The sequence below is a fragment of the Methylophilus methylotrophus DSM 46235 = ATCC 53528 genome (assembly GCF_000378225.1).
Classification (GTDB): domain Bacteria; phylum Pseudomonadota; class Gammaproteobacteria; order Burkholderiales; family Methylophilaceae; genus Methylophilus; species Methylophilus methylotrophus.
On sequence record NZ_KB905142.1, the window covers coordinates 171,078 to 228,748 of the forward strand.

Below are 57,671 nucleotides of genomic sequence, written 5' to 3' on the forward strand. Positions count from 1 at the left end.
GAGCCCGCAGTTCCTGTACATCCTGGTGGCGATGAGCCTGTTTGCCAATTACAAAGGGCAGACCAGACTGGACCTGATCAAGCGCTTCTACGATGCGGTGTCCACCTTCAAGATCTCGTTGCCTACGCCTATTATGTCCGGTGTGCGTACGCCCACACGCCAGTTCAGCTCCTGCGTGCTGATTGAGTGTGACGACAGCCTGGACAGCATCAACGCCACTTCCAGTGCTATTGTGAAATATGTGTCACAACGCGCCGGTATCGGCGTCAATGCAGGCCGCATCCGCGCACTGGGCAGTGAAATCCGGGGTGGCGAAGCGCAGCATACTGGCTGCCTGCCGTTCTACAAACTGTTCCAGTCTGCCGTGAAATCCTGCTCACAGGGTGGCGTGCGTGGCGGGGCGGCGACCTTGTTCTACCCATTGTGGCACCTGGAAGTCGAGTCATTACTGGTCCTGAAAAACAACCGCGGCGTGGAAGAAAACCGCGTGCGTCATTTAGACTACGGCGTGCAGATCAACCGCCTGATGTACCAGCGCCTGATCAAGGGCCAGAACATTACCTTGTTCTCACCACATGATGTACCTGGCATGTACGACGCTTTTTTTGCCGACCAGGACGAGTTCGAGCGCCTGTATACGCAATATGAAGCCGATGACAGCATCCGCAAGCGCACCATGCCAGCGGTAGACCTGTTCTCGCTGATGATGCAGGAGCGCGCCGGTACAGGCCGTATCTATATCCAGAACGTGGACCACTGCAATACGCATAGCCCGTTTGATCCCTCCGTGGCACCGGTGCGCCAGTCCAACCTGTGCATGGAAATCGCGCTGCCGACACATCCCTTAAACGACATCAATGATGAAGAAGGCGAAATCGCGCTGTGTACCTTGTCAGCGTTTAACCTGGGTGCGCTGGAGTCACTCGACGAGCTGGAAGGCCTGGCCGACCTGGTAGTACGCGCGTTGGATGCCTTGCTCGAATACCAGGATTACCCAGTCAAGGCGGCGTTAAACGCCACTAACAAGCGCCGTTCACTGGGCGTGGGCGTGATCAACTACGCCTACTACCTGGCGAAAAACGGCACCAGCTATACTGATGATGCCGCGCTGGGCCTGACCCACCGCACGTTTGAGGCGATTCAGTACTATCTGCTCAAAGCGTCCGTACAACTTGCACGTGAGTTTGGCCCTTGCGGTGCGTTTAACGAAACCACCTATGCCAAAGGCATTTTGCCGATTGATACCTACAAAAAAGATCTCGACGCCGTGTGCAGCGAGCCGTTGTTACTCGACTGGGAGAGCCTGCGTAAAGAAATACAGAAAGACGGCTTGCGCAACTCAACACTGACCGCGCTCATGCCATCCGAGACCTCCAGCCAGATCGCCAACGCCACCAATGGCATTGAGCCACCGCGTGGCCTGGTGTCGGTCAAGCAGTCCAAAGACGGTATCTTGCGTCAGGTGGTGCCAGAGATTGAGCGCTTGCGTGACCAATACCAGTTGCTGTGGAAAATCCCAAGCAATGACGGTTACCTCAAGCTGGTAGGTATTATGCAGAAGTTTGTGGATCAATCCATTTCTGCCAACACCAACTACGACCCGACCCGTTTTGAAGGTGGCCGTGTGCCGATGAAGCAGTTGCTCAAAGACTTGCTGCAAGTGTACAAGCTTGGCATTAAAACGCTGTACTACCACAATACCAGAGACGGTGCGACTGAAGGTGGCACCGAAGCAGAGGATGATGGGTGTGCGAGCGGTGCCTGCAAGATTTAAATAAGCACTGACTCAGTGGCTGCGCGGGTAAATTGCTGCGTTGTGCGGTGCGCGAAATCCTCATGTACTCTCGTGTACATTGCGGTTTCTGTGCTCCGTACGCCTTGCACTTTATCCCGCTCGCTCACTGATTCAACGCTTATTGCAGCGGGATAATGAATACATTTAAAAAAACAGTTTGAGCGTTAACACTTAAACATTAGGAATATGGCCATGGCCTACAGCATTTTCACGAAAACAGATAATGATCAGTTAAAAGAACCGATGTTCTTCGGCCAGCCCGTCAATGTGGCACGGTATGACCAGCAGAAATACCCAGTCTTCGAAAAGCTGATCGAGAAGCAGCTTTCTTTCTTCTGGCGTCCGGAAGAAGTGGATGTATCGCAAGACCGTGCGGATTACCAGGGCCTGCCCGAGCATGAAAAGCATATTTTCATCAGCAACTTAAAATATCAGACCTTGCTCGACTCTATCCAGGGCCGCAGTCCTAACGTGGCCTTGCTGCCACTGGTGTCGCTGCCCGAGCTGGAAACCTGGATTGAGACCTGGGCGTTTTCCGAGACCATACACTCGCGTTCATACACCCACATCATCCGCAACATCATCAATGACCCATCGGTTATTTTTGATGACATCGTGCGTAACGAAAACATCACTGCACGTGCCTCAGATATCGCCCATTATTACGATGAGCTGATCCAGCAGACCATGCTGTATTCGCAATTGGGTGAGGGCAACCATGTGATTAATGGCGAGACCAAAGTGGTTAACCGCCGCGAGCTCAAAAAGCTGCTCTACCGTTGCCTGATGAACGTGAACATCCTCGAAGCCATCCGCTTCTATGTCAGCTTTGCCTGCTCGTTCGCCTTTGCCGAGCGCAAGGTGATGGAAGGCAACGCCAAAATCATCCGCCTGATTGCGCGTGACGAAGCCTTGCACCTCACCGGCACCCAGCACATCCTCAACATCATGCGCTCCGGCCAGGATGACCCGGAATACGCCGAGATTGCTGCCGAGTTGCACAACGAGTGCTTCGAGATGTTTAAAACCGCTGCCGAGCAAGAAAAACAATGGGCAGAATACCTGTTTAAAGATGGCTCCATGATTGGGTTGAACAAAGATATCCTGTGCCAGTATGTCGAGTACATCACCAACAGCCGCATGGCCTCAGTCGGTTTGCCGCCTGCGTTCCCCAACGCCAAAAATAACCCGATTCCATGGATCAACACCTGGCTGGCGTCAGACACTGTGCAGGTTGCACCGCAAGAAGTAGAATTAAGTTCATACTTGATTGGTCAGATTGATTCGGAGGTTTCAGCCGATGACCTGAATGATTTTGAACTCTAATCAAGTAGCCGCGCGGGCAAATGGCCTTTATCCCGCACAGTCACTTATTGTTTCGCTATTAAGCTTGAAAAGACTTTTTTACAGTGATCAGTATCCGCAGTCAGCACAGCCGCTTTAGCCTGCTCCCGCAAGAAACCCTGCTCGAAGGCCTGGAACGTACCGGGCACGAGGTAGAGTACCAATGCCGGAGCGGTTATTGTGGTGCCTGCCGCGTACGCATGCTCGATGGCGAAGTCGATTACCTTGAACTGCCACTCGCCTTTATCGCCGCCGATGAAATTTTGCCATGTTGCTGCGTGCCCAAGTCAGATCTCTGGCTAGACTGTGAACTCCGTTTTGAGCTGCAAACCTCACAACTGCAAGACGATATGTTCCCGGCGCAGCAATCCCTGTTTGATGAAGACCTGCCGTTTGCCGATGCACCTGTGAAAAAACTCCTGCGTAGAAGAGTGGTTAAAAACAACGTGCAGGCTAGCAACCTGTCATTGTTCTAAAAGCCTGTTTATTGCCTTTTGTCTAGTTGTTTTGCGCAAGTAATTCCCTCACGGCGTTTCGCCAGTCCGCGCACAGGTAAGGTTAAGTCAATGCGATTATTCTCGGCTAACAGCAAAGCCTTGAGTGAGGGGCGAGCGGACTGGTTCAGACGCTTCCATTCTGCTATGGGTACCAACACTGCTGTTTCTACCTCGTGTCGGCTGATCACCTGTGGCCCTTCGTTGAGACAAGTGTCTAATAGCTGGCTAAATCGCGATTTTGCATCTTGTACTGACCAACTATTCATCAAGCACCTCCTGAAAAATTAAATGACGAGCTATTTGATTAGTTTGAAGTGATTTCGTTTGCCAGACAAGTCATTCCTTGCAGCATCTACTTGAGCTTCCAATTAAAGACTTTGAAAGATGTAGCAGTGTAAAAATATCCTACTTTTGTAAAACAATGAGTTATACTTCAGTAGGATATTCACTGAATTGGAGGATATGATGTTTCAAACATTACGAAAAGCGGGCGGCTCACTGGTAATGACCGTCCCCAAAGCGTTTATTGATCAGAATGGGCTGGGTGAAGGTTCGCAAGTGGAGCTTCATTTGCTTGGTACCAAAATGACCGTAGAGGCTCCCTCTAGACCACGCTACAACCTGGCCGAACTGATGGCAGAAATGCCTCAAGGGTTGCCACGTGTTGAGGGTTGGGATGAAATGCCTAGCGTTGGCCTGGAAAATCCATAATGGCCTACGTTCCAAACCGTGGTGATATCGTACATCTAGAATTTGACCCGGCATCAGGGCGAGAAATGAAAGGCCCGCACTTTGGTCTTGTCCTGAGTGGAAAGGTCTTCAACCAACAAGGCCTGGCAATGATTTGCCCAATCTCTCAGGGTGCAGCGGCAGCTTCTCGCACCTACGGCACAGTGGTGACCCTGATGGGATCTGGCACTGACACCCAAGGTGCCGTGCATTGTCATCAGTTGAAGTCATTAGATTGGCGTGCGCGAAATGTACGCCTCAAAGAAACCGTACCGCAGGTCATCATGGATGAAGTCTTGGCAAGAGTTGAGGCCATTTTATTTGAATAGCAACCCGCCATTGTTTTCAGCAATAAAAAAGGCGCATTAAGCGCCTTTTGAGTTCGCAATTACGGGCCGGTTCTTAGCGCCAGCCTATCCTCCCCATGTTAGGGGCGTACCCACTGCATTTTTATATGTGGTGTACGTGCTTTCGAGTCTTTAGAAACCATATTGCAGCTGATAATCTCGCAACGCCAATACATCTGGCGGATTTTTTCATCGGCCTCACTGCGTGACTTACCGTATATCTGCAAGTTCTCAACCAGCACACCATTCGCACTGCGAATCGTGTACAAAAACTTTCCTGATGCATTCATCATTCAATGTCACCCCTACTGTTTTCTGGTGTTCAACACCATATTTATAGTGATATATCGTTACCATAACAAAGAATTTTAGGGTTGTATACATTGTAAAGATGGTTTTTTTATCGTTAATTCAATAATTTAAAGGGTTTTTTGCATAAAACGCATCTGATTTCACTGCTAAATTGAATTTTTTTGCTGTAGTTAATGGATACTTTATCCATGTATTCTAGTAACTTGCATTTAGTTAATGCTATCTGATTAACTTTGCTAAAGCACCTTGTTATCGTGAAAGCTTAGATAAAGAACTAAGTTTTAAATCAGGCTTGGCATTCAGAAGGTGACAGTTAGGTGGCTGCCGTTAAATGATCATGAGAAGTTTCATGGAATTCTCTGACCTTACCTTATGGCTCTCTTGAGCAATAAAATGACTGATTAATCTGTGAGAGAAAAATTAGATGTGTTTTCTTGAAAAGAGGCAATATGGCAAAAAATGATGTTGTACTTTTGGACTCTATTCTCAAGCAAAAGTCTGTTGAACAGCATGTCGATATTGGGGAAATATTCGAAAAATTTGTATTAGAGCAAATACTCAAAAACTATGATTTGTCAAATGAGGAAATAGCTTTTGGCTGGACAGATGGATCATTAGACGGTGGTATTGATGGATTCTATGTATTAGTGAACGGACTCTTGGTAACCGATGCTAGTGACTTTTCTTGGCCGCGCACAGGCGCCGAGATAGAAGTTTATTTAATTACCTGCAAGCATCGGGATACATTTCAACAAACCTCTCTTGATGCCATGCTTGCATCATTGCAAGAGATTTTTGATTTAACTCGTAACACCCAAGAGTTATTAGGAAGTTACTCTAGTGACATAAGAAAATGCCGTGAAATTTTCATTGCCACCTACCATAACCTATCATTACACAGACCCGTTTTAAAATTTAAAATAATTTATGCTTCACGAGGTGATACTGAATTACTGGGTAAAAGTATTGCAGCACGGGCAGATCAAATTATCGAATTACTTAGTAAATATTTTAGTGCGTGCTCAGCAAGCTTCCAAGCTTTGGGTGCGTCTGAGCTAGTGGGACTTTATCGAGAAATAAAAAGTTTTTCTTTAGACTTGCCCGTGCAAGAGTGTTTAACAGCAAGTCAGGAAGGATACGTCGTACTCGCTCATCTTAGGGATTACAAAGAATTTGTTAGTGATGAAAAAGGACAATTGCGAAGGTACCTCTTTGATTCTAACGTGAGGGCTTATCTAGGTGCAAATTTAGTTAATGTGGATATTGCGGAAACGCTATCCAATTTAGGCTCACCTAATTTTTGGTGGTTAAATAATGGCGTCACAATACTTGCTACAAGCGCATCTATAGTTGGCAAATGTCTTAAGTTAAAGGATATTCAAATTGTAAACGGTCTACAAACTACTGAGTCCATTTATAGACATTATTCCCTCAATGAACCCAATCCAAATGATAAGCGTTCACTCTTAATAAAGGTTATCGTTACACAAGAAGAAGATATTCGAGATCAAGTAATTCGAGCTACAAACAACCAGAGCCTCGTAGAGCCAGCAGCACTACATGCAACTGACCATATACAGCGAGATATAGAGGACATATTGCTTCGACATGATTGGTACTACGAGCGAAGAACCAATTTTTATAAAAACGAAGGTAGGCCAGATGCCAGAATATTGTCTCCCTTAATCCTTGCAACGGGTTCGGTAGCGCTTTTACTCAAAAACCCTGTGCAGTCCTCACGACTAAAACAAAAACATTTACGTACTGACGAGGCATACCAATCGGTTTATTCCACACAATTTCCTTTGGATGCATGGCCAAAAGTAGCAGAGCTTATGCGAATTTCAGAAAATGGCTTGATACGACATTTTAGTAGACAAAAAGGTGGTAAAGCTCAGTATCTATCTGCATTGAGAGGGCCTCTTGCATATGTCATTACTGTGAGATTAATAGGGTCGTTTTCATACTCCCATCGGCAGCTCGCAACAATTAACACTTCAATAGTAACGGATGAATTCATTAATGATTGCTTAAGTGCAATGGCTAGTTTTGGAGGAAGTCTTACAAGACATACCATTAATTCGGGCAGATTTTCACAAACATTGCTTAGAATGAAAGAGTTATGGTCGATTGAGGGTGATGTTTTTGAGGGACGAAGACAGTTATCCTCAAGAAGATTTAATGGTAGAGAGGGTGAGCGGTTTGTACTAACGGAAGAGTTTTTGGAGGCTGTAAATAAAGCCTTACCTCCTCAACCTTGGAAGAAAGGTACAGCCCACCAAATTGCCAAGAACTTAGGAGTTGAGCGTCATCGCGTTTCTCATGCCATTACCACTTTAGTGAAGCGGGGAGTGTGGTTGAAGCAAAGAAATGGAATAGTCTATGATAAAGCGGGTAATGAAATTATGAGGGACCCAACAAGAGTGTACACATTTCCATTAATTGAGCCTTCATAATTATTGTGAACAAAAGGGAGTTTTATTCGATTAATTGCTAACAAACGAAGACATTTGGAACCAGATTAAAAGTGAACACTCCCCGCACATAACCATAAAGAAAACATATAAAAATATCAGAGAGGTTGCAACGATGAAACTCATCAGGTTGGTAGCTATTGGTGTCTTGTTAATATTGGTTTCTGGCTGTGCAACGAATGCGATGACAGGCAGAAAGCAACTCGCGTTAGTTTCTGAAAAAACAGTGATAGAAAAAAGTGACAGTATGTATATGTCACTTGTGGATAGTTATGACAAAAAGGGAAAAATATCAAAAGACCCTGAAGTAAATGAGCGGATTAGAACAATCACAAATAGGCTGGTTCATCGTGCTATTGAATACAGGCCTGAGACAGTCGCCTGGAGCTGGCAGGTTAATGTGATTGAAGATCAGACCCCCAATGCTTTTTGCATGCCAGGAGGCAAGATGGGGGTGAATACCGGATTACTTGAAAAAATTCAACCTACTGATGATGAGTTGGCTCAAGTAATGGGGCATGAGATTTCGCATGCACTAGCCAATCATGGCGCCGAAAAAATGTCTAATCAAATGCTTGGGCAGATTATTGTCGGCACTCTTGCTGTGGCTGCGGCGGCATCTGAATCTAACAACGGTAGATACAACCAAAATACACAAAGAGCCGTTCAGGATATGGCCGTGATTGGGACGGCTGCATTTATCACTCTGCCTAATAGCAGAACTGCCGAAACTGAAGCCGACAAAATGGGTGTGGAAATCGCGGCACAGGCGGGTTATGACCCCGCTGCAGCTATCAGCATTTGGGAAAAAATGATGGCTGCCACAAATCAGGAGTCCCGAGGTGATTTTTGGAGCACACACCCATCACCACCCAACCGCATTGATGCCTTTAAAGCCTTGCAAGAGCCTATGCAGCAAATCTATGCCCAGAGTAAATTAACTTACACGGCGGATTACAAACCAACCTATAACTTTGTGAAAATGGGCACTGATCCACTAGCCGATTCGAGTAATGTTCGGGTAGTTAATGCGGATGGGACAAGTAGTAGCTTTGCAATGCCGACAATTGATTCAAAACCACGTGTGTTTTATTCGTCTGAGTTTGCGCTTTTCAAAGAAGGTAAGTTGGAGCTTACCTGCATTAATTGTGGGCTTACTAATTTCATGAATAATTCAACGATCAATGAATATATTCAAAAAGAAGATTGGCGAAGGTTGATGCAAACGCTCATCAAGGTAAATCACAAATCAGATTTGTCTTATTACCACCTAGGGTTAGCAGCTGAAGGAATGGGCCACAAAGAAGCCGCAAGAGTTTACTTTGAGAAGGCGAGAGAGTTGTTTCATGGTCAGGAGTTTAGTTGTGCGACTGCCAAAATGAATAAATGCAAAGATATGAATATTGCTGAGTTGGTTGAAAATAAACTGAACAATAGTGATTATGCTTTGAGCGAAAAGTAGTATTGTTCCAGACTAAACTTATTTCTTTATCATGATCGGCATTGGCGCTTAAAGCCAATGCCGATTGGTTTTCATGAAACCCGAATCTTCAAGCCTTCACTCACGCAACCATCATCGCAACGGTTATGACTTTGCTGTACTGGTGGAAACGCATCCTTCACTCTCTCAATATGTCCGCCCAAATGCTTACGGTGATGCCTCGATAGACTTTGCTAACCCGCAAGCAGTAAAAGCCTTAAACCAAGCTTTGCTCAAGCATTATTACGGCGTGGCGGTGTGGGATATTCCAAAGAATTACTTATGTCCGCCTATCCCCGGGCGGGCAGATTATGTGCATTACTTGGCGGATTTACTGGCTGAGAGCTGTATTACTGAACACGTGCGTTTGCTGGATATTGGTACGGGTGCGAATCTGGTTTATCCGCTGATTGCTGCGCATGCTTATGGCTGGCAATGTGTGGGCGTGGATATTGATGCCAAAGCCTTGCGCAATGCGCAGCAGATTATTGAGGCGAATGGTTTGCAGCAGCAGATTAGCGTGCGTCAGCAGCCTAACCCGAGCTCGATTTTTAAAGGCGTGATGTTGCCGGGCGAGCAATTCACCATCACCTTATGTAACCCACCTTTTCATGCTTCAGCCGAAGAAGCGTTGGCGGGTACGCAGCGTAAATGGCGCGGTTTGGGTAAAAAGCCACCACAGGCATTGAATTTTGGCGGGCAGTCTAATGAATTATTCTGTGAGGGCGGTGAGGCGGCGTTTTTAACCACCATGATTCGTGAGAGTAAGTTGTTTGCCAAACAGTGTGGGTGGTTTACCACGCTGGTTTCCAAAGCGACTAATTTGCCGTTGGTCTACCGTGAACTGAAAAAGGTGCAGGCGGTGACGGTAAAAACCATTGAGATGGCGCAAGGCCAAAAGCAAAGCCGGTTTGTGGCTTGGAGTTTTCAACCTGCCGTTGCCAAAAAGCGCATTTAATCAGCAGTTTAAATTCAATAGGCGCAATCAAGCCTATTCTTCACCAATCACATCGCCTTTCATTGGTGCTTGCCCACCTGATCTATTCATGATGGCATCAAACTTTTCATAGTCTGCCTGTTGTTGCCGCTCACTAAAAAACTCGGCGGGTGTAATTGCATCTTTGTTGGGCTTTTACAATGGATGCTGGATTAAGCCCTCATGCCTACCTGAGAGAGTATCTCTGGAATCTGTGCCGCAGCGACTGGGCGGCTAAACAGGTATCCCTGTATCTGGTCACATTGGCAGTGGGTGAGAAAAGCCAGTTGCTCCTGGGTCTCTACCCCTTCGGCCACTACAGTGAGTTGCAGGATGTGTCCAAGCTGAATGATCGCCCGCACAATTTCTGCACTATCCTTGTCTTGATGAAGATCGCGGATGAAGGATTTATCAATTTTGAGTTTGTCGACTGAGAGTTGCTTGAGGTACGAGAGGCTGGAGTAGCCAGTGCCAAAGTCGTCAATGGCAAGTTTCACACCAATCTGTTTCAGTGTGTGCAGCGTGCTGATCACTGACTCTGTGTCCTGGATCAGGATAGATTCTGTCAGCTCTAGCTCCAGGCATTGCGGCGGCAGACCAAAATCATGCAGGGCTGCACTAATGGTTTCTACGATGTTGCCATGCCGGAACTGGTGAGAAGACAAGTTCACTGCGACTACCAGATGAGTTTGCCCTTGCTGGTGCCATGCAGCCAGTTGCCGACACGCTTCGCGCAGCACCCATTGTCCCATCTGGATAATCAGCCCGCTTTGCTCTGCGATGGGAATAAACTCGCACGGGGGGAGCATTTGACCATCGGCACTTTGCCAGCGGATTAAGGCTTCTATACCGCTGATGCGGCCATCAAAAAGGCGTATTTGTGGTTGGTAATGCAGTAAAAACTCATCGTTTTTAAGCGCAGCGTGCAGGTCTGTTTGAATGCGCATGCGCTTTTGGGCGTCGGCATTCATCTGCGCAACAAAAAAGCGGTAGGTGTTGCGGCCGCAATCTTTGGCCAGGTACAAAGCGGCATCTGCGTTTTTGCGCAGGGTTTCAAAGTCTTTGCCATCGTTTGGATAGAGGCTGATGCCGATGCTGAAAGATGCATGCAATGTGTTACCGCTGACTGCAAACGGCTCTTGCATGGCATTTAGAATCTGTTGTGCGGTCTGGGTGGGGATATCCGAATCTTGTGTGTTGTGAATGAGCAACATAAATTCGTCACCGCCTTCGCGGCTGAGGATGCAAGCTTCTGACAGTATATTCTCCAGGCGCCTGACGACGGCTACCAGTAGCGCATCGCCGGTGGCATGACCATAGCTGTCGTTGATCTCCTTGAAGTTGTCCATATCCAGGAACAGCATAGCGAGGCCGTATTTGCGCTTATTCGCATGGTGTATGAATTGCTCAAAACGCTTGCGCAGTAGCAGGCGGTTAGGCAGACCGGTCAGCGGGTCATGGTGCGCAAGATATTCCAGTTTTGTTTCTGCCTCCCGATGTTCGGCCCTGATACGCAGCGACTGAATACCAAATGCCAAGTCATTGGCGAGTTCATCGAGCAGGGTGACTTCTTCATCAGAAAATGCATGGGTCCGGGAGGCATAAATCGTGATGACGCCTATGGTCTGTTTTGCCACGTTGAGTGGCAAGGCGATGCAGGAAAGCAGGCCTTCCTGGTTGGCTATTTCGCCCAGGCAGCTCAAGCGGGCTGCACCGGGGTAGTCCTGAATAATCTCCACACGACCATTTTGAAAGGCTTTCACGGCCAGGCTGATTTCCGGCGTTTGCTGCTCAAGCGCCATCGTCTTCGTTTGGCTTCCGCCAGCCATAGCGGCAATCCGTAAGGGTTGGTAGCTTCCATGGTCGGGGTAACCCACCCAAGCCAGCTGATAGCCACCGGACTCGATGACCAATTGGCAAATGTCATTGAGGAGTTGTTGTTCATTGTCAGCATGAATGAGTGTCTGGTTACAGTTGCTTAGCAAACGCAGTGAACGATTAAGCCTGAGCAACGCTTTTTCGGAATGCTTTTGCTGGGTGATATCACGCAAAATGCAAAGCACGCCAGAGACCTCGCCGATGGCATCTTTTTCCCGGACAAGACGAAGTTCTATGATGCGATCATCTGGCGATTGACTCTCTAGTGTACAAGGTGCTTCCTGTTGTAATGTCTGCAATATGGCATGGTGAATTTTTTCGCGTTCTGTGGCAGTTGCAATCTGCTCACATTCAAGCAGGGTCTTGCCCAGCAGCATGGATTCCTCTATGCCAAATAACGCTGTGAAGGAGGGACTGACGTAGCTGTACCTGGCCTGCTGGTCAAAGCGGACAATGTGGTCGGGATGGTTTTCAATCAGCGCGCGTAAACGTTTTTCACTTAATTTAAGTGCGGTGATGTCATGCGCAATCGCCAGGACGCCCACCACTTTTCCATCATTATCCAGCTCAGGGACAGCACGAATTCTGAGGACCTTGGTGTGGACATTCGGGCCATCAGGCAACCGGTCTAGAAAAAAATCAAACTCAATATCCACCCCGGTTTCTATCACGCTACGGATTTTTTCCTGATAGTGTTGTAAGGCCACTGAGGACGGCCTGAGCGAGCTGGGTGTTTTGCCTTGCAGGTCTTGAGTAGGTTCACCAATCAGTTTGATTGCTGCTGGATTGAGATAGGTGCGCTTGCAGTCCTTATCATAATGGATGACAGGCTCATGCAGATAATCAGTCAGCGTGATGAATTTTCTGTCATCAGCAGCCATGGTGGTAACCCCGAAGAATATCGTTTTATTCGTTAAAGAATATCACACAAGCTTTATTGTGCTCACTTGATTTTTAGCGGCTGTTGTTGCCGATCAATTTCACGAATCTGGCCTGGAAATCTCATGATGATTCACTCGCTTCCTTTATCGTGCGGTCCCAACTTCTAGCGAGTTAAGAAATTAAAGTGTGCTCTATTAGGTGGCCTGGGTATTGTGGGCGATAATGGCGGTCTTTGTGTTAAACGTCATTTCTGGAATTTTCTCTCATGGAAATCAAGGTCAATTTTCTCGATAAGCTACGCCTGGAAGCCAAGTTTGATGACTTCACGGTGATTGCCGACCAGCCTATCCGCTATAAAGGCGATGGCTCGGCGCCGGGTCCGTTTGATTACTTTCTGGCATCATCGGCCTTGTGTGCGGCTTATTTTGTGAAGTTGTACTGTAATACGCGTGGAATTCCGACTGAGAATATCCGCTTGTCGCATAACAATATTGTCGATCCGGAAAACCGCTACAAGCAGATTTTCAAGATACAGATTGAGTTGCCTGCCGATATTTCTGAAAAAGACCGCACAGGTATTTTGCGGTCGATTGACCGTTGCACGGTAAAAAAAGTGGTGCAGGAAGGGCCGGACTTTATCATTGAAGAAGTGGCTAACCTGGATGCAGACGCGCAGGCCTTGCTGACTGTAGATACTTCGGCTGACTCACAAACGTATATCACCGGTAAAGACTTACCTTTAGAGCAGACCATTGCCAATATGACCAGCGTGCTGGCCGGACTGGGTATCAAGATTGAGATCGCTTCGTGGCGCAATATTGTGCCTAACGTGTGGTCACTGCATATCCGCGATGCGCATTCGCCGATGTGCTTCACCAACGGCAAAGGATCAACCAAGGAAAGCGCGCTGGCATCTGCGCTGGGCGAATATATCGAGCGGCTGAGTAACAACCATTTTTATGCCGGCTCGTACTGGGGTGAAGAGATCGCCAATGCGCCATTTGTGCATTACCCGAATGAGCGCTGGTTCAAGCCTGGCCGCAAGGATGCGTTGCCGAAAGAGATTCTTGATGAATATACGCTGGAAATTTATAACCCGGATGGCGAGTTGCGCGGTTCACATCTGATAGACACTAACTCTGGCAATGTGGAACGCGGGATTTGTTCGCTGCCATTTGTGCGGCAGTCGGATGGCGAAACGGTCTACTTCCCGACCAATTTGGTGGAAAACCTGTTTGTCAGCAATGGCATGAGTGCGGGCAATACGCTGGTGGAAGCGCAGGTGCAATGCTTGTCAGAAATTTTTGAGCGTGCAGTGAAACGCGAAATCATTGAAGGCGAAATCGCCTTGCCGGATGTGCCGCAGGACGTGCTGGCAAAATACCCTGGCGTGGTGGCGGGCATTAAAGGGCTGGAAGAGCAGGGTTTTCCTGTGCTGGTGAAAGATGCTTCGCTGGGCGGGCAATACCCTGTCATGTGCGTGACCTTGATGAACCCGCGCACCGGCGGTGTGTTCGCCTCGTTTGGCGCACACCCGACCATGGAAGTCGCGCTGGAACGCAGCCTGACCGAATTGCTGCAAGGCCGCAGCTTTGAAGGCCTCAATGATTTGCCCCAACCGACCTTTGCCAGCGAAGCTGTGACTGAGCCGAATAATTTTGTTGAACATTTTATTGATTCCAGCGGCATTGTGTCGTGGCGCTTTTTCAGCGCGAAGTCGGATTACGAGTTTGTGGAATGGGATTTTTCCGGTGAGGGCGAGGATTCAAATGCTCAGGAAGCCGCGACCATGTTTGGCATGCTGGCCGACATGGGCAAAGAGGCATATGTGGCCGTGTATGACCAGCTAGGCGCGACTGCCTGCCGCATCCTGGTGCCAGGGTATTCTGAAGTTTATCCGGTCGAAGATCTGGTATGGGATAACACCAATAAAGCATTATTGTTCCGCGAAGATATCCTCAACTTGCACACTTTAGACGATGACAGCCTGGAAGCCTTGCTGGAGCGTTTAGAGAATAATGAGCTGGATGATTACGGCGATATTGCCACCTTGATTGGCATTGAGTTTGATGAGAATACCGACTGGGGCCAGCTCACGGTGATGGAATTAAAACTACTGATTCATCTCGCCTTGCAGCAGTTTGAAGAAGCGCATGACCTGGTAGGAGCGTTTTTGCAATATAACGATAACTCGCTGGAACGTGGCCTGTTTTACCAGGCGTTGAATGTGGTGCTGGAAGTAGAGCTGGATGACGAGTTGCACATGGCGGATTACGAAGCCAACTTCCGCAAGATGTTTGGCGATGCGCGCATGAATGCTGCATTAGGCTCAGTGGATGGCAGCGTGCGCTTCTATGGTTTGACGCCCACCAGCATGAAACTGGAAGGGTTGGACAGGCATCACCGCTTGATAGATAGCTACAGGAAGCTGCATGCGGCGCGGGCCAAGGGGGTTGCAAAATAAGCGACTTAGTCCAGTCGCCTAGGCTGAATCAACCAAAGCCACAGTGTATACGCACTGTGGCTTTTATGTTTGGTACAGCCGATTTTCCTGGATGTATTGCCAGACCGCTGGCGGGATTTGGTCGCGCACGGCATTGTCAGCCTGACAAAGTTGCTCACGGGTGCGGGTGGAGGAAATATCTGGCGGTGCCTCGGTTAAAAAGCTGATTAGCCCATTTGCTTGCGCAGCAAATGCTTGTGGGGCCGTGGCGATATCTACCAGTTTACCTTTGTGCTCTGGAGGCAAGGTTAAGGATTGTTCTTTATCGGCCCGGTGTACCACCAGCAGGTGGCAGTAGTCCAGCAGCTCCAGCCAGCGGTGCCAGGTTGGCAACTTCTGGTAACTGTCCTGGCCCATCATCAGACATAAAGCCTGGTCAGGAAAACGGGTACGCAATAGGTGTAAGGTTTCTATGGTATACGAAGGGCCCTGGCGGTCCAGCTCGCAGGTATCCAGCACAAATTTTGGCTGGCTTTGTATTGCCAGCTTGACCATGGCTGTGCGGTGTTGCGCAGTGACGGCAGGCGTTTCTTTATGTGGTGGCACGGCGGCTGGAATCACACGGATTTGCGTGCAATGCAGGGTGTCTAGCACGGTTTGAGCCAGCACCAAATGCCCGTTGTGGATGGGGTTGAATGTCCCGCCAAAAATCCCTATGAGTTCCATCTTAATGATTCTTTCGGCGCATCGCAGTAATCATCAAATTGCATCAATTGTGCGTAAGCACTAGGCGCACGGAGCGCAGAAGCCGGACAACTAACACAGTGTTGCGGTGTAGGCTAACTCGCGTAGCGATGTTAAGCACAGCGGCCGTAACCAATGTACATGGTAGTACATGAGGATTTCGAGCACCGCGCAACAACGTGATGTGCCCAATTCATGCAATTTATGCTCGAACGTGGCCGTCACCTAGAACGACATATTTCAGTGACGTCAGCCCTTCCAGGCCAACAGGACCGCGTGCATGCAGTTTGTCGGTAGAAATACCGATTTCTGCACCAAAGCCGTATTCAAAGCCGTCGGCAAAGCGCGTGGAGGCGTTGACCATGACGCTGCTGGAATCCACTTCGCGCAGGAACTGGCGTGCCTTGGTATAGTTTTCGGTGACGATGGCTTCGGTGTGCTGGCTGGAGTATTTGTTGATGTGCTCAATCGCTTCATCCACGCCACTCACTACCTTGCACGAGATAATTGAATCAAGGTATTCGGTGTAATAGTCTTCCTCGGTCGCCGCTTTGGCTTGTGGCACGATGGCGCGGGTTTCATCACAGCCGCGGATTTCCACGCCTTTGCTCAGCAGCATCTCTGCCAGTTTAGGCAGGGCGGTTTTGGCAATGCTGCGGGCCACCAGCAGTGATTCTGCAGTGTTGCAGGTGCCCAGGCGCTGGGTTTTGGCATTCTCAAGAATGCGCACGGCTTTTTCCAGGTCTGCTTCGTCATCGACATACACATGGCAGTTGCCGTCCAGGTGCTTGATGACTGGAATACGGGCGTCGTTGCTAATGCGCTCGATCAGGCCTTTGCCACCGCGTGGCACGATCACATCCACATATTGTTTCATGGTGATGATTTCACCCACGGCGGCGCGGTCTGTGGTTTCTACCACGAGCACGGCGGCTTGTGGCAAGCCCGCCTGTTGCAGGCCCTGGTGCACGAGTTTGGCCAGCGCCTGGTTGCAGTGGATGGCTTCGGAGCCGCCACGCAAAATACAGGCGTTGCCGGATTTAATGCACAGGCCGGCGGCATCTACTGTCACGTTAGGACGGGCTTCGTAAATAATGCCGATCACGCCCAGTGGCACGCGCATCTGGCCGATCTGGATACCGGAAGGGCGGTATTTGAAATTGCCCATTTCGCCGATGGGGTCTGGCAGACTGGCGATTTGCTCCAGGCCTTCTGCCATGGTGGCGACAGATTTTTCGCTCAAGGCCAGGCGGTCGAGCATGGCAGACTCCATACCGTTGGCTTTGGCGGCGTTCATGTCTTGCTGGTTGGCCGCGAGCAGCGCTTTTTCGTGCTGGCGGATCAGGGCGGCAATATTGCGCAAGGCCTGGTTCTTGGTGTTGGTGTCGGCTTTTGCCATCAAACGGGAAGCGGCACGCGCCTGCTCACCCAGTTGTTTCATGTAGTGTTGAATGTCCATAACCATTATTCTATATTAAAACCTTAACGAGACCTTGCTGCCGCTGCCCTGGCAGATTTATTGGCTGCCATGCGCGCAATGCCGCTGCAAAGGCGGGAGAGCTCAAGCCAGGGGTCACCATCCCCTACGCCTTTTGCCATGCGGTCTATGTCTGACAATTTTTGCAAAGCAGCTTCGATATGTTTTTGCGGTAAAAATTCCAATGCGCGTTTCACCAGTATCTGGCGATCCCCAAATAACCGGGCCTGGCTCATGGCAGTTTGTGCGGCCTGGCCGTTTTGCATGGCGAGGCGTACCTGCAAGAGCGGGCGGAATAACCAGACCAGCGGATTCATGACGGCGACGGCGGTTTCACCTTCTTCACGCAGGCCTTCAATAATGCGCATGACGCGGCTCTGGTCGCCTTGCAGCATGGCTTCTCCCAGCTGCGAGACATCAAAGCGTGCCACATTGAGTACGCATAGCCTGATGGCGTCTTCGGACAAGGGGCCAGGCGGGTAGAGCAGGCCCAGCTTCTGGATTTCCTGGTGTGCGGCGAGCAAATTGCCTTCTACCTGTTCGGCAATAAAACGGCGTGAGGCTTCATCGGCCGTTTGTTGCTGCATGGCCAGGCGTTGCGCAATCCACTCCGGTAATTGCGCCAGTGGCACCTGGTTAAGCACCAGTAACACGCCATGCTGTGACAGCGCTTCATACCAGGCGCTGCTGGTCATGTCGCGGTCTGGCGCGGGCAGGGTGATGATAATGGTGGTATCGGCTGCGGGTTGCTCGGCTAGTTGCTGCAGGGCCTTAGCGCCTTCTACGCCGGGTTTGCCGGTGGGGATGTTGATTTCGAGGATACGTTGCTCGGCAAACAGCGAAAAGCTTTGCAGGAACTGGCTGACTTGTCGCCAATTAAAGTAGCGTTCTACCGTAAAGCTGGCGCGTTCCTGAGCGCCATGCTGGCGCGCCGCGGCGCGGATCTGGTCTAGGGCTTCGGTGATGGAGAGCGGCTCGTCACCCGCCAGCACAAACAAGTGTTGTCTCGGCGGCAGGTGTTGAGCCAGTTGCGCTACCTGGATGCGCATGTTTATTGTGGCGCTTTTTTCAGCGCAGACAGGCGACGCAGAATGCCATTGAGGACATCGGTTTGCATGCTGTCGGTCAGCAGCTTTTGTTCGGCTTGTTTAGCCAGCAAGTTGGCGTCGTTATAGGTATAGTCACGACGGCCTTCCATAATCAGTGGTAAGGTCCACACGGCTTCTTCAGTCATTTTGGTACGGTATTGCACGCGATAGTACAGTTCGTATTCCCGCACCACACCGGTACCGCTCAGAGACAGGATGCGCTGTTCGTTTTCTTCCTTAAGGAGGTCCAGTTGCAGTTCAGCATCTTGAGGATCGGCAACCACTTTGACGCCTTGCTCGGTCAGTGCAGTTTGGAGTGCCTTGTTGATCTGCGTTGTGCCTTTAATATGAATGGTTTTAAACGCAATCGGCGAAGGTTGGCGTAAATGGAAACCGCAAGCAGTAAGCATGACTGACAATGCCAGCATGCTCAACCAGACAGTCAGACTCTTATGCTTGAGTGTTAGCAGCAACGTTCGCTCCTTAGGTTAAGCCACCACAATATTAATCAGCTTGTTAGGCACCACAATGATTTTTTTCACACTGCCTTCATTGAGGAATTTCTGTACAAAGTCCTGGTTGACGGCGGTGGCTTCAATCTGTTCCTTGGCCATGCTCTTGGGAATGCTGATGCTGCCACGCAGTTTGCCGTTGACCTGCACCACGTATTCGACCTCATCTTGTACCAGTGCGGAGTTGGCAGGCTCTGGCCATTTGGCAGTCAGGATATCGGCACCCAATTTGAGACTTTGCCACATGACTTGCGTGATATGGGGCGCGATAGGTGACAGCACGCGTAGCAGGATGCTGTAACCTTCAAAGGCGACGGCTTGCCAGTCTTTTTCAGCTTCTTTCTGCACTTTTTCCAGCGTGTTGAGTATTTTCATACAGGCGGATGCGACCGTATTGAATTGCAGTTTTGCCAGGTCAACATTGGCTTGTTTGAGCACGCTGTGGATTTCACGCCTGTGATTGGCGAGTTCGCCAGTCAGCTTGGTTGGCAGGTCGGCTGGTTGGATGTCTGCCAAGGCGTAGCCAAAATTCCATACACGTTTCAGGAAGCGGTGTGAACCTTCCACGCCACTGTCTGACCATTCCAGGGTTTGCTCTGGCGGCGCAGCAAACATCATGAAGAAGCGCGCAGTATCTGCACCATATTGTTCGATCAGGGATTGCGGGTCTACGCCGTTACGCTTGGACTTGGACATGGTGCCTATGCCCTGGTAATCAATGGCTGAGCCATCGGCTACCAGCTTGGCACCCGTGATTTTGCCGTTTTCGTCTTGTACCAGTTGCACTTCTTCTGGGGCAAAGTATTCAATGCCGCCTTTGGCGGTACGGCGCGAGAAAATATGGTTGAGCACCATGCCTTGCGTCAGCAGGTTGGCAAACGGCTCGTCGTAATTGACCAGGCCAAGATCGCGCATGACCTTGCTCCAGAAGCGGGAGTAGAGCAGATGCAAAATGGCGTGTTCAATACCGCCAATATACTGGTCTACCGGCATCCAGTGGTTGGTTTGTGCATCGACCATGGCAGTGTCGCTAAAGCCTGAGGCATAACGTGCGTAGTACCAGCTGGAATCCACAAAGGTATCCATGGTATCGGTTTCGCGTTTGGCTGGTTGGCCGCATTTTGGGCAAGTGCAATTCAAAAAGTCTTCGCGCTTGTTGAGCGGGTTACCTGAGCCATCCGGCACACAGTCTTCCGGCAGTTTGACCGGTAACTGGTCGTCTGGCACGGGAACGTCACCACAGCTGTCACAGTGGATGATAGGGATAGGGCAGCCCCAGTAACGCTGACGGGAGACCCCCCAGTCGCGCAGACGCCAGTTGGTCTGCTTACCGCCCAGATTTTTCTCGGCCAGGTCAGCAGCCACGGCATCCACGGCTTCAGTGTAGCCCATGTCATTGTATTTGCCTGAGTGTATGCACACGCCTTTGGTTTTGTCGCCGTACCACTCTTGCCAGCTAGCGAGGTCAAACTCCTGGCCGACCACGCTAATCACTTGTTTGATCGGCAAGTTGTATTTCTTGGCAAAGCCAAAGTCACGCTCATCGTGTGCAGGCACGGCCATCACGGCACCTTCACCGTAAGTCATCAGCACATAGTTGCCCACCCAGACAGGCACCTGCTCACCTGTGATCGGATGCGTAACGGTCAGGCCAGTGTCCATGCCTTCTTTTTCCATGGTCGCCATGTCGGCTTCCATCACTGAGCCTTGTTTGCATTTTTCGATAAACGCTTGCAGCGCCGGGTTGTTTTGCGCCGCATGCGTGGCGAGTGGATGTTCTGCTGCCACAGCACAGAAAGTGACGCCCATGATGGTGTCGGCACGTGTGGTGAATACCCACAGTTTGCCGCCATCAATTAACTGGTTGTCACTGTTTTTGATATCGTGCGTAAAGGCAAAGCGCACACCAACGCTCTTGCCTATCCAGTTGGCCTGCATGGTTTTCACACGCTCTGGCCAACCTGGCAGTTTGTCGAGGTCATCCAGCAGTTGCTGGGCGTAGCCGGTGATGTTGAGATAGTAGCCGGGGATTTCACGTTTCTCGACCACGGCGCCCGTACGCCAGCCACGGCCATCAATCACCTGTTCGTTGGCGAGTACGGTCTGGTCAACCGGATCCCAGTTCACCACCTGGGTTTTTTTATAGGCAATGCCTTTTTCCAGCATGCGTAAAAACAGCCACTGGTTCCATTTGTAATAATCAGGCTGGCAGGTAGCCAGTTCACGGCTCCAGTCGATGGCAAACCCCAGCGATTTGAGCTGCTTGCGCATATAGGCAATATTGTCATATGTCCATTGCGCGGGCGGCACGCTGTTCTGGATAGCCGCATTTTCAGCAGGCAGGCCAAACGCATCCCAGCCCATGGGCTGCAATACATTAAAGCCTTTCATGTGGTGGTAGCGGCTTAACACGTCACCAATGGTGTAGTTGCGTACATGCCCCATATGCAGTTTTCCACTAGGGTAGGGGAACATGGACAGGCAATAGTATTTGGGTTTGTTGCTATCAGTCTTGGCCTGAAAGCTGAGATTGGACTCCCAATGTTGTTGTGCCTGTTGTTCGACTTCTTTGAATGGATACTGCTGTTGCATGTGCTTGGCTTGAACGTAACTAAATAGAAGTGTTGATTATACCCGAGAACGCATGGGCATGTTTTGAGTTAACCGCCACTCGGGGAAGGATTCACAAGATTGGTGGTTGATATGCTGCAATCGGCATAAATGTGGTTGATATCAACCCGCCATCAGCTAGCCTTTAGAACTGATTAATATATCAATAAATATAATTTGTTTTAATTAAAACAGTAAGATAAATATTGCTGCGATAGCTTTGGCACCAATGTTGCTGGTGATTGTTTTTGATAACAACAAGGACAGAAGAGGGTGTACGCATGAAAAAACAAAGCATATTGATGGCAACCGTATTGGCGTTTAATCCAGCCATGGAAGTGTTTGCCGAGGAAAAAGAGCGGCAGGATGCCACGCTTGATGTACCACCAGTGGTGGTAAAAGGCATTTTGCCAGATAGGTTAGAATCGGTGCCAGGTTCATACTATCTCGTTGATGAAAAAGTGTTAGAGGAACGTCGCCCGTTTTCTGTACAGGAAGCATTAAACAATGTCCCTGGTGTGAACGTAGTGGGGGAAAATACATTTGGGCTGGGTGTGAATATTGGTATTCGCGGCCTGAACCCAAGACGGACTGCCCGTACGTTGTTGATGGAAGATGGTATGCCTTTGTTTTTGGCACCCTATGGCGACCCTGCCGCGCATTACACCACACCACTTGAGCGTGTGCAGCGTATTGAGGTTGTTAAAGGATCTGGCCAGATTTTATACGGCCCGCAAACGGTAGGCGGTATGATCAATTTTGTGACGCGGCCAGTACCAACGGATGGTCAAGTACATGGCAATGTTCAAGCGACACTTGGTAATAATGACTTTACCAGTCTCTATGGCACGATTGGCGCTGGTGACGAGCGCGGTGGCCTGATGATTGATGCCTTGCATAAAAAAGGCGATGGTATTCGTGACAATCACGACTTTGAGATTCAGGAATACACCGCCAAGGGACAATTAAACCTCTCAGACAGGCATACGTTGATTGCCAAGGCTAGTTATTTCCGCGAGGATTCGCATGTCTCAGAAACTGGTTTGGGCCTAGTGGAATACAACGAGGACAAGTATCAGGCGCCTACTGGCAATAATGATGTGTTTGAGCATGAGCGCACTACTTTTCAATTGCAGCATCTGTTTCAGGTCAATGACCAAGTCAAGCTCAGTACACAAGCTTATTATGCAAAATCCGAGCGGGCATCCTTCCGCCAGATCAATGATCCGGGTGGTTTAGGTGGCCGCTCGGTGATGGACAGGTGTACAGGCCTGGGTGTGGCAACCGAGGCAAATGCTGAATTGTGTGGAGGCCGCTGGCGTCCTCGAGAATTTGAATACTGGGGCATAGAACCGCGCCTGGATGTGCAACATAGCTTGTTCGGTGTTGAAAGCAATGCCGTGATTGGTTTTCGTTATCATCGTGAGGATATCAAGCGTAACCAGTTTCGCGGTGCTGACCCCCGCATCCAGAATCAAGGATATGCAGAATCTTTTGGTGATCATCGCGAACAAATTCACAGCAATGTGGAAGCCAAGTCTTACTACGCACAAAACACGTTCTATATAGGGGATTGGACATTCACTCCTGGTTTACGTATTGAAGATTTGCGTATCAGAACCGATATCCTGCGTGCTGAAGGTGCTGTGCAGAATAATCCGGAGTCAAAAGATACCAATCATCAAAGTAAGGTGTTGCCAGGATTGGGGATTACCTGGAACGGTGTTGAAAAAACTACGCTGTTTGCTGGTGTGCACAAGGGATTTGCTCCACCACGTCCGGACCGTGATATTTTCGCTCCCGGTGGTGCCAACACAGCCACTGTAGTGAATACCAAACCTGAAGAAAGTACTAATTGGGAACTGGGAATGCGTTCGAATTACATCAAAGGAGTCTCCTTTGAGACCACATTGTTTCATACCGTATTTGACGATATTGTGGTGGCAGGTCCAACTTCCGGTTCGTTTATCAATGGCGGCAGGTCACAACAAAGTGGAGTAGAGGTGGGTGGCCGTATCAATTTAGGGCACATATACGATACAGTGCATAATTTCTACGTAGCAGGTTCTTATACCAATTTGTTCACTGCCAAGTTCAGGAAAACCAATGCAGCGGCGGATGTATTCAATGGTGACCGATTGCCTTATGCCCCCAAGCATCTGGCATCTCTCAGTTTTGGTTATGAACATCCGGTTGGATTTGATGCTCGCATAGGTATTGATTATGTGAGTGAGCAGCAAGAAGATTTGTCCTATCGCGAAGGCCGTTCGGAAGAAGACATATTGTCTGGACGCACTGGACGTATTCCTGCTTACACTTTGCTCAATGCGACTATGAATTACAGGCCTGTGGGTAGTCACCTGTCCTATTTCCTGAGTGCCTATAATCTGGCCGATAAGGAATACCTAGCCAGCCGTGTGGATGGCATGGTGGCAGGCCGCCAGCGTCAAGTATTTGGCGGCATACGGTACGACTTCTAGTACCGTTATCCCCGCGAATAAAAAAGCCCGCAATTGCGGGCTTTTTGTTTAATGCGATACGCGCTGTTACTTCAACGCCGCAAAAATTTCTTCTTTAATCGTATTCAGTTCGCCCAGGCCATTGACCTTGACATATTGCGGCGCACCGCTGACGCCTGACTTGGCCCAGTCTGAGTAGTAACCAATCAATTGCTCTGTCTGGTCGTGGTAAACCTGCAAACGTTTCAACACGACTTCTTCCTTATCATCGTCGCGTTGTACCAGGTCTTCACCGGTCACGTCGTCTTTACCTTCCACTTTAGGAGGATTGAATTTGACGTGGTAAGTGCGGCCTGAAGCCGGGTGACTGCGGCGGCCGCTCATGCGCTCAACGATGGCAGCATCCGGGACGTCGATTTCCACCACATAATCAATGGCGACACCAGCATTTTTCATGGCTTCTGCTTGCGGAATGGTACGTGGAAAGCCGTCAAACAGAAAACCATTGGCGCAGTCTGCATCCTTGATGCGCTCTTTCACCAGGCCGATAATGACTTCATCGGGCACCAGGCCGCCGGCATCCATAAATTTTTTGGCTTCCAGACCTAATTGGGTGCCTGCCTTGACTGCTGCGCGCAACATATCACCAGTGGAAATTTGCGGAATATTAAATTTTTCTTTGATAAAGGTGGCTTGTGTGCCTTTACCGGCACCGGGGGCGCCCAGCAGAATCAAACGCATAACATGCTCCAAAAATGGGTGTTGAATAGAAAAATAGGATTATATCAGGCTAAGCTTTAAATCAGGTAAAGCAGGCTTGCGAGGATTAGGCGTTTTCTGTCAGGTAGTTGCTGATGGCGACAAATTGAGCTACGCCAAGATTCTCGGCGCGTAACTGTGACTCTATATTCAAGGCGGCAAAGCCAGCGTCATCAAGCAGCCCTTTTAGCGTATTGCGCAAGGTTTTACGCCGTTGGCCAAATGCAGCCGTGACTACTTTGGCAAACAGGGCTTCATCTTTGGCCGGGTAGGGCAACTTGGCATAAGGCACGCAGCGTACAAAGGCTGACTCGACCTTGGGCGCCGGATCAAAGGCTTCGGGAGGTACGGTGACCAGATACTCCATTTGCAGGTGGTATTGCAGCATGACGGACAAACGCCCATATTCCGGGCTCGACGGTTCTGCCACCATGCGCTCCACCACTTCTTTTTGCAGCATAAAGTGCATGTCTATGATCTGCGCCGTGTTTTCCAGCAGTTTGAACAGGATGGGACTGGAAATGTTATAAGGTAAATTGCCAACGACGCGTATGCGATCCCCAAGGGTAGCGAAGTCAAACTTCAATACATCCGAATTGTGAATGGTGATTTTCTTGGGCGGGTAAAATCCTTGCATCCACTGGATAATGTCACGGTCAATTTCAACCACATGCAGATGATCCAGATGTTTAATCAAGGGCTGAGTCATCGCACCGAGGCCAGGCCCAATTTCCACCATCACGTCATCTGCTTGCGGGTGGATGGCATTAATCAGGCTTTGGATAATACCCTGGTCAATGAGGAAGTTCTGACCAAACTTTTTCTTGGCGATATGTTTCATGAATTCTTTGGATGGCGTGACTCTGACAAATCGATGGCAAGCTGGATGGCGCTGAGCATGCTGCCAATGTCAGCTTTGCCGCTACCGGCAATATCCAGGGCGGTGCCGTGATCGACGGATGTACGGATAATCGGTAGTCCTAGCGTGACATTGACGCCTTCGCCAAAGCTGGCATGTTTGAGGACGCTCAAGCCCTGGTCATGGTACATGGCCAGGAAGGCATCGGCTTGCGCCAGGTTCTTTTGCGAAAACATAGTGTCTGCAGGCAGGGCACCGATCAGTTGCATCCCTTCTGCACGCAGCTGGTCTAGCACCGGGTTAATCGTTTCAATTTCTTCTATGCCCAGATAGCCATTTTCCCCGGCATGCGGGTTGAGTCCTGCTACATAGATACGTGGTTGGGTGATACCGAATTTGTGCACCAGGTCGTGATGCAGGATACGTATGGTGGTGGTGAGTGCACTGGCGGTAATGGCCTGACTGACCTGTGTCAGTGGCAAATGCGTGGTTGCGAGCGCCACCCGCATACCTCCGCCAACCAGCATCATTACCACTTGTTCGGTATGGGTTTTTTCTGCCAGATATTCTGTGTGGCCAGTAAATGCGATCCCGGCATCGTTAATAATGCCTTTATGCACGGGGGCCGTGACCATGGCATCAAACTCGCCAGCCTGGCAGCCTGATAACGCGCGATCCAGCATGTTTAATACGGCAATACTGTTATTTTGATTGAGCGCACCTGCGACCACGGGGAGGGCTGTGGCCACTGGTAGCACTGTTAAATTACCGTCACCGGCATGCGGTATGAGGTTTTCTGAGTAAGGCGTTATTTTTACAGGTAAGCCCAACTGCGAAGCCCGGGCCTGCAAAGCTTGTGGATCTGCCAGGACCACCAGGGCCGCAGGCATGGCCGTGTGGGCGAGTTTAACGCAAATATCCAAGCCAACACCGGCGGGTTCGCCAGCAGTAATCGCAATGCGCGGTAAGTGGTTCATGCGTTAGAATTTGTCTTCTAACCGCAGCTCGACAAAGGCTTTGTCACGCAGTTCATGTATCCACTCGTTATAGGCTTCTTCAGCCTTGCGCGCACGGATTTCCTGGCGAGCCTTCAGGCGCTTGGACTCTTTGGACATGTCCTGTTTGCGGCGCTCCAGTACCTGGATCACATGCCAGCCGAATTGACTGCGGATAGGTGCGCTGACTTCATTAACAGCTAACTCAGCCATGGTTTTCTCGAATACAGGAACCGTGTCACCTGGGCTGATCCAGCCTAAATCGCCGCCATTAGAGGCGCTGCCGTCATCAGAATATTGGCGTGCCATATCCTGGAACGGTGTGCCGTGGTCTATACGCTCCTTGATGCCTTCAATTTTCTGCTTGGCCTCTTTGTCGGACAGCACTTCATTTGGCTTGAGCAGGATATGACGTACATGGGTTTGCTCGACAATCAGGGTGCTGGTGCCGGCGCGTCTCTCATTCAGTTTGAGGATATGCACCCCATTACCGCTACGGAACGGGCGTGAGACGCCACCGACTTGCAGCGTTTTGATCAGCTCAAGAAATTCTGGAGGCATTTGCTGGCCGCTACGCCAGCCCAGTGCGCCGCCATCCAGTGCATTGGGCGCATCTGAAAAGTTGGCAGATGCTTTTTCAAAACTCATGCCTTCAGACAAAGCCTTAATCACCTGTTCAGTGCGTGTCCTGGCTTTCTGGATATCCTCAGGAGAGCTGTCTTCAGGCAAGCGGATCAATATTTGCGAGATATTGAACTCATCCAGGTCGCCTTCTTTTTCTTGGGTGCTCAGGTAGTTGTCAATTTCGGCCTCAGAAATATTGACCTTGTTGTCCACGTCGCGCTCCCGCAGGCGTGCCAGGATAATATCATTGCGGATATCTTCACGGAATTTGTAAAACTTCATGCCATCCTCTTCCAGCGCTTTTTTAAAGGCTGGCATGGTCATATTGTTTTGTTCGGCAATCCGTTCTATGGTTTTGTCCAGTTGTGCGTCATCTACCTTGATACCTGTTTGTGCTGCCAGTTGCAGCTGCAGGCTATCCACAATCAGGCGCTCCAGAATCTGCTTCTGCAAGATATCGTCCGGTGGTACCTCCACGCCTTTCTTGATCATTTGTGCTTTTACCGATTCCATACGGCCCAGCAGTTCCCTTTCCGTAATGACGGATTGGTCAACGACCGCAATAATACGGTCCATCTTCTCAATAGGCGCTTTCTCTGCGGCCAATAACACGGTAGATGTTGCACTCAACGCAAACACAATGGTCGATAGCAGGAGGGTAAATAATCTTTTCATCATTGCGAGTTCTGGTCTCTGTAAATTGATGGTAAGTCATAAGTGCGCATATAACTTGGGATATTGCGCTTGATGACATTGAGGGGGTTGGCACCAATAGAAGTTAAACCGCCCAGTTCGAGTTGGAAGAACATGGCGGTGTTGGCATTCGCAGTGGCTGTCTGAACACGTTGCATGACAGCGCGGGCCTGCCAGCAACCAGCATCATATTCAAGACCACCCAGGAACTGGACGGCATTGGAATCTCGGATCGAGTAGTTCAGGCGGCCAATACCATACCATCCTGATCCTAACGGCCATTGGGCTGAAGTATCTAGCTGTTCAAGCGTATTTGCGGTGTAGCGATAGCCAAAAGTAAATGATTTGCCAGGCTCCGGGTTATAACGTAACAGAAAGTTATTACGTTCTGTATTGCTGCGTTCGGGGTCATACTGCCAAAATGTATCCAAATTGAGGCGACTGGATAAGCGAGCAGTAAATCCTGCAAGCAGATCAGAAGATTTTCGGGTGTTCACTGATGCATTCGGCAGAGTCACTCTCTGATCTTCAAAGTAAAAGCGCTGACCAATGGTTGCGGCTAAACGCTCAATCCCGGTTTCACTATCAATCAGACGACTGGTCAGCGCCATTGTCATCTGATTGGCATTGTTGATACGGTCATCGCCACTGAACTGGTTTTCATAGAAAATCGAGTTTTGGTTCAGCGTATTGAGTGAAGTATCAAAAATAGGGATTCTGCTTTGATCTTTGTATGGAATATACACGTAATAAGCCCTTGGCTCCATGGTCAGCGTATAGTTTTTATCAAGCAGATTGGCGTCTCGGTCAAAGTAAATACCTGAGTCGACACTCACGATAGGAAGTGTGCGGTTTATCTGATTGAATTCCTGGGAGTATCCCAGAGGGATATTATTGTTCAGACTGTATTGAGTACTCTGCACGCCAACTTTAGGTGTGACATATCCATATGAATTCTTCATCGGATAAGAGACTGAAGGATACACACTCAGGCGACTCCCCCCAGCAGCATTTAACATTTCGTCCATAGGCTGAAAGTTGACATATTGCGCGCCAGTCTGGGTTTTAAATCCTTTCCACTCATCGTTATATGTCAATGTCAGTTGAGGAAGTCTTTGATAAACAAAGGAAATATTGTCCAGGTTTTGATAACGTTGTATCGTACCGTTGAAAGTAAGATGCTCGCTGTTGTAGTTTGCAAACACACTTTGCGGCAAATTAACACGAGAAGTGACCTGAATTCGTGTTGCCATTTCAGAGAAGTAGGTGTCATCAGACACTTTTTCAAGATTGTAGCCGCCCGACCAATGCTCACTGAAGCGTTGCAGATGCGACAGTTTTGCGTAAAAGCGGGTTTGGCCCGTCATGTCATCTTTATCCAGATACTCGAAATTATTAATACCGGAATAGTTTTCATCCAGATAACGGAACTCGCCTTGCAATTGCAAGCCGCGCTTACTCAAGAAGCGAGTCGCGACTGTGGCGTCCATATCCGGGCGGATATTAATATAGTAAGGCGTCAGCAGTTCAAAACCACTTCTGGAAGTTGATCCCCACAATGGCGCCAGAAAACCGCTTTTCCGCTGGTTGTTATACGAGAAACTCATCCAGGGTGTGTACAAAATGGGGACACCTTTGAACTCCACATAGGCATTGGTAGCTTCCCCGGTACGCGTGTAGTCATTGAGTTCGAGATTGTTGGTCTTGATGTACCAGTCGTCCACATCGGCAGCGCAGGAGGTATAGCTGGCTTTTTTCAGCCGTTTGACGTTCTGCCCTTCAAACAGTACTTGTTTGGCTGTCGCGCGGATGTTGTCAAAGGCACTCGTTTTCTGCTGAGCGCTGTAAGACTGATTATCTTCCAGATATCGTTTGGGGTCGCTGATCAGGATGGCGTCATCATTCAATAGTGCGCTGCTATCCTGGTTGCTGGGCGGTGGCGGACTGCTTTTGAATTCAATCGAAACATCGCGCATTTCACCTATGCTTTCACTCATGCGCATACGCAACAAGGGACCGGTGATTTTGGTTTCCCCGGCGGTGATCGTGGCGTTGCCATCTACCTGTAGCTCATCGTTTTGCATGTCATAACGGATTTCATCCCCAGTGACTTGCTGACCGTCTTTACGAATGACCGCGTTACCGACGGCGCGCATTTGCCTGTCCATGCGCAATTGCAAACTGTCACCCTCAATTTCAATGGCACCAGGCAAGGTGGCATTTTCAGCGACCATGATGGGCGCTTGGCCAGCTTCATCATCCGCACGTGCCGAGCCTGACGAAAGCGTACTGATTGCGATCAGCGCAAAAATCAGACGGATGCCACGTTCCTGAGAGATAGATGAGTAAGCTTGCAAATTATTCAAAGAGTGATCGTTTCGGTCAGGCCTGCTCATCGCAGAGTGTTATGTGCACGCATGTCGGGCCGTGCGGCCGGATGCCCCATTCAATTGCGCTATATTATTCATTAAAACGCTTAAAAAGTCATTTTTCACTTAAAATAACAGCCGCATTTTAACAGCATTGCCCGAGAGCACGGGCTGATTCATCATTTGGGAACGTTTGTGGATAGAACACAGCAACTTCAACAATGGCTGGCACAGGTCGTGGACCAGCCCTTTACACTGACTACTGCTTCGGCAGATGCCAGTTTCAGGCGTTATTTTCGCGTGCATTTGCCCACCGGAACCCTGATTGCCATGGATGCGCCACCACCCCAGGAGGACTGTAGACCTTTTGTGCGCGTGGCTGAACAATTGCTTGCTGCTGGTCTCAATGTACCGAAGATTGTGGCGCAAGATATGACGCAAGGTTTCTTGTTACTGAGTGATCTGGGTAACGATACTTATTTGTCACAATTGAAGCGAGAGAATGCCAAGGCCTTGTATGGCGATGCTTGCCAGGCACTGATCAAGATGCAACTGGCCACGCAGCCAAATGCATTGCCTCCTTACGATAGTGCGTTACTAATGCGTGAGCTGCAGTTATTCCCTGAGTGGTATATAGCAAAACATTTGGGTAAAACGTTAACGGTTGAGCAACAGGCGGTGATGGATAAAACGTTTGCCTTGCTGATAGATAATATCTTGCATCAACCGCAAGTCACTGTGCACCGCGATTATCACTCGCGCAACCTCATGGTCACGTCGGAAAACAACCCCGGCATCCTGGATTTCCAAGATGCCGTGATTGGTGCGATCACCTATGACCTGGTGTCCTTATTTAAGGATGCCTATATCCGTTGGGATGAAGAAGACTTGATGGACTGGGTGGTGCGTTACTGGCAATCAGCAAAAAAAGCCGGTTTGCCTGTGAATGAAGATTTTGGTGAATTTTATAAAGACTTTGAGTGGATGGGCGTACAGCGGCACATCAAAGTGCTGGGTATTTTTGCCCGTTTATATCATCGTGATGGCAAGGATGGCTACCTGAAGGATATGCCACTCGTCATGCAGTATTTGCAGGCAGCGTGTGAGCGCTATGTAGAGTTGCGACCATTCCTTAAATTGCTGCTAACGCTGGAAAACGGAGCGTAAGTCGTGCGCGCAATGATTCTGGCGGCAGGACGAGGCGAGCGCATGCGGCCGTTGACCGACCATACGCCAAAACCTTTATTGCAGGTGGGTGGTAAACCTCTGATCGTCTGGCATATTGAGCGCCTGGCGCGCGCCGGATTCACCGAGCTGGTGATTAATCATGCGCATTTAGGGCAGCAGATTGAAACTGCTCTGGGTCACGGTGAACAGGGGGGAATACATATCCGCTACAGTGCCGAACAAGTCGCGCTGGAAACCGCGGGTGGTATCGCAAACGCCTTGCCATTGCTAGGTGACCAGCCTTTTGTGGTCGTGAACGGTGATGTATTTACCGATATTGATTACGCCAGCCTGGCGCTGCCGGCCGGCAAATTAGCGCATCTGGTCATGGTGGATAACCCACCGCAGCATGCCGCTGGGGATTTCGGCCTGAAAGATGGCCTGGTGTTCGAGTCGGCTGACGATCGACTGACCTTTTCAGGTGTGGGCGTTTACCATCCGTCGCTGTTTGAGTCTGTGGAACGCGGCCAGGCAGCCAAACTGGCACCATTATTAAAAGCAGCCATGCAACAACAACGGGTGACTGGACAACATCACCATGGTTTGTGGCATGATATCGGCACGCCAGAACGTTTGGAACAACTGGATGATTGGCTCAATAACAATCAGGGGGAATAATGAAGCCACCTTATGAACACCACACCGATAAAATAGCGCACCAGGCGTTGATGTGGATAGAACGATTAGGGCTGGGCCTGGTGACCATTGCCACTTTCTTCTCACTGGCACATGAGCTGGCGCGTATGTGGCATGCTGGCATGGTCGGGCTGGGCGATCTGTTGCAGCTGTTTTTGTATCTGGAAGTTTTTTCCATGATCAACAGCTACTTTGGCACCGGTAAATTGCCCATGCGCTACCCGATTTATATCGCGATGGTGGCGCTGGCGCGTTACTTATTGCTGGACATGAAAGAAATGACCGAAACTCATATGCTGGCGGTATCTGCGGCCATCCTCATATTGGCAATTTCGGTATTGGTCATGCGTTTTGGTCATTCACAGTATCCCTATGAGGATATTCCCGAGCAGAAACGCGATTTGCTATAGGAACTTTTGCGCTATGGCTAAGAATGGCGCAGGTCAGGTCAGGCGGTCGCAAAGTCCTGCGTGAGCAAGGTCACTTTGTTGCGCCCATGCGCTTTTGATGTGTAAAGTGCCTGGTCCGCCCTTGCGATAAAACTGTGACTGGTCTCACCAGGCTGGTAAGTGGTCACTCCAAGAGAAATAGTGATGTTTGAGATCAAACGTTGCGTCACACTATTCTTTATACTGATTGCAGCGACCTGGCGTCGGATATTTTCGGCAATCTCTTTAGCTGCTTCGATTGTCGTATGAGGTAACAATAACACGAACTCTTCACCGCCATAGCGGGCTGCAGTATTAAAATCTCCACTTATCTTTTTAAGCACATTTGCTACTGCCTGTATGACTTTATCGCCGAATAAATGCCCGTAGCTGTCATTCACTTTTTTAAAAAAGTCGATGTCTGCTATGACGAGACAAACATCCTCTTGTGGCTGGTTCTCCAGGCATTCTTTAAGCGTGACATCAAAGCCTTTACGGTTCATCAGACCGGTCAGTCCATCTGAAATGGCTTCCTGTTTTGCCTTGATAATTTCATGTTTTAACTCGTCAATCTCATGCAAGCTCGACTCCAGCTTCTGTTGCAACTGATGCATTGAACTTTGCATATGGACAGTTTCTGAAACAAGGGATCCCAGTTGCGCTCCCAGTCTTGCATCCAGTTGCTGAATCTCCTCGGACCAGGCGTTTAAGGCTTTGCTGAACTGGGTACTGTCCTGTCCCGCTTTTGCGGTTGAGGTGCTAATATCTGTCACAACCTGATTGAAGCGTTCTACCAGTACTTTAGCGCTATCGGGGTCGATACTTGCGATATGCTTGTTAAACACATCAGTCGTGCTTTTCTCGTTGAGTTTCTTTTCCTTCTCGATGAGCGTATTCACTTCTTCAATCAGTCGCTGATGCTCACCGGACGAGTACTCATACCAGACAGCATAACTGACTGGATGAAAGGCGGCATCTTGCATCGACATGTGATGAATGGCTTGTCTGAGATATTCTGCACTTTTTTCTTTACTGATTTCGTATTGCATAATAGTCTTCCGCTATATTAATTCAGTTCAAGGTAGCTTGTTTCACTAGGCGTATTCTTGCTTACCTGTCAGCTTTAACGGCCAATGAAGTATTTTTTTTAGGGCAAATGGTAAAAATAGTTATCGCGGTAATATAGTTCCAGCGCTGGATTAACGGATTTGCCTGCCAACTCAATGCAAAAAAACGATTTGATACAACTGGTCACCACAGCGATGCCTTATGGCAAATACAAGGGAAAACTGATTGCAGACCTCCCAGGCCATTATCTTCACTGGTTCGCCCGTGAAGGGTTCCCGCCAGGAGAGTTGGGTCGGTTGTTGTATTTGATGTCCGAAATTGACCATAACGGTTTGTCGTCACTGTTAACCCCCTTGCGCACCGAGGCCGGCAAGCCGCATGATTAATCGTTGCTGGAGGATATTTCTATGTTTTCTGGCAATCTCCTCTGTGGGGGCAGAGGAGGTCTGGCAATCTTCCGCTTATCTGCAGCAGGCATTCTTCGAAGTGGCGTTACACAACGAGTACACTGATCTTGAGCAGCCGGTACGTAAATGGCAGCAACCCATCAGAGTCTGGTTAGAACATCATGCAGACCAGGCCCAGGCTGAGCAGCACGCCCTGCTGACAAAGTATCATATGCAGCATTTGTCCAGAATCACGGGCCACCCGATTGTTTTTGTCACTTCCCGCCAGCAGGCCAATTTTGTTGTAGTGTTCTCCCATTTACAGCTTTGGCGAAATGACATCGCTTTGGTCAGCGGCAATTTATTCATCAAGCCACCTGCTGACGCCGCCTGTGTGTTTGGCTTGGATCTTGATGACAAAAAAGCGATTAAAAAAGCCTGGGTTGTGATCCCTGTTGATCTGGCGCAAGAGCATCGCCAACTCCTGTCTTGCATTGTGGAGGAAACCACGCAGGCCATGGGTTTGCCAAACGACTCAGAAAAAGTCTTCCCCTCCATTTTTAATGACAAAACGCCAGAGTCATTGCTGACTGGCCTGGATGCATTGCTGCTGAAAATGCTTTATGCGCCAGCTGTCAAGCCGGGCATGCGTGCTCACCAGGTACGGCCCGTGCTCGATAAGCTGCTCAAACAGTGGCAAAATGATGGCACTATCCAGGATGCCGAGAGGAATGTCAGGCAGTCAGAGTTATATGAAATGATGGGGTTCTGACCGGCGTTGCAGGGTGGAACCATTCCAGCAATTGCACACCAAATACGCTACAATGCCCAACCGCTTTACCAGATTGATTGCCAAGGATTTGCTTTGAGTACCTCCATGCAAGAATTTTCACGTCGCCGCCAGCATCTGATGGACAGCATGCAGGCCGGGATTGCCGTGATTCCTACTGCGCCAGAAGTGACGCGTAACCGCGACAGTCATTATCCCTACCGTTTTGACAGCTACTTTTACTACCTGACTGGGTTTAAAGAGCCGGAAGCCGTGCTGGTTCTGATTGCAGGTGCGCAACCAAGAAGTATTCTGTTTTGCCGCGACAAAGACATCGAAAGTGAAATCTGGGATGGTTTTCGTTATGGTCCAGAGGCGGCAAAAAAAGAATTTGGTTTTGATGAAGCTTTTTCCATCACGCAACTGGATGAAGAGTTGCCCAAGTTGATGGCAAACCAGCCCGAACTGTTTTTTAGCCTGGGTGCAGACGCTGGCTGGGATGCCAAAATCAGTGGCTGGTTGAATGCCGTCAAGGCGCAAGCCCGCACTGGCGTGCAGGCGCCAGGTAAACTGGTTGATGTGCGTCAAGCACTGGATGCCATGCGTCTGCTTAAATCTCCTTATGAAGTCGACCTCATGCGTCGTTCAGCCAGTATTGCCGCCAGTGCCCATAACCGCGCTATGCAGGCAGTCCAGCCGGGTAAGTGGGAATATGAAATCGAAGCCGAATTTTTGCACGAATTCTACCGGCAAGGTGCACAGGCACCGGCTTATACGAGTATTGTGGCAGGCGGGGCTAATGCTTGTACTTTGCATTACAACGCGAATAATGCTGAGCTGAAAGCAGGTGATCTGTTACTGATTGATGCTGGTTGTGAGCTGGATGGCTATGCTTCCGACATTACCCGTAGTTTTCCTGTCAGTGGCCGCTTCAGTGGTCCGCAAAAGGATTTATATGAACTCGTGCTCGCAGCCCAGGCTGCTGCGATTGCCAGTGTCAGTCCACAGCATCACTGGAATGCGCCGCATGAGGCTGCGCTGGATGTCCTGGTTGATGGATTTATTCATTATGGCTTATGCCAGGGCAGCCGGGAGGCCGTGCTTGAAAGCGGCAGCTACCGTCAGTTTTATATGCATCGCACCGGGCACTGGCTCGGCCTGGATGTACATGATGCTGGCGAATACAAAACCCCTGCTGGTGATTGGGTCATGCTGCAGCCAGGCAATATGTTGACGGTAGAGCCAGGATGCTATGTGCGGCCCGCAGAGAGTGTGCCTGAGCATTTCTGGAATATTGGCATCCGTATTGAAGATGATGTGCTGGTGACAGCTACTGGGCATGAAGTGATCACTTCTGCCGCCATAAAAACGGTGGCTGAGATTGAGGCATTCATGCGGCAACAATAAAGTCGATTGTTTACACATGGATCAAAAGGCAACAAGCGTCATGCAAACCCTCAGTCATCCTGTCGTGATAGGCGGCGGCCCGGTAGGGCTGGTACTCGCGCTATCGTTGCAACAGTCCAGTGTACCTGTGACCGTACTTGAAGCACAGGCACCTGGTGCGATGTATGGTGATGGCAGGGCGTTGGCCCTCTCTTACGGTACGCGCCAGGTGCTGGAGCAACTGGGTGTTTGGCCAATGCTTGAAGTGGCAGTCACAGCCATCGAAACAATTCATGTCTCGCAGCAGAAAGGCTTTGGCCGCACCGTGCTCAAAGCGCATGAACACGCATTGCCTGCCTTGGGCTATGTCGTGTCTTACGGCGCGTTAATGCAAGCGCTGGATGCCCGCATAGAGCGGTCGTCTATGGGGATCAATATACAATACCAGTCGCCGGTGACAGGGTTGGATGTGCATGCCACTGCAGCCGACATTCAATATTTGCGTGCCGATGGCTCCTTACAACAATTATCGACGCCCCTGGCGGTGATTGCCGATGGCGGACGTAGCCTGGATGAGATCCCCGGCCTGGTGCGGGAAACCAAGCATTACGGGCATGATGCACTGGTTGGCCTGGTGCAAACCGAGCAACCACATCACAATATTGCCTATGAGCGTTTCACGCCCCGGGGTCCGATGGCATTGTTACCGAACGGGAAACAATTCTCGCTGGTATGGACCGGCGAACAATCATATATAGATGAGATTGCTGCGCTTGATGACGCTGCCTTCCTGCAAGCACTGCATACAGCGTTTGGCGATCGTGTTGGAAAATTCTTGCATATCGGCAAGCGATTCAAGTTTCCACTCAAACTGAGTAAGTTGGACCGGACCTTTGCGGCGCATTGTGTGGTGATAGGCAATGCGGCACAAACCATGCACCCGGTGGCTGGACAGGGCTTTAATGTGGGTATTCGCGACGCCGTGGCATTAGCGAAAAATGTCGCTTCTACAGAGGCTGGTGAATGGGGTGCTGCACATAGATTGACTGAATATCATGCGTCACGGCAAAGGGATACCGGTCGAGGCCTGCAGTTCACTGATTTCCTGGTGAATGTATTTTCCAATGATTTGGTAGGTGTCGGCTTGTTACGCGGTGCGGGCCTGGGAGCGCTCAGCATGTTGCCGATGGCGCGCCGTTTCCTGGTGAACAAGATGAGTTATGGCAGTTAATCCTCCCTTGATTAAAACCGATGTGGTCATTGTCGGCGCTGGACTGGTGGGTCTGACCGCGGCGATTGCATTGTCAAGACTGGGCAAAAAAGTCGTGCTGACAGATGCTAAGCCCGCGCAGTCTTTGGTCGAGAACTGGGTCGACGATGTGAATCACTGGGATAGCCGTATTTATGCACTAACCAATCAAACGGTGGACTGGTTACGTAGCCTTGGCATATGGGCGCACATGCCTGCAAGCCGGATTAATCCGATTTCCGCCATGCATTTATGGTCTCCCACCCACAGTCATGCAATGCCTAGTCTTTGCCTGGATGCGGGCGATGCCCATTTGACCGAAATGGGCTTTATCGTGGAAAGCCAGGCCTTGATGGATGCCTGCTGGCAAATGCTGAAAGAGTCAGAGGTGACTGTGATCACCGACGCCCCGGCACATGCTTTGCAATATTCCGGTCATGTGGCCCGGTTATCCTTGCCGCAACATGAGATTGAAGCTGCGTTGTTGATAGGGGCCGATGGCGGGCGATCATGGGTACGAAGGCAATGTGGCGTGAATGTACACAAGGTCGATTTTGCACAGACCGCACTGGTGACCAACTATCGTGCCGAGCGGCCGCACGGCGATATCGCCAGGCAATGGTTTGGTGCGCACGAAACGCTGGCTTTGTTGCCCATGCCCCGGCAGCAGGTATCGCTGGTTTGGGCGTTGCCGCATGCAGACGCGGCACAAAAACAGGCTTTGTCGGCAGAGGCATTGGCTGCAGAAGTTGAGGCTCGCAGTGGCAAGGCATTGGGGACATTGACGCCCAATGGCGAGATACTGGCTTTCCCGCTGGTGCAAAATACAGCAGACAGCATGGCCTTGCCACATGTGCTGCTATTGGGCGATGCCGCACATCAGGTGCATCCCATGGCTGGGCAAGGTGTTAATCTGGGTTTCCAGGACGTGCAGGCGCTTTGTCAGCATATTGCGCAATTGCCTGCTGTCAGGCCGTTGGGTGATGCCAACTTTTTGCGGCATGTAATGCGTACGCGGCAAATGGATATTTTGAAAATGCATGCATTGACGCGCGGTCTGGATGGCCTGTTTGCGCGCCCGCAAGCTGCCTGGACACATGCTGCCTTGTTAGGCTTACGAGCGGTGGAAAACAGTGCTATGCTAAAACGTTTTTTAATTCGTACAGCCACGCAAAATTAATTGACACTTGATGAGTCAAAGCTGTGCATGTTTGAGAAAGAGTGAGTAATGAAAAAATTTATCGGTCAGTCGGTCATGCTGGGCTTAGCTGCCTTGGCGGCATTGTGGTCATTAAACAGCGTTGCTGACGAAGCCAGCCTGAAAAAAACGATAGAAGCTGCCTATCCAAAATTCAAAGTGGATAGCGTGACCAAAACGCCTTATAACGGCTTGTATGAAGTTTTTATGGGTGGGCAGATCATTTATACCGATGAAAAATTCAGTTTCTTGATTGCCGAAGGGCGCCTGGTTGATCCAAAAACCAAGAAAGACCTGACAGGTGAGCGCATGGACGAACTCACCAAAATCGACTTCAATAGTCTGCCCCTGGATCAGGCAATTAAAGTCGTCAAAGGCAATGGCAGCCGCAAGCTGGTGGTGTTCTCTGATGTGGATTGCCCGTTCTGCAAACGACTGGAGCAGAAAGAGCTGTCCAATATTAATGATGTGACCATTTACACTTTCCTTTACCCGATTGAACAATTGCATCCGGATGCAGCGAATAAGTCCCGCAGTATCTGGTGTGCCAGCAACCGTGTCAAAGCGTGGCAGGACTGGATTTTGAACAATAAATTACCAACCACCACTGCCAAGTGTGAAGTGCCGCTGGAAAAAGTCGGTGAACTAGCGCACAGGGTAGGCGTGAATAGTACGCCAACGCTGTTCTTTGAGAATGGCAAACGTATGCTAGGTGCACAGCCATATGATGAGATTGAAAAATCATTGCAAGCTGCGAAAAAAACCATGTAATCCGACAATCTGTGGCATTAAAAAAGGCTGTTTGTAACAGCCTTTTTTCGTTAGAGGTTACCGATTATCCGCCGCCACTGACCACCTTACCCATTTTGAAAATAGGCATATACATGGCAACCACCAGGCCGCCAATCAGTACGCCCAGGACAACCATAATCACAGGTTCCATCAAACTAGAGATCGCGGCCACGGCATCATCGACTTCGCCTTCGTAAAAGTCGGCTACTTTGGTCAGCATGCCATCCAAAGAGCCAGATTCCTCACCAATGGCCGTCATCTGGATCACCATATTGGGGAACACGTTGGCATTTTGCATGGACACGGTCAAGCTGGTACCGGTGCTGACTTCGCTTTGGATTTTCTTGGTGGCATCGAAATAGACTTTGTTACCCGAAGCACCAGCCACAGAATCCAGAGCCTCAACGAGTGGGACACCGGCAGCAAACATGGTGGAGAGTGTGCGGGCAAAACGCGCGATGGTCGCTTTGCGGATCAGTTCACCAAAAATAGGTAGGCGCAGCATGAGTCTATCCATAGTCGCCTGCATTTTTTCAGAGCGTTTCCAAGTGTAGAAAAAGAACCATAAACCAAACCCCAGGGTACCAAAAATCGCCCACCACCATTTGACAAAAAAGTCAGAAAGATTAATGACGATAACTGTGGGACCTGGCAGGTCTGCACCAAAGCTGCTAAAAAGCTCTTTAAATGCAGGCACCACAAAAATCATGATCACGGCTGTGATGACAAAGGCCACCACGATAATCGAGGTAGGATAAACCAGGGCGGATTTGATTTTGCTTTTGATGGCAAGAATCTTTTCTTTATAGGTGGCCAATCGCTCCAGTAAACTGTCCAGAATGCCGGCCTGTTCACCCGCGCCCACCAAGTTGCAGAACAATTGATCAAAATATAAAGGATATTTACGGAAAGCCGCACTCAGGCTGCTACCGGTTTCGACATCGGCTTTAATGTCGCCCAATAGTTTGGATACTGCAGGGTTGTGATGTCCTTTGCCAACAATATCAAAGGCTTGTAATAAAGGCACGCCAGCTTTCATCATGGTGGCCAGCTGGCGCGTAAATAAGGTGATATCTTTTTCGGTGACTTTACCTTTGGTGACCAGTGCGCTTTGTTTCTTTACCTTGAGGATGGTAATGCCCTGGCGACGCAAAGTGGCATTGACGACCGCTTCGCCATTCGCGCGCATTTCGCCTTTGACCAGCTTGCCTTTACGGTCTTTGCCTTCCCACTGATAGACGGATTGTTTGATATTGCTAGTCGCCATAGTGTTTTCTTCAAGAATATTTGATCAGTGACAACAGTTATTCATTCGTCACGGCTTCTACTTCCTCAATGGAGGTTAGCCCTTGTTTTACTTTGAGCAGGCCTGATTCCCTCAGGTCTTTGATACCTTCTTTTTTTGCCTGCGCAGCAATATCCAGCGCATTGCCATTGGTCATGATAATACGCGTCATTTCCTCGCTAATGGGCATGACCTGGTAAATGCCGACACGACCCTTATAGCCGTTATTACAATGCTCGCAGCCGCCTTCCTTGGGGCCATATAATTGCCAGCTGCCGTCAAGATCCGTCTCGTTAAAGCCTACATTCAATAATGCTTCCTTCGGTAGATCCAAGGTTACCTTGCAGTGCTTACACAAGCGCCTGGCCAGACGTTGTGCCGTAATTAACGTCACCGCCGAGGCAATATTGAAGGGGGCCACGCCCATATTTAATAATCGCGATAAGGTGGTGGGCGCATCATTGGTATGCAATGTGGATAACACCATGTGCCCGGTAGAGGCCGCCTTGATGGCCATGTCAGCCGTTTCCAGGTCACGGATTTCACCAATCATGATAATGTCAGGATCCTGGCGCAGGAAAGACTTTAGCGCTGCAGCAAATGTCAGGCCCTGTTTGTCATTGACGTTCACCTGATTGATGCCAGGTAAGGGGATCTCTGCCGGATCTTCTGCAGTGGAAATATTGACTTCGGGGTTATTGAGCAGGTTGAGGCAGGTATACAGTGATACCGTCTTGCCGGAACCGGTCGGCCCCGTCACTAATACCAATCCATAAGGGCGATGAATCGCTTTAAGCAAGGCATCCTGCTGTTCTGGCTCATAACCTAATGCCTCAATGCCCAATGTCGCGCTGGTCGGGTCCAGAATCCGCATCACAATTTTCTCACCATGGATTAATGGCAAGGTGCTGACACGAAAGTCGATGGTGCGGGTTTTACTGAGGATCAGTTTCATGCGGCCATCTTGCGGGATTCTTTTTTCGGAAATATCCAGGTTGGAGATGACCTTGATGCGCGATGCCAGTTTTTCCTTGATTGCCAACGGGGGCTGTGACATGTCTCGCAATACGCCATCTACCCTGAAGCGTATACGGTAAAACTTCTCATAAGGTTCAAAGTGCAAGTCAGATGCGCCCATATTGATGGCATCCATTAATACCTTCTGCAGGAATTTGACGACTGGTGCATCGTCTACCTCCTGCTGTATCTCTACTTCCTGCTCCTGGTTAGATTCCTCCAGTCCGAGGTCAAAATCGTCCCCACCGCTGTTCAGGCTGGACATGCTGGTGTCTTTGGATTCGACGATTTTATCTATCCATTTACCCAGCTTGTCATCTTCAACCACGATGGGGAACAGTGTAGCGCCCATCTGGAACTGGATGGTATCCAGTGAGTGCAGGTTGGTGGGATCAGAGAGGGCGATATAAGCGACGTTGTTTTTTTGCTGTAGCAGCATCACGCGATGCGATTGCATCAGCTTGATATCTATGGTTTTTTCAGGGAGAGAGTCCTGGTCTAATGCATCCAGATCAAAAAAAGGAAAGCCGAAAGCATCTGATGCCGATTGCGCAATGTCTCGGGACGATATCTTCTTTTGGGCTAATGCGGCAGCCAGGAAACTGGTTTTCTGGGCGTGTGATTTTTCTTGCAATGCTGAGGCGTCTTCTTCACTCATCAGCGAAGATTGCACCAGCATGCGCGCCATACCACCGAGTTTCTTTGTACTTTCCACTGCTGCCATAAACGTTTCAAAGGCCTCTGTTAAACCATGAAATAAAAGGGTTAATTAACTGATGAACCATTAGTTTTCCTCTTAGTATACGTTTTTGTCATCAATTCAAATCGTAGAAAAGACAGCCCCTGATGCGGCATTTGTACAAATTTTAACAGGATTTTCTGGCTTTCGTAAAAAGATACAAAAATGCACTTGACATTTAAATAATGCTCACTTATAAATCCTTAAGGCGTTTGGGTTCAGGTTTTTTGTAGCCGTCTTTAAGTAAAGCAAAGCTTGTTTATTGCGACTGGAGTACTTGAGACAAACTTTTGGGGCGCCTCCCTGTTAAGTAAAAAAGTAAGGAAGTAAAATGGCAACAGGTACCGTAAAGTGGTTCAATGATTCTAAGGGCTTTGGGTTTATTACTCCGGATGATGGTGGTGATGATTTGTTCGCACACTTTTCCGCAATTGTAGAATCCGGCTACAAAAGCCTCAAAGAAGGCCAGCGCGTGTCTTTCGATGTGACTGAAGGTCCAAAAGGCAAGCAAGCAAGCAATATCCAAAAAGCATAATGATTGTTTAGGGGCACCAAATGCACAACGGCTCGCAAGCGCGAGCCGTTTTTTTATGCCATCAGCCGAAGGCCCGGCAAGGCATTAAGCCATTTGCTTGATGATCTCGTCACCAAATTCAGCGGTGCCTACTTGCGTGGCGCCTTCCATCTGGCTGCTAAAATCGCCGGTCACGCGCTTGCTGGCAATCGCTTTGGCGACGCCATTCAATACCAGGTCTGCGGCTTCAACCCAACCCATGTGGCGCAACATCATTTCAGCTGACAAAATCAGGGAGCTCGGATTAGCCAGATTTTTACCGGCAATTTTAGGTGCGGTGCCATGGGTGGCTTCAAACATGGCAACGGTATCGCTCAAGTTTGCACCCGGTGCAATGCCGATGCCACCCACTTGTGCGGCCAATGCGTCGCTCATGTAGTCGCCGTTCAGGTTCAGGGCAGCCACGACATCATAATCTTCTGGATGCAATAGGATTTCCTGCAGGAAAGCATCTGCAATGCAATCCTTGATCACGATGCCGTTAGGCAGTTTGCACCATGGGCCGCCATCAATCAGTTTTGCACCAAACTCTTCTTTGGCCAGCTGGTATCCCCAGTCACGAAAGCCACCTTCGGTGAACTTCATGATGTTGCCCTTGTGGGTGATGGTGACGGATTTGCGGTTGTTATCAATCGCGTACTGAATCGCTTTGCGGATCAGGCGCTTGCTGCCGTCGATGGAGACTGGCTTGATGCCGATGGAAGAGGCTTCAGGGAAACGGATTTTCTTGCGTACACCCATGTCGCTCAGGAAGTTGATGACTTTTTTCACTTCTTCGGTGCCAGCTGCCCATTCGATGCCAGCATAAATGTCTTCAGTGTTTTCACGGAAAATCACCATGTCGGTTTTTTCCGGGTGTTTAACCGGGCTGGGAACACCAGTGAAGTACTGAATGGGGCGCAGGCAGACATATAAATCCAGTTCCTGGCGCAAAGTCACATTCAATGAACGGATGCCGCCGCCGACTGGGGTCGTCAATGGACCTTTAATTGAAATCACATAGTCCTTCAATGCCGCCATGGTTTCGTCAGACAGCCAGGTATCTTTGTCATAGACTGTCGTCGATTTTTCGCCGGCGTAGACTTCCATCCAGGAAATCTTGCGTTTGCCGCCGTAAGCTTTTTCAACGGCGGTGTCCACCACTTTGATCATGGGCGGCGTAATGTCAACGCCGATACCATCGCCCTCGATAAACGGGATGATAGGTTGGTCGGGAACATTTAGGGTATTATCAGCATTGACGGTGATTTTGCTGCCAGTGGCGGGCACCTTGATTTTAGACATAGCACTTTCCATGTTATTACTGTTTAACAAACCCTTTAACGTCGTATGCCAGTTTACGGCTCATGAGAAACACGCGACGCTCAAGGACTATATTCCGATTCCCAACGTATATGCTGCCGGGCGGTTAGATACCGATTCTGAAGGGTTGCTTATTTTAACCGATGACGGCGGATTACAACATCGTTTAAGCCATCCCAAACATAAACAGGTCAAAACCTATTGGGCGCAAGTCGAAGGTGCTCCTACAGAAGCAGAATTGATGCCATTAAAGCAAGGCGTCGATTTAGGGGATTTTGTCACGCAGCCAGCACAGGTCAAAATCATCGCCGAACCTGACCAGTTGTGGCAGCGTGAGCCACCCATACGCGAACGCAAAAATATCCCGACGACCTGGCTTGAGATTAAAATCAGTGAAGGCAAGAACCGCCAAGTGCGGCGGATGACTGCCCACGTGGGGTTTCCGACCTTGCGCCTGATCCGTTATGCCATTGGGCCTTACACATTGGACGGAATCTTGCTTGGGCAATATCAGGAAGTCAGTTATAAGAAGGTAATGTCATGAAACAGGTGGTGGTATTCAGGCACGCTTGCTGCGAGGGTGCTGGTTATTTGGGCACTTTTTTAGCGCGGCATGCCATTCCTTGGTGCGAGGTGCGCATTGATAAAGGCGAGGCCGTGCCTGACTCGGTCGAGGCATATAGTGGCATTGTGTTGATGGGCGGCCCCATGAGTGTCAACGATGACCTGCCCTGGATTCCGCCCTTGCTGCAATTAATTCGCCAGGCAGTAGAAAAAGATGTCCCTTTGCTTGGGCACTGCCTGGGAGGGCAGTTAATCAGCAAGGCGTTGGGCGGTGTGGTGAGTAAAAACCCGGTCAAGGAAATAGGCTGGGGGCAAGTGCAAGTGGTCGATCATCCCGCTGCACGTGACTGGTTTGGTGACTTGCAAGTGTTTAACAGCTTTCACTGGCATGGCGAAACGTTTTCGGTGCCGCCAGGGGCAACGCATGTGTTATCCAGCGCGTATTGCGTCAACCAGGCTTATGTCATGGGCAAACATATCGGTTTGCAATGCCATATTGAAATGACGCCGGATATGGTCAAAATCTGGACGGAGCAATGGAAGAACGATATTGCCACGTCTGCAGCCAGTCCGGCTGTACAGTCTGCGGATACCATGCTGGCAAAAGTGAACGAGGATTGCGATGTGCTACATGCCGTTGCCGATAGGGTCTACAGCCGCTGGATACAGGGGCTGGCATAATCAAGCCCAGCTCACAATCACCGATTAATCCGCGTGTTCGCTTTGGTGAGGTTGCAGTTTATGCATGGCGTAACGCCTTTTTTTGTAACGGTTGTATTGCCACAAATACTGTACCGGACATTGTGCAATCTGACGTTCAATTGCCTGGTTAAGCAAGCCGGGGGTATGGATATTGTCCACTTTGGATAGGTGAATGTGAAAGCCTTCGCCTGCGGCTAATCGTTCGCCAAATGCCATAATCACTGTTGCGCCAGATTTAACCGCCAGTTTGCTCGCTAGCCCCATGGTATAGGCCGGTTTGCCAAAAAAGTCTGCCCATTCGCCTTCGCCTTTTCTGGGAATCTGGTCGGGTAAAATACCAATCGCTTCTCCACGTTTTAGGGCTTGCAGCAGTTTTTTAACCCCGGCGGCGTTGGCTGGCGCCAGCGAAACATGGCCTTTTTGCCGCCCCTGTTGCAGTAAGTCTTCCAGCCAAGTCAGTTTGGGGGGGCGATAGAGCACGGTAATCGGATGTTGACTGCCATAATAAATCGAGGTGATCTCAAAACAGCCCAGATGTGGGGTGAGGAAAATCAGACCTTTGCCCACACGTTGTGCTTCCTCTACGAGGTGCCAGCCCGTTGTCGCCTTCACCAGGGGCAGCAAGCCAGATTGCGGAGCGCCCCAGATAAACAGCGATTCCATCAATGATTTACCAGCCTCGATCCGGCTATGTTTGGCGAGTTGATGAATAGCCGTGATATCTTTGCAGAGACCACTCTGGCGGATGTTCTCGATGGCTATGCGGGTGCTTTTTTGATCCAGCCACCAATTCAACCTCCCCAACATAGCGCCCAAGCCTTGGATGTAGCCAAGTGGCAATCTGGAAAGCCATTTGCAAAAAAGTGCCAACATCAAAAATCTGCCTTGTTGAAAATCTTATTTCGGGTGCATTCTGTTAAAATCCACGCCTTAAACGCATCATATTAACAAATCATGGTTTGTTAGCCTGCCATTGATTGATTTATTTTGTAAATAAACGCGACTGATCATGGCAAGGTTTATGAGCGATATTGCTTGGATTAATCGATTTTTGAGTCTATGCATGAACGCTAATCTTGCCTGGTAGCCTCGCGGGCAAAGCATCATCTTACCAAGTAAACATGACTTATTTATTCATCCCTTATGCTTATAAGCAACAAGCAACGCTGGTATGTTAATACGCAACATGGCTGCAAAAAACCAGGAATCTTGACGCAAGTATGATACTGACGCAATTGACATCTCCTGGCCCACTGCATCTGTCGATCACGCTGGCAGATCACTCAACCCTGTATTTGGATACGCTGGTCCGTGTGCTCAAAAGCCGTCGTCTGGTTTGCAGAGGGCGTTGGAACGGTCAGCCTGTTTATGCGAAGCTCTTTATGGGGAAGGATGCTGCACGTTATGCCCGCCGTGATGCAGGCGGTGCTCAGGCCATGGGGCAGGCGGGGATTCGCACCCCGGACTTGTTATGGCATGGGACTTTTGATCATCAATCCGATCAGGTCTTTGGTCTTTTATACGCGGAAGTAGCCCATGCGATGGATGCTGAAGCGGCCTATCTGCAATCTGATGGTGCCTCTCGTTGTCATTTGTTGTGTGCGCTGGTGGAAGTGCTTGCGCGTCAGCATGCGGCAAATCTCTGCCAAACAGACTTACATCTGAAGAATTTTTTATTGGCGGATGCCTTGGTATGGGCGATTGATGGAGACGGGATACGGCAGCAATCCATCAGCGTGAAGCAGGCACACATGCAACTTGCAGAATTGATTGCAAAGTTGCATGCGCTGGACCAGATGCAGATGACGGAAATGTTGCTGCAAACCTACCTCAAAGTTCGTGGCTGGACAGAGACTTTGCCAGCTACTCAAGTTCTTGCATGGGCTCGGCAGATGAAAACGCATGAAGTCGAGCGGTTTGTGACGCGTAAACTCTTGCGTAACTGCAGTGACGTGAGCTGGCACCGAGATTCTCAGTCTGCGCAATCAGTGACCACCGCCGGTGGACTTCACATCACCGATCTACCCGCGCTGGAGGTGGCCATGCATTGTGGTCAGGTGCTCAAGGCGGGTAATACCTGCACCGTTGTCCATACCCAGTTGCAAGACAGAGCAGTCGTCATTAAGCGGTATAATATCAAGCACTGCTGGCATGCTTTAAGCCGTGCATGGCGTCCTAGTCGAGCAATGTCTTCCTGGCAGAATGCACATCGCCTGCGATACTATGGCATGCTTACTCCGCAACCACTATTGATGTATGAGCGCCGCTTTTATGGTCTGCGCGGACGGGCCTATTTTGTGTCTGCCTATAGTCCGTGGCCGGATGCGCAGGCTTTTTTCCAGCAGTGCAGTGATCCAGGTATGCGCCAGCATGTGATCGAGCAACTGGTCACGCTGTGTTACCAGTGGTTTTTGCTCAGGATTTCGCATGGCGATATGAAGGCCAGCAATTTGCAGGTAACAGATCAGGGCGAAATCGTGGTCATCGATCTCGATAGCATGCAACAGCACCGCCGCACACAAATGGCCTTACGGGCGCATGCCAAAGATATCCGCCGCCTGCTGCAAAATTGGCAAGCCGATACTTCCCTGTATAATGCGCTGGTGAAGTCGTTTAGCCTGGTTTATCAGGACCATACGCCACTCAAACTGGCAGGCATTTCCATTTAGTTGTTTCCATTAAGATCATTACGCGAGTTTCTGCATGATTGTTTTAGGTTTATCCGGTGCCTTGGGGCATGATGCTTCGGCTGCCATTCTGGTGGACGGCAAGATTGTCGCTGCGGCGGAAGAAGAACGTTTTATCCGCGACAAGCACGCCAAAAATCACTGGCCTTATGAAGCTGCCAGATTCTGTTTGAAGCAGGCAGGCATTACGCCAGACCAAGTGGAGATTGTTGCTTTTCCTTATGGTGAAATCCCGCTGACTTCGGCTGCGCGCTGGCATTACGCCAAACGCTACTGGTATGCCCCAGACCGTTCACTGGATGCGATCTTTAACGGAAACCGCCGTTTCCGTCGCAACCGTGACAAATCACTCAAACTCATGGAAGAGCTTGGGCTGACCAAAGCTAAATATGTGCCGGTTGAGCACCATCTGGCGCATGCATCCAGTGCTTACCACCTGAGCGGGTTCAAGGAAAAAACGGCCATTGTCGGCATTGATGGCAAGGGGGAGTATGCGACCACCTTTTTTGGCTATGGCGAAAACGGCAAGATTCACAAAATAAAGGAATTCTATGACCCGGATTCTCTGGGCGGCATGTATGGCGCGATCACGGAATACCTGGGTTTTGAGATGCTTGATGGCGAGTTCAAGGTCATGGGCATGGCGCCCTACGGCGACCCGAACAAATACGACTTAAGCCGTCTGGCTAAATTTGAAAACGGTGAATTGATCATCAACACAGACTATGTGAACGTGGTTGGTTTGCGCCGCTACAAAGAAAACGGTCCTGATGGAAAATCCAAGGGTTACTACTTCACGCCAAAACTGATTGAGTGGCTAGGACCCAAGCGTGAAGGGGATGAAATCGACGATCCTTATATCCACTACGCTGCCAGTGTGCAAAAGCTGCTGGAAGACCTAGCTCTGCAGATGATTGAGTATTATCTGGGCGATATCATCCGTGAGACCGGCAAGATTGTGATGGCGGGCGGGGTGGCGCTGAATGTGAAGCTGAACCAGCGCATCATTGCCTTACCGCACGTGAAAGAGCTATTTGTGCAGCCAGCCTCAGGCGATAATGGCACCAGCCTGGGCGCAGCCACGTATGCCGCACACCTGGCGGGCGAAACCATCCATAAAATGGAACATGCCTACCTCGGGCCTGCTTTCACAAATGAAGAATGCATTGCGGCCTGTGAAGCCCATCCGGCCAAACCTGTTTTTACCCGGGTTGAAGATGGCCCGCGTAAAGCAGCCGAGTTATTGGCGGCAGGCAATCCCCTGGCCTGGTTCCAGGGCCGCATGGAGTTTGGCCCGCGCGCGCTGGGTTGCCGTAGTATCCTTGGCGACCCAAGCTTTCCTGGGGTCGCTGACCGTATCAATGCGCAGATCAAATACCGTGAACGCTGGCGGCCATTTTGCCCCAGCATGCTGGATCGCGTGGCTGAAGATATTTTGCAAACAGATCATCCTGCGCCTTACATGACTTTCACGTTTGACGTGAATCCGGCCTGGAAAGCACGTATTCCAGAAGTGGTACATGAAGACGGGACGGCGCGTGCGCAGATTGTCACCAAGGAAACCAATCCACGTTATTATGCATTGATTGAGCATTTGGAGCAGTTGCGCGGTAATGGCGTAGTGCTCAATACCTCGCTCAACCGGCGTGGTGAGCCCATGATTTGCAGTCCCACCGATGCCCTGAACATGTTTTATGGCTGCGATCTCGAATATCTTATGATGGAAGATATTTTAGTCACCAAGTCTGCCTGAAAACCAGCCTGAAGCACACCGCTTCAGGCTGGTTTACCTAAACAGTGTGTATTGTTTTAAGTCATTGAATCCTCTAAAAAAACAATCAAATCTGGTAATTCAGTTTGACGTCTTGCACCAGTTTGGCGATAATCGCAGGTAGGGAACCTGTTTGGATTCATATATATTACGACCCTAAACTGTGACTAAATAGCAAGTTCAAAGCAGTTCATCTAGGATAGTTCATCAGGTAGTTAAAACACAGTTGAGCGATAGTCAATGAAACAATCTCACATTGAAGTAACAGAACGCATCATCGAGCGTAGCCGTCCGACACGTAAGGCGTATTTGCAGCGTATTGATGATTACCTGAACCGCGAAAAGGGCCCGGATCGTCTGGGCTGCGCCAACGTGGCGCACGCATTTGCGGCTATGCCACAGAACGACAAGTTCAAGATTTACGCCGAAAAGCCTACCCATGTGGGTATCGTCACCGCGTACAACGAAATGCTGTCTGCGCATCAGCCATATGTCAATTATCCAGACATTATCCGTGATGAAGCACGCAAGCATGGTGCCACTGTGCAGGTTGCTGGTGGTGTGCCAGCCATGTGCGACGGCATTACCCAGGGTGAGCCAGGCATGGAGTTGAGTCTGTTCAGCCGCGATACCATTGCCATGAGTACTGCTGTGGCTTTATCTCATGATGTATTTGACGCTGCATTACTGTTGGGCGTGTGTGACAAGATTGTGCCGGGGCTGCTGATTGGTGCCTTGCACTTTGGCCATTTGCCTTGTGTGTTTGTCCCCGCTGGGCCGATGAGCACCGGCATTGATAACACCTCCAAATCCAAAGTACGCGAAAAATACGCGCAAGGTCTGTGTGACCGTGATGAATTGCTAGCAAGTGAGTCAGCGGCATATCACGGCGCAGGTACTTGCACCTTCTACGGAACAGCCAACAGTAACCAGATGCTGCTGGAAGCCATGGGTCTGCATGTGCCAGGAGCAGCGTTTATTCACCCGCATGATGGCATGCGTGAGGACTTGACCCGTGAGGCTGTGCGCTTGGTATTGCAAAATGCCAAGAAAGACAAATTTGTGCCGATTGGCCGACTGGTAGATGAGCACGTGATTGTGAATGCCATGGTGGCCTTGCTGGCTACCGGTGGTTCTACCAATCATTTGATCCACTGGGTAGCAGTCGCCCGTGCAGCCGGTATCATCATTGACTGGACTGATTTCCACTACCTGGCAAAAGCCACACCGTTACTGGCAAGTGTGTATCCTAACGGTAAGGCTGACGTCAACGAGTTCCAGACCGCTGGAGGTCCTGGTTTTGTGATCCGTGAACTGATTGAGGGGGGCTACATGTACCCTGATGTCTACACTGTTGATGGTGGCGATTTACGTTCTTATGGCAAAAAACCTGAAAAAGAAGGTGACAAGCTGGTCTGGAAGGACTACCCGGCAGAAAGCGGTGACGAAACCATCGTCCGTACCGCAGCACATCCGTTCAATGAGTCAGGTGGCCTGCGTTTGCTTAAAGGTAATTTAGGCCGTAGCGTGATCAAGATTTCTGCGGTGCCAGAAGACCGTCATATTATTGAAGCGCCTGCGATTGTGTTTGATGCACAGGAAGAGCTGCTGGCAGCCTTCGACCGTGGTGAGCTGGAAAAAGACTTTGTTGCCGTGGTGCGTTTCCAGGGCCCTAAAGCCAATGGTATGCCAGAGCTGCATAAACTGACACCACCGCTGGCTGTATTGCAGAACAAGGGTTTCCGCGTAGCGATTGTGACAGATGGACGTATGAGTGGCGCTTCCGGCAAGATCCCGGCAGCAATTCACTTGAGTCCTGAAGCAAGCGCTGGAGGCCCCATTGCGAAAATCCGCAACGGCGACATTATCCGCTTGAATGGTACCGTCGGTCAGTTGAATGTGCTGGTTGATGAAGACACCTGGGCTGAGCGCGAGGCTGAAGAGTTAAGCGATGCCAAGCGTCATTACAACGCACATGGCTTGGGCCGTGAGTTGTTTGGTGGCATGCGCAGGAATGTGTTGTCAGCCGAAGAGGGCGCAGTTACTTGGCTGTAAATTAAAATGGCGTCGCAATACTGCGTTACAGTTCGCTTGCCGTACTTAATGTACTGTCTGAGCCCCTGTGCCTTGTCTTGCTTAGCCATTTGAATTTACTGTAAAGGTTTTTTGAACAGATTTTTAATTGTTAGGTTAATACTTACAACATGAGCACATTAGAGTTAGCTAACCATGGCCCGGTGATTCCGGTCATTGTCATCAACAAAGTGGAAGATGCTGTGCCTATGGCAGAAGCCCTGCTGGAAGGCGGTATAAAGGTGCTGGAAGTGACTTTGCGTTCACCAGTGGCTTTGCATGCCATGGAGGAAATTGCCAAACATGTGCCAGATGCGATTTTAGGTTCCGGCACCGTGCGTAATCTCAAGGATGCTAAGAACTCAAAAGATGCAGGTTGCCAGTTTGCAGTGAGTCCAGGCTACACCAGCGAGTTGGGTAAATATGCCCGTGAAATTGGTTTGCCATTACTGCCAGGCGTGTCTACAGGCTCAGAGATCATGATGGCGAATGCGGATGATTACTACTTCCTGAAACTGTTCCCAGCCGTAGCGGTGGGTGGCATTAACCTGCTTAAAGGCTTTGCCGGGCCGTTTGCTGATGTGAAATTCTGCCCAACAGGTGGCGTGAGCGTTGAAAGTGCACCACAGTTCTTGGCACTGCCAAATGTGGTTGTGTGTGGTGGTACCTGGTTGACGCCTGCAGATGCCGTCGCAAACAAAGATTGGGCGCATATCACCAAGCTGGCGAAAGAAGCATCGGCGATTGTCGCTGCGAAATAAGCGACGCATTCAGTCTATCGTTTATAATGAAGGCTTGTAGTAATACAAGCCTTTTTTATTATCCAGCCTATGTCACAGCGCCCAGACCTTTCCCAATACAAAACCATCGTGCTTGATTGCGATGGTGTCGTCCTCAATAGTAATCAGACCAAAGTGGATGCTTATTACAATACCGCCAAACGGATGGGTGGGACAGACGAACAGGCGCAAGCGTTTGTCGACTACCATATCAAGCTCGGTAGCATCCCGCGTAATGACAAAATCCGCTATTACATTACCGAGATCATCAAGCAGCCGCTGACACCGGAATTGTTCCAGGCCTTCATGGATACCTTCAGCGTGATCCTCGACGAAACCTTGATGCAATGCGAGGTTGCCCCGGCGTTAAGCCAGCTGAAGCAAAAAACTGCGCAAGCAAAATGGATGCTGATGTCAGGTGGCGACCAGGAAGAGCTCCGGAACATTTTTCCACGCCGTGGCTTGGATGGTTTATTCGAACTGGGGATTTATGGTGGCCCCACCAAGAAAAATGAGCATCTAGCAAGCATGATTGCGGATGGCACCATCCAGTTTCCTGCCCTTTTTATTGGTGATAGTCGCTTTGATCACCAGGCGTCGACAGGTGCCGGGCTAGATTTTATATTTGTATCGGACTGGACGGATATGCCAGATTGGCAAAGTTACTGCAAACAGCATCACATAGTCGTGTGTCACCAGCTGGAAATGTGCTTGAATAACGACGTTCACCATTAACTGAGCACCTTTGAGAGGGTGCGTCTACTCAACTATAATACCGAACATGGCAAAAGAAAAAAAAGTCACCATACTGGTGCCCAACTACAAAACGCCTGAAATCACTAAAATCTGTTTGCGCTTGTTGCGTAAATTTACTGATTTCAGTCAAGTTGAAGTGGTGGTGATAGACAACAACTCTCAGGATGCGTCATTGGCATATTTGCGTGGTTTATCCTGGATTAAGCTGGTTGAGCGTCAACCCGCCCCGGATGATACCGTCCCTTTATCGCACTCGCGTGCGCTGGATCTTGCGCTTGCTGAAGTCAAAACGCCATTTGTGTTATCCATCCATACCGATACATTTGTCAAGCGCAGCGACTGGCTGGATGTGCTATTAAAACCATTCGACGGGCAGCCCGCGCTGGCCGGGGTGGGCTCTTGGAAACTGGAGTCAAAAACGGCATTACAGCGTTGGGGGATACAGTTTGAACAATGCTGGAAAAAGGCCTTGCATCAATGCTTCGGTTACCGGGGCTATAATCCAAATCGGCTTGACCAGAGTAAATACTATCTACGCAGCCACTGTGCCATGTATCGTACAGACGTGATTCGTGCATTGAATACCAGTTTTTCAGATGGTGACCAGACAGCAGGTAAAGTCATGCATGAAAAAATGGTAGCAGCCGGTTATCAGATGCTGTTTCTAGACTCATTGCAATTAGGTGAGTACGTAGATCATCTTAATCATGCGACGCTGATTTTTAATCCGCAATTAGGCACCAGCGACAAAAATATGCGCGAAGGCACTAAACGCATTAACGCCAAGCTACGCGGGATAGACGGTGAGGCCATTCTCGCCGATAGCCGTCTGGATCAATAACCTATCATGCGTTCAAACTTATTGAGCCTGGCTTATTATTTGCCGCAATTTCACGAGATTGAAGAAAATAACCGCTGGTGGGGACCTGGTTTCACAGAGTGGCAGCAGCTTAATAGCGCCCAGTCATATTTCAGCTGGCAGCACATACGCAAGCCGGATACCCCGTTTGGGGACTACGATCTATTAAACCCTGCCGTTTTTGAGTGGCAGCAGGCCATCGCAGAAAAGCACGGCATTGACGGTTTTTTGGTGTTCGATTACTGGTTTGGCAGAGGCAAAAAGTTACTGGAAAAGCCAATGCAGCTCGTGCTGGAGCAGCGGCTCAATTTTAAATATGCTTTTTGCTGGGCGAATCACACCTGGTATAACAAGCGGCAACACATTACCTTGCAGGAGCAGTTGTATTTAGGTAAAGAAGACTATTCTGCTTATTTTGAGCAATTGTTACCGCACTTTCAGACTGCTAACTATATTAAAGTAGATGGCAAGCCTGTTTTCTCGATTTTTAGCCCGAAGGATATTCCCGATCTTGAGGTGTTTATTGATACCTTTGAGCAATGCGCGCAAGCTCATGGCTTGCCTGGGATCTACTGGCTGGCGGACAATACAGAACCGCATCAGCCATGGAAGCGCTATTTCGACGGGTATAACAAATCGGGCAGTATTTTTAAATGGCGCAAGCGGGATAACTTGTGGTCCTATTTACGCGAAAAGCTGGCGCGCAACTATCAGTTCAAGAATCTAGGCCCGTTTGTATACAGTTATGAAGGCCTGGTCATCAACAATGAACCGCTATCAGACGACCCGAAACAAGTGCCGATTATATTTACCGGCTGGGATACCACTCCCCGGCATTTACGTCGTGGCACTATCCTGCGGGGCTTTGATCCTCATCGCTTTGCAACACATCTTGCAAACATCGCCACGCAGCTTGCGCAGCGTAAACACCAACCTTCTACGCAAGTGGTGATTATCAAATCCTGGAACGAGTGGGCAGAAGGCAATGTGATTGAGCCGGATCAACAATGGCGAATGCAGTTGCTTGAACAATACTTATTGTTCACCCGGAAGATAAAAGCATGAGTTCCCTCACTCCCAAAGTCCTCAGTCATTTGATTTTCAAACTGCGCAGGTTCAGGTACCGGGCCAATGTAGCGCCTTGCCCGCATCGCTTGATATTGACTTATCTTTGTCCTAATGCGAAAAGGGCGTCAGGCGGTGTCAAGGTGATTTACAGGCACGTATCGCAAATTAACCAGATGCAACTGGATTGGGTGAAAGCGCAAATTTTTCATCCCAAGGAGTTGGGTTTTCGTTGTGACCTGCCTTTTGATGATCTGGCCTTTAAAGAGAGTTTTAGCTTCAATAAAAACAACGAAGTCCTCGTGATTCATGAAATGTGGGCAGCCAGAGAGGCGATGATCGCGCGTGAAAAAGGCATACGCTACATTATTCAAGTACAGAATGGATACGAAATTTTTAGAAAAGCCACGATGGCATCGGTTTATCCAGCTTACGAGCACGCAGAGTTGATTACTTGTGTTTCAGATGATATTTATGCCTGTCTGGTCTTTCTGTTTCCTGAGTTTAAGCAGAAAATTGTCAGATTGCATTTATCCGTAGAAAGTGATGTTTTCAAGCCTGCTGGACTAAAGCAGAACCTGATTACCTATATGCCACGCAAACTCGAAAAACACTCGAGATTGGTGGTTAACTATCTTGCCAGAAAGCTGCCGGATACTTGGAGTCTGTTACCCATTCAAAACATGAATCAGAGTGAAGTCGCTCAAGCATTGGCAAAGTCCAGAATTTTCTTGTCTTTTAGCGAGTTGGAAGGTCTAGGATTGCCGCCACTGGAGGCAGCCTTGGCTGGCAATCTGGTCATTGGTTACACTGGACAGGCGGGCAAAGAATACTGGCTTGAAAATCAGTTTCACGAAGTGCATTGTGGCGATATCCGACAGTTTGCAACATTGACTCTGGATAAAATCAATGATTTTGATCGCGGATGCATTGATGTAGAAAGCTTTGATCAAAATATTGCCCTGTTGAAAAATCAATTCAGTCTAGCGCAAGAGCTTGCAGACTTGCGCGACCTGGTTCAACGATTGTCGGCAAGGATTATGTAAATATCTGAGGTTATAGTTCTTGTCTGCATGAGTTTCTGACCATAAATTACAAGTGGAAAACATTCGTCAGAGTGTATTGTTATTGCACATAGAATCCATAAAAGAATGACTAGTCACCATAAAAATATACCCATTTATCTGGCGTTGACCCTGGCGTTTATCACGTGCGTACGCGTGTTATGGATTCAGCATGGCTGGATTACCAATGACTCCATCTTGTATTTTGAAATGGCGCGTCACTTTGCTGCTGGCGAGTTCAAACAGGCTTTTGCGGTGGAAAGCTTTAGCTGGGGGTTTTATCCGGGGCTGATTGCGATTGTTCACTGGTTAACAGGGCTGAGTTTGCAGGCGTCGGCGAATGGATTGATCGTCCTGTTTTTTATGCTATTGGTCTGGGGCCTTGTACGCATGGTGAGTCTGGCGGGAGGCAACCAGTACACACAAAGTTATGCAGTGCTATTGCTCATCGGAGCTTCTTATATCGTAGGCGATATCCTGCCTATGGCGAGCCGTGATCTTGGTTATTGGGCGGTCATGATTCATGCAGTAAATCAGTTAATTCTGTTTTATCAGCATGGGCGATGGAAACATGCGATTCACTGGCAATTACTGGGCTTGTTAGCAACGCTGTTCCGAATTGAAGGGGCCGTGCAGTTGTTGGTTTTGCCATTGGTAGGTTTCATGTTTTCTGCAAAAGCCAGTCGCATGATTAAAGCGTATGCCTTGCTGATTGCTGGGATGTTGTGCCTCCCCCTTGTCATGTTATTTTCGTCATTGAATCTGGACGATCTGGGGCGAGTGAAAGAGCTATTCACAGGCTTACAGGATATCCAGTTGAATGTTAAGCAGAATTTGAGCCAGCGTGTGCAGGTCATGCGAGATCAGGTCATTGGTGAGCCATTCCAAGAATACGCCTGGGTGACTTTTCTCCTGGCTTATTTTTCAATTGCCACGCTTAAATGCCTTA

At 49.5% G+C, this 57,671-nt stretch carries 49 protein-coding genes (2 of these 49 cut by a window edge); 31 read left to right on the forward strand and 18 right to left on the reverse strand.

What is annotated here, in order from left to right; all coding sequences use genetic code 11:
- The 3 genes from nrdA to yfaE form a co-directional block, all read left to right on the forward strand.
- Positions 1-1,774, forward strand: the 3' portion of a protein-coding gene (gene nrdA / locus F463_RS0107400; protein ID WP_018986433.1) for a class 1a ribonucleoside-diphosphate reductase subunit alpha. The gene continues 506 nt to the left of window position 1, outside the view; the window shows 1,774 of its 2,280 coding nt (coding positions 507-2,280); its start codon lies beyond the left edge, outside the window; it ends in the stop codon at positions 1,772-1,774.
- Positions 1,775-1,987: 213 nt separating this feature from the next.
- Entirely contained in the window at positions 1,988-3,121 is a 1,134-nt protein-coding gene (gene nrdB, locus F463_RS0107405; protein WP_026295416.1) for a class Ia ribonucleoside-diphosphate reductase subunit beta, read from the forward strand.
- An 83-nt stretch (positions 3,122-3,204) separates the two neighbouring features.
- Positions 3,205-3,615: a class I ribonucleotide reductase maintenance protein YfaE gene (yfaE, locus tag F463_RS0107410; protein WP_018986435.1), complete on the forward strand. Its 411-nt coding sequence runs from the start codon at positions 3,205-3,207 to the stop codon at positions 3,613-3,615.
- An 8-nt stretch (positions 3,616-3,623) separates the two neighbouring features.
- Here yfaE and F463_RS0107415 read toward each other — a convergent pair whose 3' ends face one another.
- Positions 3,624-3,902, reverse strand: coding sequence for a type II toxin-antitoxin system Phd/YefM family antitoxin (locus F463_RS0107415; RefSeq protein ID WP_018986436.1), 279 nt, complete (start codon positions 3,900-3,902; stop codon positions 3,624-3,626).
- A gap of 196 nt (positions 3,903-4,098) precedes the next feature.
- Between F463_RS0107415 and F463_RS0107420 the strand changes: the two genes are divergently transcribed.
- Together F463_RS0107420 and F463_RS0107425 are read left to right on the forward strand one after the other, a co-directional pair.
- The gene (locus F463_RS0107420) at positions 4,099-4,347 is read left to right on the forward strand and encodes an AbrB/MazE/SpoVT family DNA-binding domain-containing protein (RefSeq protein WP_245545170.1); all 249 of its coding nucleotides are present in this window, start codon (positions 4,099-4,101) and stop codon (positions 4,345-4,347) included.
- Positions 4,347-4,694 (forward strand): type II toxin-antitoxin system PemK/MazF family toxin, encoded by a 348-nt coding sequence (locus F463_RS0107425; protein ID WP_018986438.1) that lies wholly within the window; start codon positions 4,347-4,349, stop codon positions 4,692-4,694. The genes F463_RS0107420 and F463_RS0107425 overlap by 1 nt, the downstream gene beginning before the upstream one ends.
- A gap of 98 nt (positions 4,695-4,792) precedes the next feature.
- Here F463_RS0107425 and F463_RS14480 read toward each other — a convergent pair whose 3' ends face one another.
- A complete protein-coding gene (locus F463_RS14480) occupies positions 4,793-5,005 on the reverse strand; it encodes a hypothetical protein (RefSeq protein ID WP_245545171.1) in 213 nt (70 codons plus the stop codon).
- A gap of 468 nt (positions 5,006-5,473) precedes the next feature.
- Between F463_RS14480 and F463_RS0107435 the strand changes: the two genes are divergently transcribed.
- The 3 genes from F463_RS0107435 (at position 5,474) to rlmF (ending at position 9,936) form a co-directional block, all read left to right on the forward strand.
- Positions 5,474-7,480 (forward strand): AIPR family protein, encoded by a 2,007-nt coding sequence (locus tag F463_RS0107435; protein ID WP_018986440.1) that lies wholly within the window; start codon positions 5,474-5,476, stop codon positions 7,478-7,480.
- Positions 7,481-7,613: 133 nt separating this feature from the next.
- On the forward strand, positions 7,614-8,960 hold the full coding sequence (locus tag F463_RS14615; RefSeq protein WP_018986441.1) for a M48 family metallopeptidase: 1,347 nt from the start codon (positions 7,614-7,616) through the stop codon (positions 8,958-8,960).
- A 73-nt stretch (positions 8,961-9,033) separates the two neighbouring features.
- Positions 9,034-9,936, forward strand: coding sequence for a 23S rRNA (adenine(1618)-N(6))-methyltransferase RlmF (rlmF, locus tag F463_RS0107445; RefSeq protein WP_018986442.1), 903 nt, complete (start codon positions 9,034-9,036; stop codon positions 9,934-9,936).
- Between the two features lie 191 nt (positions 9,937-10,127).
- Here rlmF and F463_RS14620 read toward each other — a convergent pair whose 3' ends face one another.
- On the reverse strand, positions 10,128-12,713 hold the full coding sequence (locus F463_RS14620; RefSeq protein ID WP_018986443.1) for a bifunctional diguanylate cyclase/phosphodiesterase: 2,586 nt from the start codon (positions 12,711-12,713) through the stop codon (positions 10,128-10,130).
- A gap of 266 nt (positions 12,714-12,979) precedes the next feature.
- Between F463_RS14620 and F463_RS0107455 the strand changes: the two genes are divergently transcribed.
- Positions 12,980-15,178, forward strand: coding sequence for an OsmC domain/YcaO domain-containing protein (locus tag F463_RS0107455; protein ID WP_018986444.1), 2,199 nt, complete (start codon positions 12,980-12,982; stop codon positions 15,176-15,178).
- A gap of 63 nt (positions 15,179-15,241) precedes the next feature.
- Here the strand turns inward: F463_RS0107455 and nadD are convergent, their stop codons facing one another.
- The 5 genes from nadD to leuS all read right to left on the reverse strand — a co-directional run bounded on the left by nadD (position 15,242) and on the right by leuS (position 21,570).
- A complete protein-coding gene (nadD, locus tag F463_RS0107460; protein ID WP_018986445.1) occupies positions 15,242-15,883 on the reverse strand; it encodes a nicotinate-nucleotide adenylyltransferase in 642 nt (213 codons plus the stop codon).
- Between the two features lie 220 nt (positions 15,884-16,103).
- A complete protein-coding gene (locus tag F463_RS0107465) occupies positions 16,104-17,360 on the reverse strand; it encodes a glutamate-5-semialdehyde dehydrogenase (RefSeq protein ID WP_018986446.1) in 1,257 nt (418 codons plus the stop codon).
- 23 nt (positions 17,361-17,383) lie between these two features.
- Complete coding sequence (gene holA, locus F463_RS0107470; RefSeq protein ID WP_018986447.1) at positions 17,384-18,427, reverse strand: DNA polymerase III subunit delta; 1,044 nt, start codon at positions 18,425-18,427, stop codon at positions 17,384-17,386.
- A 2-nt stretch (positions 18,428-18,429) separates the two neighbouring features.
- Positions 18,430-18,939 carry an LPS-assembly lipoprotein LptE gene (locus F463_RS0107475; protein WP_018986448.1) on the reverse strand — a complete coding sequence of 170 codons (510 nt, stop codon included), beginning with the start codon at positions 18,937-18,939 and terminating at the stop codon, positions 18,430-18,432.
- A 15-nt stretch (positions 18,940-18,954) separates the two neighbouring features.
- The gene (leuS, locus tag F463_RS0107480; protein ID WP_018986449.1) at positions 18,955-21,570 is read right to left on the reverse strand and encodes a leucine--tRNA ligase; all 2,616 of its coding nucleotides are present in this window, start codon (positions 21,568-21,570) and stop codon (positions 18,955-18,957) included.
- A gap of 299 nt (positions 21,571-21,869) precedes the next feature.
- On the opposite strand from leuS, the gene F463_RS0107485 reads away from it, so the two are divergent.
- Positions 21,870-24,068, forward strand: a complete 2,199-nt coding sequence (locus tag F463_RS0107485) for a TonB-dependent receptor family protein (protein ID WP_018986450.1) — start codon at positions 21,870-21,872, stop codon at positions 24,066-24,068.
- A 66-nt stretch (positions 24,069-24,134) separates the two neighbouring features.
- Here F463_RS0107485 and adk read toward each other — a convergent pair whose 3' ends face one another.
- From adk to F463_RS0107510, 5 genes are all read right to left on the reverse strand, one after another.
- Complete coding sequence (gene adk / locus F463_RS0107490) at positions 24,135-24,788, reverse strand: adenylate kinase (protein WP_018986451.1); 654 nt, start codon at positions 24,786-24,788, stop codon at positions 24,135-24,137.
- Between the two features lie 85 nt (positions 24,789-24,873).
- Positions 24,874-25,647 carry a 16S rRNA (adenine(1518)-N(6)/adenine(1519)-N(6))-dimethyltransferase RsmA gene (gene rsmA / locus F463_RS0107495; RefSeq protein WP_018986452.1) on the reverse strand — a complete coding sequence of 258 codons (774 nt, stop codon included), beginning with the start codon at positions 25,645-25,647 and terminating at the stop codon, positions 24,874-24,876.
- Positions 25,644-26,642 (reverse strand): 4-hydroxythreonine-4-phosphate dehydrogenase PdxA, encoded by a 999-nt coding sequence (gene pdxA, locus F463_RS0107500; protein WP_018986453.1) that lies wholly within the window; start codon positions 26,640-26,642, stop codon positions 25,644-25,646. The genes rsmA and pdxA overlap by 4 nt, the downstream gene beginning before the upstream one ends.
- Before the next feature lie 3 nt (positions 26,643-26,645).
- On the reverse strand, positions 26,646-27,962 hold the full coding sequence (locus F463_RS0107505; RefSeq protein ID WP_018986454.1) for a peptidylprolyl isomerase: 1,317 nt from the start codon (positions 27,960-27,962) through the stop codon (positions 26,646-26,648).
- Entirely contained in the window at positions 27,959-30,343 is a 2,385-nt protein-coding gene (locus F463_RS0107510) for an LPS-assembly protein LptD (protein ID WP_026295418.1), read from the reverse strand. Before F463_RS0107510 ends, F463_RS0107505 begins: the two co-directional genes overlap by 4 nt.
- Positions 30,344-30,541: 198 nt before the next feature.
- Here F463_RS0107510 and F463_RS0107515 point away from each other — a divergent pair, with 198 nt between their 5' ends.
- Genes F463_RS0107515 through F463_RS0107525 form a run of 3 tightly spaced genes read left to right on the forward strand, consistent with a single transcriptional unit; the run spans position 30,542 to position 32,619 of the window.
- Positions 30,542-31,513 carry an aminoglycoside phosphotransferase family protein gene (locus tag F463_RS0107515; protein WP_018986456.1) on the forward strand — a complete coding sequence of 324 codons (972 nt, stop codon included), beginning with the start codon at positions 30,542-30,544 and terminating at the stop codon, positions 31,511-31,513.
- A 3-nt stretch (positions 31,514-31,516) separates the two neighbouring features.
- Entirely contained in the window at positions 31,517-32,191 is a 675-nt protein-coding gene (murU, locus tag F463_RS0107520; RefSeq protein WP_026295419.1) for an N-acetylmuramate alpha-1-phosphate uridylyltransferase MurU, read from the forward strand.
- Positions 32,191-32,619, forward strand: coding sequence for a phosphate-starvation-inducible protein PsiE (locus F463_RS0107525; RefSeq protein ID WP_018986458.1), 429 nt, complete (start codon positions 32,191-32,193; stop codon positions 32,617-32,619). Before murU ends, F463_RS0107525 begins: the two co-directional genes overlap by 1 nt.
- Positions 32,620-32,657: 38 nt before the next feature.
- Here F463_RS0107525 and F463_RS0107530 read toward each other — a convergent pair whose 3' ends face one another.
- Positions 32,658-33,686, reverse strand: coding sequence for a GGDEF domain-containing protein (locus tag F463_RS0107530; protein ID WP_018986459.1), 1,029 nt, complete (start codon positions 33,684-33,686; stop codon positions 32,658-32,660).
- Between the two features lie 174 nt (positions 33,687-33,860).
- Here F463_RS0107530 and F463_RS0107535 point away from each other — a divergent pair, with 174 nt between their 5' ends.
- From F463_RS0107535 to F463_RS0107560, 6 genes are all read left to right on the forward strand, one after another.
- Positions 33,861-34,091 (forward strand): DUF3820 family protein, encoded by a 231-nt coding sequence (locus F463_RS0107535; protein ID WP_018986460.1) that lies wholly within the window; start codon positions 33,861-33,863, stop codon positions 34,089-34,091.
- 43 nt (positions 34,092-34,134) lie between these two features.
- Positions 34,135-34,863: a DUF2927 domain-containing protein gene (locus F463_RS0107540; protein ID WP_018986461.1), complete on the forward strand. Its 729-nt coding sequence runs from the start codon at positions 34,135-34,137 to the stop codon at positions 34,861-34,863.
- 105 nt (positions 34,864-34,968) lie between these two features.
- Positions 34,969-36,267 (forward strand): aminopeptidase P N-terminal domain-containing protein, encoded by a 1,299-nt coding sequence (locus F463_RS0107545; protein WP_026295422.1) that lies wholly within the window; start codon positions 34,969-34,971, stop codon positions 36,265-36,267.
- A 40-nt stretch (positions 36,268-36,307) separates the two neighbouring features.
- Entirely contained in the window at positions 36,308-37,477 is a 1,170-nt protein-coding gene (locus F463_RS0107550; RefSeq protein WP_018986463.1) for an FAD-dependent monooxygenase, read from the forward strand.
- Positions 37,467-38,675 (forward strand): FAD-dependent monooxygenase, encoded by a 1,209-nt coding sequence (locus F463_RS0107555; protein WP_018986464.1) that lies wholly within the window; start codon positions 37,467-37,469, stop codon positions 38,673-38,675. The genes F463_RS0107550 and F463_RS0107555 overlap by 11 nt, the downstream gene beginning before the upstream one ends.
- A 75-nt stretch (positions 38,676-38,750) precedes the next feature.
- Entirely contained in the window at positions 38,751-39,464 is a 714-nt protein-coding gene (locus tag F463_RS0107560) for a DsbC family protein (RefSeq protein WP_211209193.1), read from the forward strand.
- Between the two features lie 64 nt (positions 39,465-39,528).
- Here F463_RS0107560 and F463_RS0107565 read toward each other — a convergent pair whose 3' ends face one another.
- Together F463_RS0107565 and pilB are read right to left on the reverse strand one after the other, a co-directional pair.
- Positions 39,529-40,752, reverse strand: a complete 1,224-nt coding sequence (locus F463_RS0107565; protein WP_018986466.1) for a type II secretion system F family protein — start codon at positions 40,750-40,752, stop codon at positions 39,529-39,531.
- Between the two features lie 37 nt (positions 40,753-40,789).
- Positions 40,790-42,511 (reverse strand): type IV-A pilus assembly ATPase PilB, encoded by a 1,722-nt coding sequence (pilB, locus tag F463_RS0107570; protein ID WP_018986467.1) that lies wholly within the window; start codon positions 42,509-42,511, stop codon positions 40,790-40,792.
- 346 nt (positions 42,512-42,857) lie between these two features.
- Here pilB and F463_RS0107575 point away from each other — a divergent pair, with 346 nt between their 5' ends.
- Positions 42,858-43,061: a cold-shock protein gene (locus F463_RS0107575; RefSeq protein WP_013441419.1), complete on the forward strand. Its 204-nt coding sequence runs from the start codon at positions 42,858-42,860 to the stop codon at positions 43,059-43,061.
- Positions 43,062-43,145: 84 nt separating this feature from the next.
- On the opposite strand, the gene icd is transcribed toward F463_RS0107575, so the two are convergent.
- A complete protein-coding gene (icd, locus tag F463_RS0107580) occupies positions 43,146-44,384 on the reverse strand; it encodes an NADP-dependent isocitrate dehydrogenase (protein WP_018986468.1) in 1,239 nt (412 codons plus the stop codon).
- 10 nt (positions 44,385-44,394) lie between these two features.
- On the opposite strand from icd, the gene F463_RS0107585 reads away from it, so the two are divergent.
- Together F463_RS0107585 and F463_RS0107590 are read left to right on the forward strand one after the other, a co-directional pair.
- Complete coding sequence (locus F463_RS0107585) at positions 44,395-44,946, forward strand: rRNA large subunit pseudouridine synthase E (protein ID WP_018986469.1); 552 nt, start codon at positions 44,395-44,397, stop codon at positions 44,944-44,946.
- The gene (locus F463_RS0107590; protein WP_018986470.1) at positions 44,943-45,647 is read left to right on the forward strand and encodes a type 1 glutamine amidotransferase; all 705 of its coding nucleotides are present in this window, start codon (positions 44,943-44,945) and stop codon (positions 45,645-45,647) included. The genes F463_RS0107585 and F463_RS0107590 overlap by 4 nt, the downstream gene beginning before the upstream one ends.
- A gap of 24 nt (positions 45,648-45,671) precedes the next feature.
- Here F463_RS0107590 and F463_RS0107595 read toward each other — a convergent pair whose 3' ends face one another.
- Positions 45,672-46,541 (reverse strand): lysophospholipid acyltransferase family protein, encoded by an 870-nt coding sequence (locus F463_RS0107595; RefSeq protein ID WP_018986471.1) that lies wholly within the window; start codon positions 46,539-46,541, stop codon positions 45,672-45,674.
- A gap of 347 nt (positions 46,542-46,888) precedes the next feature.
- On the opposite strand from F463_RS0107595, the gene F463_RS0107600 reads away from it, so the two are divergent.
- From F463_RS0107600 to F463_RS0107640, 9 genes are all read left to right on the forward strand, one after another.
- Positions 46,889-48,337 carry a lipopolysaccharide kinase InaA family protein gene (locus F463_RS0107600; RefSeq protein WP_018986472.1) on the forward strand — a complete coding sequence of 483 codons (1,449 nt, stop codon included), beginning with the start codon at positions 46,889-46,891 and terminating at the stop codon, positions 48,335-48,337.
- A gap of 34 nt (positions 48,338-48,371) precedes the next feature.
- Positions 48,372-50,108 carry a carbamoyltransferase family protein gene (locus tag F463_RS0107605; RefSeq protein WP_018986473.1) on the forward strand — a complete coding sequence of 579 codons (1,737 nt, stop codon included), beginning with the start codon at positions 48,372-48,374 and terminating at the stop codon, positions 50,106-50,108.
- Between the two features lie 258 nt (positions 50,109-50,366).
- Entirely contained in the window at positions 50,367-52,181 is a 1,815-nt protein-coding gene (edd, locus tag F463_RS0107610) for a phosphogluconate dehydratase (protein WP_018986474.1), read from the forward strand.
- A gap of 149 nt (positions 52,182-52,330) precedes the next feature.
- Positions 52,331-52,960, forward strand: coding sequence for a bifunctional 4-hydroxy-2-oxoglutarate aldolase/2-dehydro-3-deoxy-phosphogluconate aldolase (gene eda, locus F463_RS0107615; RefSeq protein WP_018986475.1), 630 nt, complete (start codon positions 52,331-52,333; stop codon positions 52,958-52,960).
- A gap of 69 nt (positions 52,961-53,029) precedes the next feature.
- Positions 53,030-53,713: an HAD family hydrolase gene (locus tag F463_RS0107620; protein ID WP_018986476.1), complete on the forward strand. Its 684-nt coding sequence runs from the start codon at positions 53,030-53,032 to the stop codon at positions 53,711-53,713.
- A gap of 46 nt (positions 53,714-53,759) precedes the next feature.
- Positions 53,760-54,575, forward strand: coding sequence for a glycosyltransferase family 2 protein (locus F463_RS0107625; RefSeq protein WP_018986477.1), 816 nt, complete (start codon positions 53,760-53,762; stop codon positions 54,573-54,575).
- 6 nt (positions 54,576-54,581) lie between these two features.
- Positions 54,582-55,658: a glycosyltransferase WbsX family protein gene (locus tag F463_RS0107630; RefSeq protein WP_018986478.1), complete on the forward strand. Its 1,077-nt coding sequence runs from the start codon at positions 54,582-54,584 to the stop codon at positions 55,656-55,658.
- Positions 55,655-56,704, forward strand: a complete 1,050-nt coding sequence (locus tag F463_RS0107635) for a glycosyltransferase family protein (RefSeq protein WP_018986479.1) — start codon at positions 55,655-55,657, stop codon at positions 56,702-56,704. Before F463_RS0107630 ends, F463_RS0107635 begins: the two co-directional genes overlap by 4 nt.
- Positions 56,705-56,809: 105 nt before the next feature.
- On the forward strand, positions 56,810-57,671 hold the 5' portion of the coding sequence (locus F463_RS0107640; RefSeq protein WP_018986480.1) for a hypothetical protein. It continues 656 nt past the right edge of the window; 862 of the gene's 1,518 nt are visible here — the first part of the coding sequence; its start codon is at positions 56,810-56,812; its stop codon lies beyond the right edge, outside the window.

What these genes read in the sequence shown, in the direction of transcription:
- F463_RS0107455 (WP_018986444.1), top strand. Translation starts at nt 12,980, where the DNA reads ATGGAAATCAAGGTCAATTTTCTCGATAAGCTACGCCTGGAAGCCAAG.
- F463_RS0107505 (WP_018986454.1), bottom strand. Translation starts at nt 27,962, where the DNA reads ATGATGAAAAGATTATTTACCCTCCTGCTATCGACCATTGTGTTTGCG.
- F463_RS0107600 (WP_018986472.1), top strand. Translation starts at nt 46,889, where the DNA reads ATGATACTGACGCAATTGACATCTCCTGGCCCACTGCATCTGTCGATC.
- nadD (WP_018986445.1), bottom strand. Translation starts at nt 15,883, where the DNA reads ATGGAACTCATAGGGATTTTTGGCGGGACATTCAACCCCATCCACAAC.
- F463_RS0107620 (WP_018986476.1), top strand. Translation starts at nt 53,030, where the DNA reads ATGTCACAGCGCCCAGACCTTTCCCAATACAAAACCATCGTGCTTGAT.
- F463_RS0107590 (WP_018986470.1), top strand. Translation starts at nt 44,943, where the DNA reads ATGAAACAGGTGGTGGTATTCAGGCACGCTTGCTGCGAGGGTGCTGGT.
- F463_RS0107575 (WP_013441419.1), top strand. Translation starts at nt 42,858, where the DNA reads ATGGCAACAGGTACCGTAAAGTGGTTCAATGATTCTAAGGGCTTTGGG.
- edd (WP_018986474.1), top strand. Translation starts at nt 50,367, where the DNA reads ATGAAACAATCTCACATTGAAGTAACAGAACGCATCATCGAGCGTAGC.
- F463_RS0107545 (WP_026295422.1), top strand. Translation starts at nt 34,969, where the DNA reads ATGCAAGAATTTTCACGTCGCCGCCAGCATCTGATGGACAGCATGCAG.
- F463_RS14620 (WP_018986443.1), bottom strand. Translation starts at nt 12,713, where the DNA reads ATGGCTGCTGATGACAGAAAATTCATCACGCTGACTGATTATCTGCAT.
- eda (WP_018986475.1), top strand. Translation starts at nt 52,331, where the DNA reads ATGAGCACATTAGAGTTAGCTAACCATGGCCCGGTGATTCCGGTCATT.
- F463_RS0107565 (WP_018986466.1), bottom strand. Translation starts at nt 40,752, where the DNA reads ATGGCGACTAGCAATATCAAACAATCCGTCTATCAGTGGGAAGGCAAA.
- F463_RS0107530 (WP_018986459.1), bottom strand. Translation starts at nt 33,686, where the DNA reads ATGCAATACGAAATCAGTAAAGAAAAAAGTGCAGAATATCTCAGACAA.
- adk (WP_018986451.1), bottom strand. Translation starts at nt 24,788, where the DNA reads ATGCGTTTGATTCTGCTGGGCGCCCCCGGTGCCGGTAAAGGCACACAA.
- F463_RS14615 (WP_018986441.1), top strand. Translation starts at nt 7,614, where the DNA reads ATGAAACTCATCAGGTTGGTAGCTATTGGTGTCTTGTTAATATTGGTT.
- holA (WP_018986447.1), bottom strand. Translation starts at nt 18,427, where the DNA reads ATGCGCATCCAGGTAGCGCAACTGGCTCAACACCTGCCGCCGAGACAA.
- nrdB (WP_026295416.1), top strand. Translation starts at nt 1,988, where the DNA reads ATGGCCTACAGCATTTTCACGAAAACAGATAATGATCAGTTAAAAGAA.
- F463_RS0107595 (WP_018986471.1), bottom strand. Translation starts at nt 46,541, where the DNA reads ATGTTGGCACTTTTTTGCAAATGGCTTTCCAGATTGCCACTTGGCTAC.
- F463_RS0107625 (WP_018986477.1), top strand. Translation starts at nt 53,760, where the DNA reads ATGGCAAAAGAAAAAAAAGTCACCATACTGGTGCCCAACTACAAAACG.
- F463_RS14480 (WP_245545171.1), bottom strand. Translation starts at nt 5,005, where the DNA reads ATGATGAATGCATCAGGAAAGTTTTTGTACACGATTCGCAGTGCGAAT.
- icd (WP_018986468.1), bottom strand. Translation starts at nt 44,384, where the DNA reads ATGTCTAAAATCAAGGTGCCCGCCACTGGCAGCAAAATCACCGTCAAT.
- rlmF (WP_018986442.1), top strand. Translation starts at nt 9,034, where the DNA reads ATGAAACCCGAATCTTCAAGCCTTCACTCACGCAACCATCATCGCAAC.
- F463_RS0107560 (WP_211209193.1), top strand. Translation starts at nt 38,751, where the DNA reads ATGCTGGGCTTAGCTGCCTTGGCGGCATTGTGGTCATTAAACAGCGTT.
- leuS (WP_018986449.1), bottom strand. Translation starts at nt 21,570, where the DNA reads ATGCAACAGCAGTATCCATTCAAAGAAGTCGAACAACAGGCACAACAA.
- F463_RS0107635 (WP_018986479.1), top strand. Translation starts at nt 55,655, where the DNA reads ATGAGTTCCCTCACTCCCAAAGTCCTCAGTCATTTGATTTTCAAACTG.
- F463_RS0107465 (WP_018986446.1), bottom strand. Translation starts at nt 17,360, where the DNA reads ATGGACATTCAACACTACATGAAACAACTGGGTGAGCAGGCGCGTGCC.
- pilB (WP_018986467.1), bottom strand. Translation starts at nt 42,511, where the DNA reads ATGGCAGCAGTGGAAAGTACAAAGAAACTCGGTGGTATGGCGCGCATG.
- pdxA (WP_018986453.1), bottom strand. Translation starts at nt 26,642, where the DNA reads ATGAACCACTTACCGCGCATTGCGATTACTGCTGGCGAACCCGCCGGT.
- F463_RS0107535 (WP_018986460.1), top strand. Translation starts at nt 33,861, where the DNA reads ATGCAAAAAAACGATTTGATACAACTGGTCACCACAGCGATGCCTTAT.
- F463_RS0107550 (WP_018986463.1), top strand. Translation starts at nt 36,308, where the DNA reads ATGCAAACCCTCAGTCATCCTGTCGTGATAGGCGGCGGCCCGGTAGGG.
- F463_RS0107525 (WP_018986458.1), top strand. Translation starts at nt 32,191, where the DNA reads ATGAAGCCACCTTATGAACACCACACCGATAAAATAGCGCACCAGGCG.
- rsmA (WP_018986452.1), bottom strand. Translation starts at nt 25,647, where the DNA reads ATGAAACATATCGCCAAGAAAAAGTTTGGTCAGAACTTCCTCATTGAC.
- F463_RS0107435 (WP_018986440.1), top strand. Translation starts at nt 5,474, where the DNA reads ATGGCAAAAAATGATGTTGTACTTTTGGACTCTATTCTCAAGCAAAAG.
- F463_RS0107605 (WP_018986473.1), top strand. Translation starts at nt 48,372, where the DNA reads ATGATTGTTTTAGGTTTATCCGGTGCCTTGGGGCATGATGCTTCGGCT.
- F463_RS0107415 (WP_018986436.1), bottom strand. Translation starts at nt 3,902, where the DNA reads ATGAATAGTTGGTCAGTACAAGATGCAAAATCGCGATTTAGCCAGCTA.
- F463_RS0107420 (WP_245545170.1), top strand. Translation starts at nt 4,099, where the DNA reads ATGATGTTTCAAACATTACGAAAAGCGGGCGGCTCACTGGTAATGACC.
- F463_RS0107425 (WP_018986438.1), top strand. Translation starts at nt 4,347, where the DNA reads ATGGCCTACGTTCCAAACCGTGGTGATATCGTACATCTAGAATTTGAC.
- F463_RS0107630 (WP_018986478.1), top strand. Translation starts at nt 54,582, where the DNA reads ATGCGTTCAAACTTATTGAGCCTGGCTTATTATTTGCCGCAATTTCAC.
- F463_RS0107485 (WP_018986450.1), top strand. Translation starts at nt 21,870, where the DNA reads ATGAAAAAACAAAGCATATTGATGGCAACCGTATTGGCGTTTAATCCA.
- F463_RS0107555 (WP_018986464.1), top strand. Translation starts at nt 37,467, where the DNA reads ATGGCAGTTAATCCTCCCTTGATTAAAACCGATGTGGTCATTGTCGGC.
- F463_RS0107585 (WP_018986469.1), top strand. Translation starts at nt 44,395, where the DNA reads ATGTTATTACTGTTTAACAAACCCTTTAACGTCGTATGCCAGTTTACG.